The sequence below is a fragment of the Kitasatospora sp. NPDC127116 genome, from assembly GCF_042677365.1.
GTDB lineage: Bacteria > Actinomycetota > Actinomycetes > Streptomycetales > Streptomycetaceae > Kitasatospora > Kitasatospora lactacystinica.
On the sequence record NZ_JBHXTL010000040.1, the window covers coordinates 1 to 56633 of the forward strand.

51 protein-coding genes (1 of these 51 running past the window's edge) are annotated in these 56633 nt (G+C 72.4%); 26 read left to right on the forward strand and 25 right to left on the reverse strand.

The window, feature by feature from the left end; translation table 11 throughout:
• Window positions 1-66 precede the first annotated feature (66 nt).
• Together ACFVHV_RS17970 and ACFVHV_RS17975 are read right to left on the reverse strand one after the other, a co-directional pair.
• Window positions 67-2280, reverse strand: coding sequence for a glycoside hydrolase domain-containing protein (locus ACFVHV_RS17970; RefSeq protein ID WP_380351991.1), 2214 nt, complete (start codon window positions 2278-2280; stop codon window positions 67-69).
• Window positions 2281-2594: 314 nt separating this feature from the next.
• Complete coding sequence (locus ACFVHV_RS17975; protein ID WP_359904726.1) at window positions 2595-3302, reverse strand: TetR/AcrR family transcriptional regulator C-terminal domain-containing protein; 708 nt, start codon at window positions 3300-3302, stop codon at window positions 2595-2597.
• Window positions 3303-3409: 107 nt separating this feature from the next.
• Between ACFVHV_RS17975 and ACFVHV_RS17980 the strand changes: the two genes are divergently transcribed.
• Window positions 3410-4108, forward strand: a complete 699-nt coding sequence (locus ACFVHV_RS17980) for a DUF4386 domain-containing protein (RefSeq protein WP_380351993.1) — start codon at window positions 3410-3412, stop codon at window positions 4106-4108.
• A gap of 103 nt (window positions 4109-4211) precedes the next feature.
• The gene (locus tag ACFVHV_RS17985; protein ID WP_380351994.1) at window positions 4212-4430 is read left to right on the forward strand and encodes a hypothetical protein; all 219 of its coding nucleotides are present in this window, start codon (window positions 4212-4214) and stop codon (window positions 4428-4430) included.
• 37 nt (window positions 4431-4467) lie between these two features.
• On the opposite strand, the gene ACFVHV_RS17990 is transcribed toward ACFVHV_RS17985, so the two are convergent.
• A complete protein-coding gene (locus ACFVHV_RS17990) occupies window positions 4468-5433 on the reverse strand; it encodes an NAD(P)-dependent alcohol dehydrogenase (protein WP_380351996.1) in 966 nt (321 codons plus the stop codon).
• Window positions 5434-5533: 100 nt separating this feature from the next.
• On the opposite strand from ACFVHV_RS17990, the gene ACFVHV_RS17995 reads away from it, so the two are divergent.
• Together ACFVHV_RS17995 and ACFVHV_RS18000 are read left to right on the forward strand one after the other, a co-directional pair.
• On the forward strand, window positions 5534-6214 hold the full coding sequence (locus ACFVHV_RS17995) for a TetR/AcrR family transcriptional regulator (protein ID WP_380351997.1): 681 nt from the start codon (window positions 5534-5536) through the stop codon (window positions 6212-6214).
• 145 nt (window positions 6215-6359) lie between these two features.
• Window positions 6360-6836, forward strand: coding sequence for a hypothetical protein (locus ACFVHV_RS18000; RefSeq protein WP_380351999.1), 477 nt, complete (start codon window positions 6360-6362; stop codon window positions 6834-6836).
• Between the two features lie 209 nt (window positions 6837-7045).
• Here the strand turns inward: ACFVHV_RS18000 and ACFVHV_RS18005 are convergent, their stop codons facing one another.
• From ACFVHV_RS18005 to ACFVHV_RS18030, 6 genes are all read right to left on the reverse strand, one after another.
• Window positions 7046-7888, reverse strand: coding sequence for a hypothetical protein (locus ACFVHV_RS18005; RefSeq protein ID WP_380352001.1), 843 nt, complete (start codon window positions 7886-7888; stop codon window positions 7046-7048).
• A 118-nt stretch (window positions 7889-8006) separates the two neighbouring features.
• Window positions 8007-8909: a S41 family peptidase gene (locus ACFVHV_RS18010; RefSeq protein WP_380352003.1), complete on the reverse strand. Its 903-nt coding sequence runs from the start codon at window positions 8907-8909 to the stop codon at window positions 8007-8009.
• Window positions 8910-9177: 268 nt separating this feature from the next.
• Window positions 9178-9675: a phosphoribosyltransferase gene (locus ACFVHV_RS18015; protein WP_359904705.1), complete on the reverse strand. Its 498-nt coding sequence runs from the start codon at window positions 9673-9675 to the stop codon at window positions 9178-9180.
• A 150-nt stretch (window positions 9676-9825) separates the two neighbouring features.
• Window positions 9826-12282 carry an FtsX-like permease family protein gene (locus ACFVHV_RS18020; protein WP_380352005.1) on the reverse strand — a complete coding sequence of 819 codons (2457 nt, stop codon included), beginning with the start codon at window positions 12280-12282 and terminating at the stop codon, window positions 9826-9828.
• Window positions 12276-13007: an ABC transporter ATP-binding protein gene (locus ACFVHV_RS18025; RefSeq protein ID WP_380352066.1), complete on the reverse strand. Its 732-nt coding sequence runs from the start codon at window positions 13005-13007 to the stop codon at window positions 12276-12278. The genes ACFVHV_RS18020 and ACFVHV_RS18025 overlap by 7 nt, the downstream gene beginning before the upstream one ends.
• A 452-nt stretch (window positions 13008-13459) precedes the next feature.
• Window positions 13460-14392, reverse strand: coding sequence for a LysR substrate-binding domain-containing protein (locus ACFVHV_RS18030; RefSeq protein WP_359904702.1), 933 nt, complete (start codon window positions 14390-14392; stop codon window positions 13460-13462).
• Between the two features lie 98 nt (window positions 14393-14490).
• Between ACFVHV_RS18030 and ACFVHV_RS18035 the strand changes: the two genes are divergently transcribed.
• The 3 genes from ACFVHV_RS18035 (at window position 14491) to ACFVHV_RS18045 (ending at window position 16138) form a co-directional block, all read left to right on the forward strand.
• Window positions 14491-14982 (forward strand): GNAT family N-acetyltransferase, encoded by a 492-nt coding sequence (locus ACFVHV_RS18035; RefSeq protein ID WP_380352007.1) that lies wholly within the window; start codon window positions 14491-14493, stop codon window positions 14980-14982.
• Window positions 14983-15026: 44 nt separating this feature from the next.
• Entirely contained in the window at window positions 15027-15203 is a 177-nt protein-coding gene (locus ACFVHV_RS18040; RefSeq protein ID WP_380352009.1) for a hypothetical protein, read from the forward strand.
• Window positions 15204-15613: 410 nt separating this feature from the next.
• Window positions 15614-16138, forward strand: coding sequence for a hypothetical protein (locus tag ACFVHV_RS18045; RefSeq protein ID WP_380352011.1), 525 nt, complete (start codon window positions 15614-15616; stop codon window positions 16136-16138).
• A gap of 475 nt (window positions 16139-16613) precedes the next feature.
• On the opposite strand, the gene ACFVHV_RS18050 is transcribed toward ACFVHV_RS18045, so the two are convergent.
• From ACFVHV_RS18050 to ACFVHV_RS18075, 6 genes are all read right to left on the reverse strand, one after another.
• Complete coding sequence (locus ACFVHV_RS18050) at window positions 16614-17060, reverse strand: spore-associated protein A (protein ID WP_380352013.1); 447 nt, start codon at window positions 17058-17060, stop codon at window positions 16614-16616.
• Between the two features lie 676 nt (window positions 17061-17736).
• Window positions 17737-18318, reverse strand: a complete 582-nt coding sequence (locus ACFVHV_RS18055; protein ID WP_380352014.1) for an NUDIX domain-containing protein — start codon at window positions 18316-18318, stop codon at window positions 17737-17739.
• A gap of 101 nt (window positions 18319-18419) precedes the next feature.
• Window positions 18420-20438 carry an ATP-binding cassette domain-containing protein gene (locus ACFVHV_RS18060; RefSeq protein WP_380352016.1) on the reverse strand — a complete coding sequence of 673 codons (2019 nt, stop codon included), beginning with the start codon at window positions 20436-20438 and terminating at the stop codon, window positions 18420-18422.
• Window positions 20439-20586: 148 nt separating this feature from the next.
• Window positions 20587-20799, reverse strand: coding sequence for a hypothetical protein (locus tag ACFVHV_RS18065; RefSeq protein ID WP_380352018.1), 213 nt, complete (start codon window positions 20797-20799; stop codon window positions 20587-20589).
• Between the two features lie 422 nt (window positions 20800-21221).
• A complete protein-coding gene (locus tag ACFVHV_RS18070) occupies window positions 21222-21890 on the reverse strand; it encodes a response regulator (protein ID WP_380352068.1) in 669 nt (222 codons plus the stop codon).
• A gap of 33 nt (window positions 21891-21923) precedes the next feature.
• Window positions 21924-22934 (reverse strand): sensor histidine kinase, encoded by a 1011-nt coding sequence (locus ACFVHV_RS18075; protein WP_359904694.1) that lies wholly within the window; start codon window positions 22932-22934, stop codon window positions 21924-21926.
• A 321-nt stretch (window positions 22935-23255) separates the two neighbouring features.
• Here ACFVHV_RS18075 and ACFVHV_RS18080 point away from each other — a divergent pair, with 321 nt between their 5' ends.
• The 8 genes from ACFVHV_RS18080 (at window position 23256) to ACFVHV_RS18115 (ending at window position 34188) form a co-directional block, all read left to right on the forward strand.
• On the forward strand, window positions 23256-23981 hold the full coding sequence (locus ACFVHV_RS18080; RefSeq protein WP_359904691.1) for an ABC transporter ATP-binding protein: 726 nt from the start codon (window positions 23256-23258) through the stop codon (window positions 23979-23981).
• The gene (locus ACFVHV_RS18085; RefSeq protein ID WP_359904688.1) at window positions 23978-25318 is read left to right on the forward strand and encodes an ABC transporter permease; all 1341 of its coding nucleotides are present in this window, start codon (window positions 23978-23980) and stop codon (window positions 25316-25318) included. The genes ACFVHV_RS18080 and ACFVHV_RS18085 overlap by 4 nt, the downstream gene beginning before the upstream one ends.
• Window positions 25319-25370: 52 nt before the next feature.
• Window positions 25371-26138: a DUF4097 family beta strand repeat-containing protein gene (locus ACFVHV_RS18090; RefSeq protein ID WP_380352020.1), complete on the forward strand. Its 768-nt coding sequence runs from the start codon at window positions 25371-25373 to the stop codon at window positions 26136-26138.
• 220 nt (window positions 26139-26358) lie between these two features.
• A complete protein-coding gene (gene dacB, locus ACFVHV_RS18095; protein WP_380352022.1) occupies window positions 26359-27849 on the forward strand; it encodes a D-alanyl-D-alanine carboxypeptidase/D-alanyl-D-alanine-endopeptidase in 1491 nt (496 codons plus the stop codon).
• 338 nt (window positions 27850-28187) lie between these two features.
• Entirely contained in the window at window positions 28188-29171 is a 984-nt protein-coding gene (locus ACFVHV_RS18100) for an ABC transporter permease (protein WP_380352024.1), read from the forward strand.
• Window positions 29172-29364: 193 nt separating this feature from the next.
• The gene (locus tag ACFVHV_RS18105) at window positions 29365-30225 is read left to right on the forward strand and encodes an ABC transporter permease (protein ID WP_380352069.1); all 861 of its coding nucleotides are present in this window, start codon (window positions 29365-29367) and stop codon (window positions 30223-30225) included.
• A complete protein-coding gene (locus tag ACFVHV_RS18110) occupies window positions 30222-32408 on the forward strand; it encodes a dipeptide ABC transporter ATP-binding protein (protein WP_380352026.1) in 2187 nt (728 codons plus the stop codon). The genes ACFVHV_RS18105 and ACFVHV_RS18110 overlap by 4 nt, the downstream gene beginning before the upstream one ends.
• Before the next feature lie 82 nt (window positions 32409-32490).
• Window positions 32491-34188: an ABC transporter family substrate-binding protein gene (locus tag ACFVHV_RS18115; protein WP_380352027.1), complete on the forward strand. Its 1698-nt coding sequence runs from the start codon at window positions 32491-32493 to the stop codon at window positions 34186-34188.
• Between the two features lie 17 nt (window positions 34189-34205).
• Here the strand turns inward: ACFVHV_RS18115 and ACFVHV_RS18120 are convergent, their stop codons facing one another.
• Complete coding sequence (locus ACFVHV_RS18120) at window positions 34206-35330, reverse strand: hypothetical protein (RefSeq protein ID WP_380352029.1); 1125 nt, start codon at window positions 35328-35330, stop codon at window positions 34206-34208.
• Window positions 35331-35586: 256 nt separating this feature from the next.
• Between ACFVHV_RS18120 and ACFVHV_RS18125 the strand changes: the two genes are divergently transcribed.
• From ACFVHV_RS18125 to ACFVHV_RS18140, 4 genes are all read left to right on the forward strand, one after another.
• Entirely contained in the window at window positions 35587-36363 is a 777-nt protein-coding gene (locus ACFVHV_RS18125) for a hypothetical protein (RefSeq protein WP_380352031.1), read from the forward strand.
• Window positions 36364-36873: a hypothetical protein gene (locus ACFVHV_RS18130; RefSeq protein ID WP_380352033.1), complete on the forward strand. Its 510-nt coding sequence runs from the start codon at window positions 36364-36366 to the stop codon at window positions 36871-36873.
• A 449-nt stretch (window positions 36874-37322) separates the two neighbouring features.
• Window positions 37323-37571, forward strand: a complete 249-nt coding sequence (locus tag ACFVHV_RS18135) for a hypothetical protein (protein ID WP_359904664.1) — start codon at window positions 37323-37325, stop codon at window positions 37569-37571.
• Window positions 37572-37723: 152 nt separating this feature from the next.
• Window positions 37724-38830 carry a hypothetical protein gene (locus ACFVHV_RS18140; RefSeq protein ID WP_359904662.1) on the forward strand — a complete coding sequence of 369 codons (1107 nt, stop codon included), beginning with the start codon at window positions 37724-37726 and terminating at the stop codon, window positions 38828-38830.
• Here ACFVHV_RS18140 and ACFVHV_RS18145 read toward each other — a convergent pair.
• On the reverse strand, window positions 38820-39605 hold the full coding sequence (locus ACFVHV_RS18145) for an N-acetyltransferase (protein WP_359904659.1): 786 nt from the start codon (window positions 39603-39605) through the stop codon (window positions 38820-38822). The genes ACFVHV_RS18140 and ACFVHV_RS18145 overlap by 11 nt on opposite strands.
• Before the next feature lie 43 nt (window positions 39606-39648).
• Window positions 39649-40494, reverse strand: coding sequence for a class I SAM-dependent methyltransferase (locus tag ACFVHV_RS18150; protein WP_380352035.1), 846 nt, complete (start codon window positions 40492-40494; stop codon window positions 39649-39651).
• Between the two features lie 241 nt (window positions 40495-40735).
• Between ACFVHV_RS18150 and ACFVHV_RS18155 the strand changes: the two genes are divergently transcribed.
• The gene (locus ACFVHV_RS18155) at window positions 40736-42199 is read left to right on the forward strand and encodes a N,N-dimethylformamidase beta subunit family domain-containing protein (protein ID WP_380352037.1); all 1464 of its coding nucleotides are present in this window, start codon (window positions 40736-40738) and stop codon (window positions 42197-42199) included.
• On the opposite strand, the gene ACFVHV_RS18160 is transcribed toward ACFVHV_RS18155, so the two are convergent.
• Both ACFVHV_RS18160 and ACFVHV_RS18165 read right to left on the reverse strand, forming a co-directional pair.
• The gene (locus ACFVHV_RS18160; RefSeq protein WP_359904650.1) at window positions 42150-42908 is read right to left on the reverse strand and encodes an HAD family hydrolase; all 759 of its coding nucleotides are present in this window, start codon (window positions 42906-42908) and stop codon (window positions 42150-42152) included. The two genes, ACFVHV_RS18155 and ACFVHV_RS18160, sit on opposite strands and share 50 nt — an antisense overlap.
• 10 nt (window positions 42909-42918) lie before the next feature.
• Window positions 42919-44094: a serine/threonine protein kinase gene (locus ACFVHV_RS18165; RefSeq protein WP_359904648.1), complete on the reverse strand. Its 1176-nt coding sequence runs from the start codon at window positions 44092-44094 to the stop codon at window positions 42919-42921.
• Window positions 44095-44316: 222 nt separating this feature from the next.
• Between ACFVHV_RS18165 and ACFVHV_RS18170 the strand changes: the two genes are divergently transcribed.
• The 4 genes from ACFVHV_RS18170 to ACFVHV_RS18185 all read left to right on the forward strand — a co-directional run bounded on the left by ACFVHV_RS18170 (window position 44317) and on the right by ACFVHV_RS18185 (window position 48461).
• The gene (locus tag ACFVHV_RS18170) at window positions 44317-45579 is read left to right on the forward strand and encodes an extracellular solute-binding protein (RefSeq protein WP_380352039.1); all 1263 of its coding nucleotides are present in this window, start codon (window positions 44317-44319) and stop codon (window positions 45577-45579) included.
• Window positions 45569-46480 carry a sugar ABC transporter permease gene (locus ACFVHV_RS18175; RefSeq protein WP_359904643.1) on the forward strand — a complete coding sequence of 304 codons (912 nt, stop codon included), beginning with the start codon at window positions 45569-45571 and terminating at the stop codon, window positions 46478-46480. Before ACFVHV_RS18170 ends, ACFVHV_RS18175 begins: the two co-directional genes overlap by 11 nt.
• Entirely contained in the window at window positions 46477-47301 is an 825-nt protein-coding gene (locus tag ACFVHV_RS18180; RefSeq protein ID WP_380352041.1) for a carbohydrate ABC transporter permease, read from the forward strand. Before ACFVHV_RS18175 ends, ACFVHV_RS18180 begins: the two co-directional genes overlap by 4 nt.
• Window positions 47302-47363: 62 nt before the next feature.
• Window positions 47364-48461 (forward strand): radical SAM protein, encoded by a 1098-nt coding sequence (locus tag ACFVHV_RS18185; protein WP_380352043.1) that lies wholly within the window; start codon window positions 47364-47366, stop codon window positions 48459-48461.
• 15 nt (window positions 48462-48476) lie between these two features.
• Here the strand turns inward: ACFVHV_RS18185 and ACFVHV_RS18190 are convergent, their stop codons facing one another.
• The 3 genes from ACFVHV_RS18190 to ACFVHV_RS18200 are packed head-to-tail and all read right to left on the reverse strand — an operon-like array spanning window position 48477 to window position 51132.
• Entirely contained in the window at window positions 48477-49499 is a 1023-nt protein-coding gene (locus ACFVHV_RS18190) for a galactokinase (protein WP_380352045.1), read from the reverse strand.
• Window positions 49496-49990 (reverse strand): NUDIX domain-containing protein, encoded by a 495-nt coding sequence (locus ACFVHV_RS18195; protein ID WP_359904633.1) that lies wholly within the window; start codon window positions 49988-49990, stop codon window positions 49496-49498. Before ACFVHV_RS18195 ends, ACFVHV_RS18190 begins: the two co-directional genes overlap by 4 nt.
• A 59-nt stretch (window positions 49991-50049) precedes the next feature.
• Window positions 50050-51132, reverse strand: coding sequence for an NAD-dependent epimerase/dehydratase family protein (locus tag ACFVHV_RS18200; RefSeq protein WP_359904631.1), 1083 nt, complete (start codon window positions 51130-51132; stop codon window positions 50050-50052).
• Window positions 51133-51377: 245 nt separating this feature from the next.
• On the opposite strand from ACFVHV_RS18200, the gene ACFVHV_RS18205 reads away from it, so the two are divergent.
• Window positions 51378-53057: a hypothetical protein gene (locus ACFVHV_RS18205; protein WP_380352047.1), complete on the forward strand. Its 1680-nt coding sequence runs from the start codon at window positions 51378-51380 to the stop codon at window positions 53055-53057.
• Window positions 53058-53096: 39 nt separating this feature from the next.
• Here ACFVHV_RS18205 and ACFVHV_RS18210 read toward each other — a convergent pair whose 3' ends face one another.
• Both ACFVHV_RS18210 and ACFVHV_RS18215 read right to left on the reverse strand, forming a co-directional pair.
• Window positions 53097-55130, reverse strand: a complete 2034-nt coding sequence (locus tag ACFVHV_RS18210; protein WP_380352049.1) for a sensor histidine kinase — start codon at window positions 55128-55130, stop codon at window positions 53097-53099.
• A complete protein-coding gene (locus ACFVHV_RS18215; protein WP_359904622.1) occupies window positions 55120-55863 on the reverse strand; it encodes a response regulator transcription factor in 744 nt (247 codons plus the stop codon). The genes ACFVHV_RS18210 and ACFVHV_RS18215 overlap by 11 nt, the downstream gene beginning before the upstream one ends.
• 162 nt (window positions 55864-56025) lie before the next feature.
• Here ACFVHV_RS18215 and ACFVHV_RS18220 point away from each other — a divergent pair, with 162 nt between their 5' ends.
• A protein-coding gene (locus ACFVHV_RS18220) for a M28 family peptidase (RefSeq protein ID WP_380352051.1) crosses the window boundary here: on the forward strand, window positions 56026-56633 show its 5' portion. 343 nt of this gene lie beyond the right edge of the window; the window shows 608 of its 951 coding nt (coding positions 1-608); the start codon lies at window positions 56026-56028; its stop codon lies off the right edge, out of view.

Sequence of the window (56633 nt, forward strand, 5' to 3'; positions counted from 1 at the left end):
GTATAAGAGACAGGACGTACCGGGGGCGGGGGCGCCGGGGTGGTGCGGTGGTGGGATGTTCCCGGGTCAGCTCCGGGTGGCCACCAGCTGGCTGGAGCCGTCCGACAGGCCCGCGATGGCGGCGCGCTGGGCCGGGAAGGTGCTCGCGCCGTACGCGCCCTGGACCGCGGCGAAGCCGGACCAGGCGCCGCTGGTGAAGCGGGTCTCGTGGTAGAGGTTGCCGTCGTTGCCGATCACCGCCACCTGGGACGAACCGTCCGGCAGACCGGCGATGCCGACCGCCCGCGCGGCCATGGTGGGCGTGCCGCTGCCGGGAAGCGCGGCGAAGCCGGACCAGTTGCCGTCGGCGAAGCGGGCCTCGTGGTAGATGTTCACGTCGCCGCCGATCACCAGGACCTGCGAGGAGCCGTCCGACAGCCCCGTGATGGCCACCCGCGAGGCCGCCATCCGCGAGCTGTTCACACCCGGGAGCGGGGCGAAGCCGCTCCAACTGCCGTTGGAGAAGCGGGTCTCGTGGTAGACGTTCCCGTCGTTGCCGATCGCCAGGACCTGGGCGGACCCGTCGGGCAGGCCGGCGATGGCGATGTCCGCGGCCCCCATGGTCGGGGTGCCGACCCCGGGGAGCGCCCCGTAGCCGGACCAGTTGCCGTCGGCCGAGCGGATCCGGTGGTAGACGTTGCCGTCGCTGCCGACGGTCACCACCTGCGAGGAGCCGTCCGGCATGCCCGCGATGCCGGTCCGGCGGGCCTGGGTGGCCGGCGTGCCGTCGTCGGGCACCCCGGCGAAGCCGCTCCAACTGCCGTTCGAGGCGCGGACCCCGTGGTAGAGCCGGCCGTCCAGGCCGATGCCCAGCTCCTGCGAGGAGCCGCCCGGCAGCCCGGTGATCGCGGCCTCCGAGCCGCGGAACACGCCCGCGCCGCCCGTCAGCGGGCTGAAGCCGGGCCAGGCGCCCGAGCTCTGGCGCACGCCGAGGAAGAACGCGGAGGACTGGGACGGCGGGGCGGCGGTGAGCTGGATGTCCAGGTAGTCCTGGTCGATCGCGATCGCGTAGCCGCCCCAGGTCTCCGGGTTCTGCGGCGAGGCGTACTGGTGGGCGCGCTGGTGGTTGTTCCAGTAGCCGGCCGGTATCGACGGGTCGGCGGTGTCCTCCTTGCCGTTCCAGTTGGCGCTGAAGACGGCGTCGGGCATGGCGTAGGCGCTGTTGCCGGCGTTCGCGGCCAGGTCCTTCATGCCGGACGAGGAGCTGCTGTAGACGCCGGAGTTGTAGCCCCAGGCGTGCAGTTCGTTGGTCCAGGCGGTGAGGAAGGCGAGCACCGCGGCCGAGTACTGCGGGGTGGTGTACGCCTCCATGTCGTAGTAGAGGATCGTGCCGGGGCCGAAGCCGAGGGCCTGGGCCTGGCTCACCGCGTCGTCGGCGGCGTTGGCGCCCTCGGTGGCGGGGTAGCTGATCTTCGGGGCCTGCACGCCGACGTACATCGGCATGAAGGCCCAGCCCGCGGCCTGCTGCTGCTGGACCCAGGAGGCCGTCAGGTTCGGCTGGGCGCAGGCCCGCCTGACACCGCCGATGTAGACGCCGACCGCCCGGTACGGGGAGGAGGCCATCCACGCGTTCATCGCGGCGCCGGAGGGCGCCGTACAGGCGTCGAAGCCCTTGCCGGTGTAGTTCGTCGCCGACGCGGGAACCGACGCCGCCGCGGCCGAAGCAGCCGGTGCGGCGGCTGCGGCCATGGCCTGGCCGGACGGCGCGGCAGCGGTGGACTTCGGGGCGGCGGTGCCGGCGGACTTCGGGGCGGCGGTCGTCCCGGGCCCGGCGGGCGCCGGCTGCGGTCGGTGCGTCGGCGCGGGGGTGAGCCCGGCGCCGGTGATGATCCGCCGCACCAGCGGCTGGTCCGTGTCGTACGTCCCGGTCACCGCGACGACGCCGTCGGTCGCCCGGACCGTCTGCGCGACCGGGTTGGAGCCCTCCCGGTCCGGCGCCGCGCCCTCGGCGGGCTCGACCAGCAGGGCCTCCGTGCGGCCGGTCAACCGCGGCGGGCAGGCCTGCTGCTCGCCCGGGTGACCGAGGTACACCGCGTGCTGGTCGAAGCGGACGCAGGCCTGCGGGTCCGCGGCCAGGTCCACCACCGGCCAGGCCGAAGGCACCTGGAAGACGCGGCCCTGGTACGTCACCGCCTTGGTGTCCGGGCTTGCGGCGGGAGCTGCGGCGGCGGAGCCTGCGGCGGCGGGCGCCGCCATCAGCACGGCCGCCACGACGGCCGCGGCGCTCCGGAGCGCTGTCATTGGGGACTTCACCCAGTTCTCTCCTGACGTGACGAAAGACCGCACGCCGAGGAGTCGGCCGCGCGGCGTCGGCCACGATATCCACGCCTTCGACGGGTGCCGCCACAGGCCCCTCCCGTCAGCCGACTGTCCGTCAGTCCGGCCGGCCGTCAGCCGCTGCTCCCGGCGCGGTCCGACCGGCTCCGGGCCACGGTCCGGACGAGGGCGTCGTCGTCCGGTCCGGAACCGACGACGGGCGGTGAGCGGCCGCCCGGGGGGCGCGCCCGCTCCAGGCGATCGGGCGCGCGGGAGTCGCCCGGTTTCCCCCGGCCCGCTCAGGCCTGCCCGGAGCTCCATCCGCGCTCGTGGAGCCGCGCGAAGCCGTCGAGGAGGAGGTCGAGGGCGAACTCGAACTCGAACTGGTCGTCGCAGCCGCTGCCGACGACCGACGCGCCGTCGTGGGCCCGGGCCATGGCGATCTCGGCGATGTGCGGGTACCTGGCCGCCATCGCCTGGAGCGCGGCGGCCTGCTCCCCGGGCTCGTCTCCCGGAGAAGCCGGGAACAGCTCCTGGGTGAAGCCCCAGACGCGACTGCCCAGCGCGTGCATCGCGTGGTGGGTCAGGTCGACGGAGAGGCCGCCCCCGCGGAACGTGCCGATCACGGAGTCCAGGTAGTCCAGCACGGCGGGGGTGGGGGTGCCGCGGGACTCGATGACGCGCAGGGCCCACGGGTGGCGCAGCAGCGCCCGCCGGGCCGACAGGACGCGCTCGCGGATCGCGCTCCTCCAGTCGGGGCCGTCGGCCGGGGGGTCGATCTCCCCGACGACGAGTTCGACCATGCCGTCGAGGAGCTGCTCCTTGTTGGCCACGTGCTTGTAGAGGGCCATCGGCACGACGCCCAGTTCCTGGGCGAGGCTGCGCATGCTCAGCGCCTCGATCCCGGACTGGTCGGCGCGGGCGACGGCGGCGCGCAGCACGCGGTCCCGGTTGAGCGGCTTCCTCCGCTCGGTGGCCGCCTGTTGGGCGTCTGCCTGCTTGGCCATGGTCCTCACCGATCCCCCTTGACAGGTGTACGGGGTACACCATACCGTCCCGCCGTGAGGTGTACGGCGTACACCTATTCCCGCCTCCACGGCCGAAGGAGCCCCAAGTGGCCTCACCGAGAACCCTCGCGACAGCGACGGGCACGTGCTTCCTCGTCACCCACGTCACCTCGATCGGCGGGCTCGTCCTGTACGGCCCGATCCTGAAGACCGCCGACTACGTGCTCGGCGCCGGCCCGGACACCCGAGTGCTCCTGGGCGCCCTGTTCGAGGTGCTCCTCACCATCGGCATCGTCGGCACCGCATTCGCGATGTACCCCGTCGCCCGCCGGCACGGCGAAGGCCTCGCCGTCGGGTACCTCGGCCTGCGCACCCTGGAAGCCGCCGTCATCGCTGTCGGCATCGTCAGCCTGCTGGCCGTGGTGACCCTCCGCCAACACCCGCCGCAGGGAGCGGACAGCGCCGCGCTCCTCACCGCGGGGAAAGCCCTGGTCGCCGTCCACGACTGGACGTTCCTGCTCGGCCCCAACTTCATCTGCGGGGCCAACACCGCGGTGCTCGCCTGCCTGCTGTACCGCTCCCGGCTGATACCGCGCTTCATCGCCGTACTGGGGCTCGTCGGCGGCGCACTGATCTTCACCTCCGCGATCGCCGTCCTGTTCGGCCTCTACCCGCAGGTCTCCGGGCCGGGGATGCTCGCCGCCGTTCCGGTCTTCGCCTGGGAGCTGTGCCTGGCCTTCCGGCTGATCACCAAGGGATTCAACCCGACGACCGCCGCCGACACGGGTGACGGCGATGCGCCGTAGTCGCGCAGCCGGATCGGGGTGGTGCGGGTGCACTGGCTGCGCGGTCGACCTCGCGGCGGAGCAGGCGGCGGGTCAGGCCAGCGGTGTCACCGGCGATCAGTGGATGCAGGTCCAGGAGGGCCGGATGGCCGCGCTGCTGTCGGACGGCACCTTCCCGGCGTTCACCGCCGCCCGCGCCGACCCCGGCCTGGGCCTGTCCGCCGAATCCCTGTTCACCTTCGGCCTCGACCGCCACCTCGACGGCTTGGCGGCCCTCATCGCCGCCGCTGGCGACCGGTCGAACCTCGGCGGGACGAGCGGCGCGGTCGGCAATCTCCGGTGAGGCCGGTGAAACTTCGCCGAGACGGGACAGCAGGGTCCTACGCGACCCTGACCACGTACTTGCCCCGGACGCCGCCCGCCTCCAGCGCCCGGTGCGCCGCCGCTGTCTCCTCCAGGGGGAAGACCGTGTCCACCGCGGGACTCAGCTTGCCCTCGACCACATGGCGGGCGAGGTCGTCGAAGTCCGCCCGCTTGGGATCGCCGCTGAAGTAGCGCACCCGGCCGGGTCCGTGGACCGTACTGGCCGCGAGGTAGCCGAACGTCGCAGCGGGCCGTTTCGGGTCGAAGGCGATGGTGACCATGCGCCCGCCGGAATCCAGTAGGCGCCGGAAGGCCCGCAGGTCGGTCCCCGCGGTGTCCAGGACCACGTCGAAGCGGCCCAGTTCCGCCGGCCGCACGGTCCGGTGGTCGACGGCCTCGTGCGCGCCGAGCCCGCGGACGAAGTCCAGGCCGGCCGCCCGGGCGAGGGCCGTGACCTCGGCGCCGTACGCCCGTCCGAGCTGGACGGCGGCGTTGCCGACACCGCCCGCCGCGCCCCGGACGAGGAGCCGTTCGCCGGGGCGCAGCCAGGCTTTGTCCCGCAGCGCGGTGATGGCCGTGGTGGCCACCGGCAGCGCGGCGGCCTCCACCGGGTCAAGGCCGTCGGGGAGCCGGCCGACCCGCTCGGCGGGCACGGCCACGTACTCGGCGGCGCTGCCGAACCCGGAGGTGCGGCCCAGGACCCCCCATACGCGCTCGCCGGCCGCGAACCCTGTGACTCCGGCCCCCAGTTCGGCGACCTCGCCGGTGAAGTCCAAGCCGACCCGCTTGGGGAATGTCCGGCCGCTCAGGAGGCGGAGACGGCCGGCACGGACGGCCAGTTCGCCGCCGTTGACGCTGAACGCGCGCACCTTCACGAGGACCTCGCCGCGGGCCGGCTCGGGGCGAGGCACACGGCCCGTGTAGAGCACATCGGGGCCGCCGTAGCGGTCGTAGAGCACTGCCTTCATCATGCGGTCGTTCATCGTTCCGCCTTTGCCGCCGGGAGCCGTACGGGATCTGGCACCGACCGTAAGCTCTCAAGTGGACGCAATCGTCCGCTTGGACCGGAAGCGAGAGACAGTGATGGCGGAATCCTCTCGGATCACAGCCCGGGACGGGGTGCGGGCGGACGCCCGGCGCAACCGGGAGCGCGTCCTCGTCGCCGCCCGCGCGGTCTTCGCGGAGCACGGGATCGACGCCCCGATGGCGACCGTGGCCCGTCGGGCCGGGGTCGGCGTGGCGACGCTGTACCGGCATTTCCCGACCCGGGACGCTCTGGTCCGGGGCGCGTTCGCGCAGCAGATGGAGACCTGCGCGCGGGCTCTCACCGAGGCACTGGCCGCCCCCGACCCGTGGCAGGGCTTCCAGCGGCTGATCGAGACGGTCTGCGCTCTGCAACGGGAGGAACGCGGGTTCCCGGCCGCGTTCGTCACGGCGTTCCCGGAAAGCACGTCGGAACACGCGCAGTCCCGGCACCAGGCCGAGCGGGACTTCACGACCCTGGTACGCAGAGCACAGGCGTCGGGCGCGCTGCGGGCCGACTTCCACCCTTCCGACCTCGTCGTGGTCCTGTTGGCACACGGCGGCCTGGTGACCGCCCTGCCGGATGACGGTGCGGCCTCCCGGCGCCTGGTGGCCTATCTGCTCCAGTCGTTCCGCACCGGCACGGCCGACGAACCACTGCCTCCACCGGCCGCGCTGACACTGCGCAGCCTCCCGATCGCAACGGACAGTTCCCAGGGGCAGCGGCCCACCAGAGCCTGACCCGAGACGGAACCTGCCGCAGGGCACGACCGTCGGCCGTACTGCACGGTGCCGTGCGTGGTGCCGTGCACGCCGCCGTGCTCGTGCCCGGAGGTTCTTCCGAACCCGACATCCGGAAAGCGGCCGTCGTGCAAGGATCGTCGACATGCGGAGCATTCGGACCGAGTCCACCGGCCTTGTCTCAGTCGAACGTTCGCAGTTCGGGCTGTGGGAGGAGGACGAGTTCGCCGAGGACGGCAGCTGGCTGGAACTGCCACTGGCTGACAGGACTCCTGGAGTCACACTGACCGACGGGGCGGTCAAGGTCCGCAGTTCGATTCGGGAGCACTATGCGGAGGTGACCCTTGAGTTGACCGACCGTCCCGTGCGTCCGGAGGGGTTCAGCCTCCTTGCCAGGGTTCCGTACAGGTCGCGGACGGGCCGCATCGACGTGTGGACCCTCTTCTCGGGTCCTGCCGATGTGGCGCTGGAGTTCGAACTCGAAGGAAAGCCAATCGATTTCACACTCAGCGTGTTCTGGGCACGTGCAGACGATTCGGACGATCGGATGAGCGCGGACCTGCCCCGCGGGGTGGAAAGGTTCCGCTTCGCGTTCGCGCCGGTGGTGGCAGCGGCGGAATGAACGGCAAGGAAGACGTACGGCGTCACCGGATGTCGGCTGGTCGGCCACCGGTCGCCGCCGGTGTGGTCGGCCTGCGGCGTGCCCAAGGTCATGTCGCACATCACATCGAGATTCTCAAGATTTTTTGCCGGTGCGGCCCCGCTCGGGCCTGTAGGTAGAAGACCTTGATGTTGTTCCTGTCGCGTCGGTGATCATGCGCGCTTCCCGCCTCAGTGGCCCCTGACGAGGAGCTTGGCTCTGGTCTGGGGCCACGTGGTGTGCACGTAGTGGTCCTCGGCGGCGCGCCAACGCCCGATCCACTCCTCGGGGTTCTCGCCGCGTGCTCGCACCCGCTGCAGGCAGACACCTCGCGGGGTGTCGACGTAGGCGGTGAAGTGGTAGTAGTGGGCCAGCTCCGGGCGGGCGGAGTAGACCCCTTCGACGATCACCACGGTTCCGGAAGCGATCTCGCGCCAGGCCCCGAGCTGTCCGGTGGTCCAGTCGTAGACCTGATAGCGGGCGGCCCGGTCGTCCCGCAGCGGGATCAGGACCTGGTCCCGGAGGCGTTCCCAGTCGAAGTAGCGGTGGTAGCCCTGTTCCGCGTCGAGCAGCTCCCGCTCGCGGTCGGGCATCGGACGGTAGAAGTCGTCGACGTGGACGATGACGGCGCCGTCGAGGTGTCCGGCCACCGCGGCAGCCAACGTCGTCTTGCCGGATCCTCCCGTGCCGTCGATGGCGACGATCCTGGTGGCCCCTTGGGTCCGGGACAGCTGCAGGAGGCCGTCGGCAACGTCCTTCGCTCGCTCCGCCACGTCCACGAGTTGCTGACGCGTCCGCAGCTCGGTGGTCCGCGCGGCGCTCGACAGCACAATCTCCTGTGCTTCCCCGAGGCCGACTCCCAGCAGTTCCCGGGTGACGGCGATCGAGTCCATGACCCCGGCCCCGAGGTCCCGCAGCAGCCGCTGGACATGTTCCATGCCCTCGTCCTGGTCCAGCAACGGCCCGCATCGCTCGACCAGGTGGGCCAGTCGTGCGGCACGCTCTGGAGAAACGCCCTGGATGTTTTCGAGCATGAGAACTCCTCGTGGGTGGCGTGCGGGGCGGGGACAAGCTACTTCCTGCGCACCTCGGGCGACCACTTCTTTGCCGGCCGCCTCCGCCGACTGCCCGCTCCCCCGCGGGGTGGTCGTTCTAGGTGCGACGGCAGGACTCCTGGCGCCCGAGCCAGCCGGTCGCGGCGGTGAGTGACGGATCCCCCTCCTTGCGGGTGTCCACGGCCTCGTCCGGCTCGATCGGCCCCGCGTGGATCCGGCCCGTGCGATCCGCCTCGGCGGCGCCCGTGAGCAGGACGACCGCGCCGTCCGACAACCGGTGCGCGGCGTTGCCGGTGGGCACCCCGTAGGTGCGCGCGCCGAAACTGCGGGTGTCCGGGCGGCCGATGAACGCGATGGCGACGGCCTCGCCCGCGCTGCCCGTGCCCGGGCCGGTGAGGACGGCGACGGGCAAGCCCTGCCCCGGGTCACCGCCGGCCCCGGAGGGCTCCGCCTGTGGAGTCCCGTCCAGGAACGGCACGCCCCCGCGCACCGACCAGACGCTGCGGGTGCCGTCCGCCGTGACGAAGGCCCCCACCGGACCGTCCCCGAGCAGCGGAGCCGCCACCGCCAGCGGCGCCCACATCCCGCCGCCGCTCTCCCGGCGCAGGTCCACCACCCAGCCGCAGGCGGTCGCCCCGGCGACGGCGGCGCGGCCGCGGGCGACGTACTCGGCGTAGGTGCGCTCCGAACCGTTCACCGCCGGAAGGGTCAACCTGGCCATGCCGCCGGGAAGTTGTTCGACCGTCGGGGCGTCGACCGTCGCGGGGTCGGCATCCACGGCCGCTGCCTCACCGGGCGGGTAGAACCTGCTGTGGCCGTCCCCGAGAGCCGCGACCGCGCCGCCGACCGCACCGTGGGTGTCGGCCGTCGTCCGCGCCCCGGCCGCCCGCGCGAACGCCTCGTCCCGCAGTTTCGGCCAGTCCACCGTCGCGGTGTTCAACGACTCCCGCTGCAACAGGTCCAGCGCCTCCGACAGGTAGCCGTGCGCCTGCGCCGACATGCCTCCGGATCCCCCGGAACCCCCGGGATCCCCCGAACCTCCTGAAGCGCACCCCGCGGCCAGCGCCAAGGCGCCCGCCGCCACCCCGGCGATCCGCACCGCCCTCATGCGCGCCCCTCTCCCGGTTCGTACAGCCCCCATTCCTACCCCATGAACCGGGAAGCGGCGACGGCCGGGAGCCCTGCCCCCGACCGCCGCCGCCCTGGATCCGCTGTTGCTCCCGCCCGATCCCCGGCGGCGTCCCGACCTGCGGGCGTACCGCCTTCGATCAGGCGTCGAGCACCTGGCCGTCGCGCCTGACGACCGGTCCTTCCGTCGACCACGGGAACTCGATCCAGTCGTCGGTCCGCTTCCACACGTACTCGCACTTCACCAGGGAGTGCGACTTCTCGTAGATGACGGCGGACCGGACCTCGGCGACATGGTCGAGGCAGAAGTCGTGCACGAGGCGCAGTGTCTTGCCGGTGTCGGCGACATCGTCGGTGATCAGGACCTTCTTGTCGGTGAAGTCGATCGCGGCGGGAACGGGCGCCAACATGACGGGCATCTCCAGAGTGGTGCCCACGCCCGTGTAGAACTCGACGTTCACCAGGTGGATGTTCTTGCAGTCCAGCGCGTACGCCAGACCGCCCGCTACGAACACCCCGCCGCGGGCGATGCTCAGGACGAGGTCGGGTTCGTATCCGTCGTCGGCGATCGTCTGCGCGAGTTCGCGCACCGCCTGTCCGAAGGTCTGGTAATCCAAGGTCTCGCGCACATCAGTCACGGCGACCAGTGTCCTCGGCCCTCGGCCGGGCGGCGAGTACCGGCACGCTCAGGAGCGGAAGTGTGGTGTTTCACACCTCGGTCGCACACTCCGGGGCGGGGCCGGGGCGGAGGGCCGTACCTACTCCCGGATGCCCCACTCCGGGATCCCCTACTCCCGGATGCCTGCGGCCTCGATCGCCCGGAAACGGGTCGCCCGCGAGGCCGCTCCCCACGCGGTGATCACGGTGACGAGGGCGCAGAGCGCGACGGTCCCCAGGACCTGCGTCCACGGGATCACCGTCGGCGCCGAGGTGACGAGTTCGCTCAGCGAAGCGTGCTGGGTCACCGCGGCGAGCCCGGTCGCCGCGGCCGCGAGCAGCGTGCCGACGACCACCGCCACGGCCGACTCGGCCACGGCCACCTTCGCGATCTGGCCGCGCACCGCGCCGGCCAGCCCGAGCAGGGCGAACTCCCGCCGCCGCCCGGCCATCGCCATGATCAGGGTGTTGGCGACGGCGATCAGCGCGTAGGCCAGCGCGATCCCCAGGATGACCACCGCGGCGTTGTCCGTCTGCTCGGCGGCGCGTGCGCGCTGGGCCTCCAGGTAGGCGTCATGGGTCATGACGTGCGCGCCGGAGCCGGCCAGCGCCTGGTTCATCGCCGCCGTCTGCTGTTCGTCGAGCGGCCGGCCCGGGCCCGTCCGGGAGTCGAGGTAGACCCGGTTCGGCGTCACCGCGCCGGTCAGCGACGCGGACAGGTAGGTGTCGTCGCCGTTCAGGCCGCGTGCGACGACCGCCGCGACGACGGTCGGCACCCGAGCGCCGGTCGGCAGCAGCGTGACCACCTGGTCCCCCACCGACAGACCGTCGGATCGGGCCGCGTGCTCGTCGATGACCAGGAAGTTCTCGGGCAGCGAGGCGAGGGAGCCGGAGAGCACGGGCGGCGTGACGGTCGTGCCCAGCGCGGACGCGGGCACGGCGTTCGTGCTCAGCGAGTCGATCTGGTCGCCCTTCGCGGTGCCGATCCGGATGTTCATCGAGGTGACCGGGGTGACCCGGACCCCGGGCACGGCCGCCAGCTTCTCCAGCGTCCGCGCGTCGATCCCCGTGCCGCCGGGCACCACCACGCCGGCCGCGTGGATCTCCCGCTGCTGGCGGGCGAGCACCACCGCGTCACCGGACTTCTGCACCGTCAGCAGGGTGGCGACCAGTCCGACGGCCACCACGATCGGCGCCACCGTGGCGGCCGTACGCCGCCGGGAGGTGAGGATGTTCTCGCGCACCAGCAGCGGGCCGGCCTTGGCCGAGCCGCGCAGCGGGCCGATCAGCGCCCGGGTGACCGGCCGCAGCAGGATCGGCGCCAGCAGGGTGACCGCCCCCACGTACAGGACCGGAACGGCCTCGTACTTGCGGGCGCTGGCCGCCAGGTACGGCTCGGTCCGGGCGATGACGATCCCGGAGGCGACCGCGCCGATCAGCATCCCGATCCCGAGCAGCCAGCGGATCGGCGTCATCCCGCGGCGCTCCACCGCGCTCTCGCGCAGCACCTCGATCGGCCGGATCAGCGAGACCCGGACCAGGGTGGCGGCCGAGCCGGCCAGCGCCGCGGCCACGCCGATGACGAAGGAGACCAGCAGCGGCAGGGGGTTGAAGGGGATGGTGAACCAGGACGGGGCCACGTTGTGGTCGAGCATCCAGGAGCGCAGCGGCACGGTGCACAGCGGGGCGAGGACACAGCCGACGACCGCCGCCGCCAGGCCGATCAGCAGCGCCTCGCCGAGCACCATGCGCCGCACCTGCCGGGGCGCGGCGCCCACCAGCCGCATCAGCGCCAGTTCACGGCGGCGCTGCTCGGCGGCGAAGGCGAAGGTCGCGATGACGACGAACACCGCGACGAACACCGCCAGTCCGGTCGTACTGCCCGCCATCGCCTGGGCGTTGGCCAGCGCCTGGGCGCCGCCGGTGGAGTCGGCGTCGAGCCGGGTCAGGTCGTCACCACCGAGGACCACGGCCCGGCCGCCCACGAGGGCGGACAGCTGCTGCGTGTTCTGGTCGGTGACCAGGGCGTTGACCCCGGGCGAGAGGCGCTGGGCCTCGGCATCGCCGAAGAAGACGGCGCTCTCGAACCAGAGCGCGTCGGTGACCCCCACCACCTGGTAGCGGCCGGCGTTGTCGGAGGTGGCGGCCTCGGCCTGGCGCCCGATCAGCGACTGGTCTCCGCCGCCGACGACGATCTCGTCCGGGGCCTGCGGCGCGCGCCCGGCCACCAGGCGGTAGCCCGCGAAGGCGGCCGATGACCAGGGGTGGCCGGTCGTCCCCCCGGAGCCGGGGTTCAGCCGTACCGGGAAGCTGCGGTCGGGTGTGGCCTCGCCCGAGGCGGTCACCGTCGTCACGACCTCGGCCGGCAGCACCGCCGGGGCCTTCATCGCGCGCCCCTCGAAGCCCTGCGGCGCGACCACGACCCGGGCTTCCTTGAACCGCTGCGGCCCCGGGTGCGGCGTGCCGAAGGTGGCCGCCAGGGTCAGCGTCATCATGCCGATCATCGTCGTGCCGAGCGCGAGGGCGAGGAAGGCGCCCACGAAGCCCATCAAGCGGTGACGCAGGGTGGCGATGGCGAGCTTCAGCACGGGTTCGCCCCGCTCCCGCCGGGCTCCAACGCCGCCATCCGCAGCGCCACGGTCTCGGCCGTCGGCTCGAACAGCTCGCCGGTCACCCTGCCATCGGCGAGGAAGACCACCCGCTGCGCGTACGAGGCCGCCACCGGGTCGTGCGTGACCATGATCACCGTCTGCCCGTGCTCCTCGCCGACGCCGCGCAGCAGCGCCAGGACCTCCCGCGCGGTACGCGAGTCCAGCGCGCCGGTCGGCTCGTCCGCGAAGATCACCTCGGGCCTGGTCACCAGCGCACGCGCGATGGCGACCCGCTGCTGCTGCCCGCCCGACAGCTCGGCGGGCCGGTGCCCACCGCGCTCGGCCAGGCCGACCTCGGAAAGCCCCCGGTCGATCGCCACCGGGTCGATCGGGCGCCCGGCCAACCGCAGCGGCAACTCGATGTTCTGACGGGCAGTCAGTGCGGGGACCAGGTTGAAGGACTGGAAGATGAAGCCCATGTGCTCACGGCGCAGCTCGGTCAGGGCGCGCTCGGAGAGCTCGTGCAACGGCGCGCCGTCGAGCAGGACCTGGCCCGCGTCGACCCGGTCGAGGCCCGCCGCGCACTGCAGCAGCGTCGACTTGCCCGAACCCGAAGGGCCCATGATGGCGGTGAAGGTGCCCGCCTCGAAGCCGACGTCCACCCCGTCGAGCGCCCGCACCCGGTTGTCGCCGCGGCCGTACGTCTTGTGTACGGCGGTCAGGCGGACGGTGTCGCCCGCCCGCCCCGCGCCGACGGAGGCCGGGCTCGAAGCCCGTACCGGTAGAGCCTTGTTCCGGAACACTCGCTCGCCTTTTCCATCGGGGCATCGGTCGGGGCATCGGTCACCCGCCGCACCGACGCTAGGGTCTGTCTTCAAACCCCCGTCGTTCGCCCGGAGGGCGGGCGGGGCGGCGTTGGGGTGCGTGCATCGCAAGGCGGAGGAGGGAGCCACTGCGGTGGGGGCACCTCCCGGCCGCCAGGCTGGGGGCCATTGGCGACCGACGACAACGCGGCGAGGTGGGTGCCCCAACGCCGCCCCGCCGGCGGGGGTTCGACGACAGACCCTAGGGCCGTTCGCGGTGTCCACACCTCCGGACTGCCCCTGATCTCGCCCCTGAGGAACCCCCGAGGAACCCCTGACCCGGGCAGACGGCGGCCGCACGGCCTGACCGCTCAACGGGCCGACGCGGCACCGTCGTTCGACCGTTCGCCCCGGCCCGCCACCACGGATTCGGACACCGCGGTGAAGGCACGCACGAGGGGACGGTCGTCTCCCCGGCGGGTGGCCAGGAGGACCCGGCTCACGGCGGGCGGCCCGTCGAGTTCGAGGCGCCGTGCGCCCGCGGGGAGCAGCGTGGTGGCGCTGTGGGGGGCGATGGTGACGCCGAGGCCGGCGGCGACGAGCATGATGATGGTGTGCCAGTTGGAGCACTCCTGGGCGACCCGGACGTCGTTGCCGGTGTCCCGGATGGGCTGGGTGTTCACGTCGAAGGCGTGGGCTCCCGCCGAGCGCGGGAAGAGGATCAGGGGGTCGGCGGCCAGCGCCGCCGCTTTCACCCGGCCGTTCCCGGCGGCGGGGTGGTCGGTGGGGACGACCGCGACGAGGCGTTCCGTCGTCAGGAGGGCGAGGTCGATGTCGTCGCGTTCCTCGGCGTCCCGGACGATCCCGATGTCGGCGGTGCCGCGTTCCAGGGCCGTCAGGACGTCGACGGTGAAGCCGTCGTGCAGCCTGACCCGGACGTCCGGACGGCGGTGGGAGAAGGCGCGGAGGCGTTCGCTGACGATCGCGGTGGCGGAGGTGATGAAGGCGATGTCCAGGCGGCCGGTCTCGCCGCGGCCGACGCGGCCGGCCTCGTCGAGGTCGGCGGCCAGCCGGCCCAGGAGGTCCCCGGCCCGCGGCCGGAACGTCGCTCCCGCGTCCGTGAGGCGGACGCTCCGGGAGGTCCGCCGGAACAGTTCGACGCCCACGATCTTCTCCAGCTGTCTGATCTGCTGGGACAGGGCCGGCTGGGCGATGTGCAGCCGCTGGGCGGCGCGGCCGAAGTGCAGTTCCTCGGCCAGCGCCAGGAAGTACCGCAGATGGCGGAGTTCGATTCGCTGATCCATATCTCCAGCCTATGGATGGCGGCCGATGTGTGTATTGGACACCTCGGTGGGCGGAGCCGGAGGCTGACATGGTGTCGTTCAGGGAAGGGAACCGCCTCATGCCGTACGCCTCCGCCCCGACCGTGGTCTCCTCGATCGCGTCGCCGAGCGACGCCGACGCGTTCCGCGCGCTGAACGAGGAATGGATCTCGCGGCTGTTCACCCTGGAGGAGGAGGACCGGGCCGTACTCGGGGATCCGTTCGGCCGCATCGTGGACCCGGGCGGCGACGTGCTCCTGGCCCGCGAGCCGGGCAGCGGCACCGTGCTGGGGTGCGTGGCGCTGCTGGCCTACCCGGACGCCGTGTTCGAGCTGGCGAAGATGGCCGTGACCCCCGCCGCGCGGGGACACGGCATCGGCCGCCGGCTCGTGGCCGCGGCGGTCGACCGGGCCCGGGCGCTCGGCGGGGCCCGGCTGTTCCTCGGCACCAACAGCACACTGGCCGCCGCCGTCCACCTCTACGAGGACGCCGGATTCGTCAGGATCACCCGCGACCGCCTCCCGGTGGCCGATTACTACGCCCGCGCCGACATCCTCATGGAACTGGCCTGAGGCACCGACGGTGCGGGCGGAGAACGCGAACGGAGGAGGTCGGCATGGACGGTGGTCACCACGGCGGTGACGGCAACGACTCGTGGCTCAGCAGTGTCGTCGGCGGCGGAGACGGGCCCTTCGGCGGCGGCGGCAACAGCGGCGGGCCATTGGGGACCCTTCTCGTGATCCTCCTGGTCTTCGGCGTGCCGATCCTGGTGGTGCTCCTGCTGGCCGACTGACGGGCGGCGGCCGGGCAGCAGGGCGGCCGGGACACCTGCCCCGGCCGCAGGGCTGATGCGTTCTCAGGAGATGGGACGTGACGGTTCGCCGGCTTCAGGGTGAGGTGTCCGAGCAAAAACAAACAACGCGACGCCAGATGATCAAGGTTGCTGAGACCGAAGACCGACCTGGAGTCGCGTCCGCGTGCCATCCTCAGGTTCGGGCGCAGGTCTGTGTGGTTCAAGCGCGACGGGTCGGCGGCCCTCGTACCGCTCTGTTCCCCGAGGGCCGAACGCCGACGGCCCGCCCACTCGGCAGCCCCCGGTCGCCCCTGCGCCACCCGCACGAAGGCTTCGCCGGCGGGCAGCGCCGGACCCGACCGCGCGATATCCGCCGACCGGCCGTCGGAGGGCCGTGGCATCATGCCGCCATGACGACGAGCGAAGCCCCCGCAACGGCGGCCGAGGCGGTGCGGGAACTTCGGGAGGTCGCCCACGGATGGGTCGACGGCCGACGCGCTGACCCGGATCTTCTGATCCGGGCCGCGCTCCGCGTCCTGGTCGCCGGCGTGGACACCCCGTCGCTGGTCCTCCTCGCCGCGCTCTTTCGCGGTGAGGAGGACCAGGCCTCGGAGCTGTTCGGCCAGGTGATGGACGAGCTCGGCTTCGGCTTCCACCCGCCCGAGGAGTACTGGGAGGGCCGGCTGGCGCTCGCCCGCTGGTGGGCCGCCGAGATCGTCGGCGGGTGGCTCGACCCCGTCGAGGGCGCCGCACTCATCGTCGAGGATGTGGCCGAAGCCTATGGGAAGTGCGAGGAGTTGGCACCCGTGGTCGATGCGATGGTGGCGCTCATGGACCCCGCCGGCGCCGCATACCCGGACGACGTTCCCGCACATCTGACCCGGGCCGCCCACGAACTCCTGGCCCGCATCCCACCCCCGTCCACCCCTCTCTGACGGCATGAGAGCGCCGTGTCCGTCGGAGGTCGGCGTTCGCCCAGGCGTTCGATGCACACGGTTCGGGGGACCGTTGCACGCCCCAGTGGAAACGAACGACGCGGCGCCGGATGATCAAGGGCGCCGGGACCGAAGACCGACCTGAAGTCGCGTCCGCGTGCCGTCCTCCCTGATCACCGTCCTTGCGCGCCACTGCGAGAATGCCACCGCCCTCCGCCCGCCCGCGGAACCAAGGCCGGGCCGGCCGCCCCGGCCGAGGCGCTTGCCGCTGTCCCCGATGGATCCGGTCGAAGATCCCGCCCCCGTCCTGGTCGCTCCGGCCGTCGGCGGCAGGACCGTGCGCGGCTCCCGCACCGACGGTGCAGCCGTCCACCTGCTTGCCGCTGCCCGCCACGACAGCCGGAGCGCGCCCGGCCGCTGCCGCCCGCCGTCCTGGTCGTCGCACCGGGACGGCGGGCGGCTTCGCGAATGGGGGTCACGCCCCGCAGTTGGTGTGCCGCCGGAGTACTTCCAGGTCGTTGAACACGCCGCCCCAGGTGACACACGCGCCCTTCGCGTATATGTAGACGGGGCCGGCGTACTTCGTGTAGTTCCCGGAGTCGGTGACCCGGGAACCGGGGGTGTCGTCACGTTCTATGTACACCGTGATGGACCGCGTCGTGGTCTGGTTGTCCTTTATCCCGACGACGCAATTCTTGCCGGTGGCGGCCGAGTAGGTCAGGTAGACCGTCACCTCCTCGGTCGGCGACTGGATGCCGAACCAGCTCTTGACGTTGTACCCGCTCCCACATGCGCCGTTGTAGGCGGCGGTGGCGGCGCTGGCAGTGCCGGGGATCGCCACGACGCTGGCCGCGGAGATCGCCAGCAGGCCGGCGGCCGTGGCCATCCGGCGCCCCGGTCGGGTGATTCGGATTGATCGCATCCTTTTGATGTTCATTTCCCCCTCTTTTCCGGCTTCTTACGGTGAGGCTAGCGCGGCACGCCAGGCTCCAGAAGAGGAACATTCGGCCACGTTCGACCGTGACCATGAAATCGATACCGGGAAACGGAGGATCGGAATTCAGTTCGTCACATCTCGCCCGGCCGATGGCACCGCCGACGGCCGGGGCCGGCCCTGCGGTGCGCGGGGTCCGGGGCGCGGAGTGCGGTGCGGGCGCGGATCTCCTGGTGCTGGTGGTGCTCACGCCTTCCGGGCCTTCCCCGACTTGCGCGGTTTGCCTCACCTGCCGTACGGCCGGTTCCGGCTCCGTGCCGGCATCGTCGCGTCGAACCCGGCCTTGCTGGTCGCTGTTCGCGGTTCGGATACGAGCGTGGTCGCGGCCGATCGCCACGGGACGGCCGAGGCCCGGCAGCACCCAGGCCGCGAGGCCGCCAGCTTCCCGTAGAGCACCCGACAGGTCCTGGATCTGCGGGATCACACCGCGCGCGCGTACGGCCCGTCGAGGAACGGCACCATGTCGATCACCACCAGGGCGGTGCGGGCCGGGTCGAGCCGGGTACAGGCGTGACGGCGACCGCGGCGTTCCTCCTGGCGGGTGTGCTCGCGCTGCGGGATCGACAGGTGTGCAGCAGGGCGGGGGCTTCGACCGGAGGGGCGCTCAGAGGTGTCCCTCGGGGTGGATGGTGTTGGCGGCCATCAGGACCGACACGGCGGCGCCGGAGAGCAGGAGCCGGCCGTCCATCGCGGCGGCCACCGCTTCGTCCAGCGGCCACCACTCCACGGTCATGCCCGTCTCGGTGCCGGTCAGCTCCTGTTCGCCGATCGTCAGGTTCCGGGCGATGAACATGTGGAGGCGTGCGGTGCTCTTGGTCATCAGAGCGATCTCGCCGAGCCTGTTCCAGGTGGCGGCCGTGATGCCGGCCTCCTCCTTGAGCTCGCGCCGTGCGCCGCCCAGCGGGTCCTCGCCCGCATCGAGGCGGCCGCCCGGCGGGGTGAGGACCTCGCCGTGGACGTAGCTGCGGTAGCGGACCATGGCGATCCGGCCCTGGTCGTCCAGGGCGATCGTCAGGGCGCCGTCGACGCGGGCCTGGTGGAACTCGAAGGCCCCTTCGGTCCCGTCGGGCTGGGTCACCGTGTCGCGGTGGATCAGGTACGAACCGGTGTCCAGCAGGGTGGCACGGCCGTGGTGCTGCCACGGCTCGGGCACGGCCGGCTGGCGGGTGACGGTGGGAAGGTTCACGGGCGGACTCCTTCTGTCTTGGCGGTGGTGAGCAGCGGGAGGTCACGGTGGGGATGAGTGATCGGGCCGGCCAGCGTCGGCCGGTCAGCAGGGTCGGGCGGTCAGGCCCGGTCGGCGGTGCGGGGGTTGCGCTGTCCGGGCAGCGAGGTGGTGCCGTACTGGTGGGCCTGGAGCAGGTAGGCGGTGCGGTAGCTGCCGCGCCCGGGCCGGTCCGGGTCCGGCTCGTTGCCCATGAGCTGGTCGTGGGTGCCCTGTTCGACGAGCTCGCCGCCATCGAGGACGTAGATCAGGTCGGCGGCGGCACTGGCGGCCAGGCGGTGGGTGATCAGAACCACCGTCATGCCCTGGGCGGCCAGTGAGCGGATGCGGTCGAATGCGGCGATCTCGGCGGCCGGGTCGAGCGCGGAGGTCGGCTCGTCGGCGATCACCAGGTGCGGCGGCCTCGCGCCGGGGCCGGCAGTGGAGAACCGGAAGGCCGCTCGGGCGGTCCCGATCCCCTGCCACTGCCCGCCCGACAGCTGCACGCCTCCGATGAAGCCCTTGGCCGCCATGGTGTCCCAGCCGTTCGGCTGCTCGCTCAGCAAGGTGTCGAGCCCGGCGAAGTCGGCCGCGTCCCGGAGAGCCTGGCCGTCCTCCGCGTGTTCGGGGCGTCCGGCCGTGGTGTTGGCCCGGATCGTGAAGGGCCAGCGGACGAAGTCCTGGGCGAACAGGACGCAGGAGGAGAACAGCTGACGGCGGTCGGCGGTCCGGGTGTCCACGTCGTCCCACAGGATCCGGCCCTCGTCGGGTTGATAGAGGCCGACCAGGAGCTTGGCCAGCGTGCTCTTCCCCGCACCGTTGACACCCACCAGGGCCACGACCTTGCCCCGGGGGATGACCAGGGACACGCTGCTCAAGGACGGTGCGGTACGGCCGGGATAGGTGAACGTCACCTTCTCCAGGCGGATCTCGTCGGGCCGCTGCGGCAGGTCCGCACCCCCGGTGGGGATGGCCCGCTCGGCGGCGGCCGTACCGAGCCGCTCAAGATCCCGTACATACAGCGACTCCTCGAACATACGGTTCACACCGGTCAGCAGGGTCCCGACGGTGGCTGCGCCGCTGCGGATGCCGACGATGACGGTGACCGCGCCGGCCATCGGCAGCCGCTGGGAAAGCACGAGCCAGCCCAGCAGCGCGAACGTGAGCAGCGAGGCGGCGCCGGACGCCGCAGCGGTACCGGCCGAGGTGGCGGCCGCGGCCCCGGCCAGGCGCCGGCGTTCCCCCTCGGAGGTGCGCGCCATCTCCTCGTAGCACTCCAGCAGCCACCGGCCCACCCCGTGGACCCGCAACTCGGCCGCGTTCTGAGGCGCGGTGACCTGCTGGCAGATCAGGTTGGAGGCGCGGGCGTGCTGGATCCAGGCCATCACGGAGGCGTGCCTGCGCCGGGCGGTGCGTACCGCACCCCAGGCCCGGGGCGCGGCGATCAGCACCAGCATCGGCAGCAGCATCACGTTCAGGGACAGGATCACCCCGGCGGTCGCCGTCATGGTCAGCACGGCGCCCAGCACGGATACGGCCTCGCTGATCAGGCGCCGCACGGAGTCCGCTCCGAACCGCGCGCTCTCCAGGGTCCGCGCGAACTCCGCGTCCTCCAGGGCGGCGAGCTCGACCGAGTCGGCGTGCCGCAGCAGTGTCAGGGTGGTGATCCGCTCGACCTGGGGCTCCAGGACCGCCGCCGACCACGTGGAGGCCGACGACAGCCAGCTCGCCGCGCCGGTCGCCGCCCCCGCGACCAGCAGCGGAACCAGCGCGCGGTGCAGACTCTGCACGGCGCTGCCGCCGACCAGCAGTTGGGCCAGCACCCGGTTGGTCGCCACCAGCGCGACCGCGGCGAAGACGGCACGGCCGACCTCGGCGCACACCACGCCGACCAGGGGCCGCCGGTCGGCCCGCCAGGCCAGGCGCCAGGCAAGGACCAGCATGGCCGGGATCTGTCGGGCGACGCGGCGCAGCGTGGCATCGGCGGTGGCGCTCTCGTGCCGGGTGAACCCGAAGTCGTAGCCGAACCTGGCCCCGAAGAGGCGGAGTTCGCCGGGCGAGGGCCGGACGTCGGGACGGGGCGTTCGGCGTGGCCATTTCACGGGGCGGCTCCAGTCTCGTCGAGGGCACAGGCAGGGTGGCGGGCGGACACTGGCGTGGGCGGCGGCCGGGCGCACTGGCCTCCTGCGGCCGGGGCGAACCGGCGCCGTGCGGCGATCGCGAAAGGCTCACGGGTCGGCGGGGTCACGTTCACAGCGGCAGCACCCAGTGCAGGCTCGGGCCGCCGACGACGCGCTGCTCCTGGTCGGTCAGCTCCAGCCGGTAGGTGCCCGGTCCTCCGGCAGCGGCCCAGCGCTCGTGGACGTCCTCGGCGAGCTGCCACAGGGCGCGCGGGCCCCACTCGGTGACGGTGGCGCCGTCCGGGGCGATGCACCAGGTCCAGACGATTCGTTCGGGGTTCAACCTCCGCTCTTTCAGGAGAAGTTGGGAACTCACTGGGCCACCCTAGTGTCGGAGGAAAGCCGTCCGGGCCGGCTTGGCAGGGATTCCTCCGCATGGGGGACGAGGCGGCGCGTCGGCTGGCGCACGGTGGGTGCTGCGAGGAGCAGCCCGACGCGTCCGCCCGCTGGGAGGAAGCCGAGCGGCGAACCTCCCATGGGATGTGGGCGGGCAGGTGCCGGGCCGAGTTGTGCGGCGAGGACCGGGCCATCGTCCGGGCATGCCGAAGCGCGGCGGTCCCACGTCCTGCTCGGCCTCGGGGGCGTGGACACCGCCGGGGATCACCGGACGGTGGGGCGCGGCCCGTGGCCGAAGGCACGTTGCTCCTCCCCGCAGAGCGTCACCGGGCGGGGAGCCGTTCCGCTGTCCTGGTCCTGGCGGCACGGCTAGTTGTATTCGAACCAGGTCAGGATGGCCTTCACCCGGCGGTTGTCCTCGCCGGAGGGCATGCCGAGTTTCAGGAAGACGTTCCCCACGTGTTTGGCCACGGCGGCGCCCGAGAGGAACAGCTCTGTCGCGATCTCCGCGTTGGAGCGGCCTTCGGCCATGAGAGCGAGCACCTCCTGTTCGCGGGCCGTGAGCCGGGCGAGCGGGCCCCGCGGCGGGTCGGCGCGGGTGACGTGGCGGACCACCTCGGGGTCGATCACCACTCCGCCGCCGGAGACCGTCTCGACGGCCCGCAGGAAGTCCGCCACTCTGCCCACCTTCTCCTTGAGCAGGTAGCCGACGGCCCCGTCGGCGCCCGGGCCGTTCAGGAGTTCGCGCACGTACGGGCCCGTGACGTAGGCGGAGAGGACCAGTACCGGCAGGTCCCGGTGCCGCGACCGAATGTCGATCGCGGCCCGGAGTCCGTCGTCGGTGTTCCCGGGCGGCATGCGGACATCCGTGATCACCAGGTCGGGGGCGGCTCCGGCGGCGGTGAGGTCGTCGACAGCGGCGACCAGTTCGTCGGCGTCCTCGCATTCACGGATCACGTCGTGGGCACTGGAAACCAGGATCTCCCGGATTCCGGCGCGTATCAGCAGACTGTCGTCCGCCAGGATGATTCTCACAATCTATTTCCCATCGCTTTTCCCTGTCGAGTTCCGTCACCACGGGGGTTGGGCCGGGGCGGATGCCACGACCTCCGTTCCGCCGCCCGGCGGGCTGATGATTTCGAGGTTCCCACCGACGCTTCGCATCCGCTCACGCAGCCCGGAGAGCCCGGATCCGGTGCTGATCCGCGCGCCGCCGGCGCCGTCGTCGCCCACCCGGACGCGGACGCCGCTCTCGGTGCACCGCATCTCGATCCGGGCGCTCCCGACGCCCGCGTGCTTGGCGATGTTCGTCAGGGCCTCGGAGACCGTGAAGTACACGGCCGTGGCGATCGGTGAGGAGAGCCAGGCGTCCGTACCGGTGCTGGTCAGTTCGACCTGCAACGGTGATCTGGCCACCAGTTCGCGGACGGCGGCGACGAGACCGAGATCGCTCAGTTCGCTGGGGTGGATGTCGCGCACCGTCTCCCTCAGCCGTTCGAGCGCGCGCTCCGCCTGGGCCTGGGCCTGGCGGGCCAGCTGGACGATCCGTTCCTGGTCGGTGGCCGTCGCTGCGGCTTCCAGGATTCCCAGGCGCATGACGAGGGCGACGAGTTCCTGCTGGGCGCCGTCGTGCAGGTCACGCTCGATGCGCCGGCGCTCGTTCTCGAAGGCCGCCGTCAGCGAGGCCCGGCTGGCGCGGAGTTCCTCCAGTTTCGCGAGCAGGTCGGGGTTCCGGCTCCCCGAGAAGGCCCGCAGGAGCAGGTCGCGGAGCAGGGAGATGCCGGCCAGCGCGCCCACGGTGACCGCACCGAGGGCGATTCCCGCGGGCACCGCCACGAGGGTTTCCCACAGGGCGGCCGGGGTGAACGGGCCGACTTTCGCGGCAATGCCGAAACCCCAGAAGACGGGGGAGAAAACCAGCGCCAGAGCGCCGACGAATCCGAAGAAGCCCACCAACAGCGAGAGCGCGGACAGGAGCGCGGCGGTGACGAACACGGGCAGGTCGGTCTTCCACACCGACCGTGCCCGCAGCCGACCGGCCACCCACTGCGGCCAGCTGCGGTCGACGGGTCGCAGCGGCATCGTCCGGACTCCGCACCACTGCGCCCTGGAGCGGTCCAGTTCGGCCACCACCGGAACCGAGACCGGCGCAGCGAGAACGGAAATCAGGAGAATCGGAAAGGCGGCCGCTGCGACGAATTCGGTCAGCAGTCTCCGGGCAACACGAATCTGCGCCATGATCAACATTTTCGCACAGTTCGGATGGGTCGGACGGTAGATCCAAGTCTACCTCCAATAGCAGTGCGGGCACCCGTGCACTCCACTGCCCGGCCTTGCTTTCCTTGGTTCATGCCATTCTCCACTACCGCTCCCGTGCCGTGCATTCGTTTGCGCGGCCTTCGGATGGAATTCCCCGTTCCCGGCCGCCGGGGCGATACGACGCGCGTCCTGCACGACATCGACCTGGAGATTCCCGAAGGCCGGCTGACCGCCGTCGTCGGCCCCTCCGGTTCGGGCAAGTCGACGCTCCTGCTCTGCACGGCCGGGCTGGAGCGGGCGACCGCGGGGTCCGTCGAGATCCTCGGGACGGACGTCCGCTCGCTCAGCCCCCGCAAGCAGGCCGCGTTCCGCAGCGAGAACATCGGCTTCGTCTTCCAGGAGTACAACCTCGTCAGCTCGCTGACGGTCGAGGACAACATCGCCCTGCCGGCGCGGCTCGCCGGCCGCCGGGTGCCCAGGGCGCGGGTCGAGGACGCCATGGCGCGGCTCGGCATCGCCAAGCACGCGCGGCGACGCCCCGACCGCCTCTCCGGTGGCGAGCGCCAGCGCGTCGCGGTGGCCCGGGTGGTGGCGAACCAGCCGCGGATCGTCTTCGCCGACGAGCCGACGGGTGCGCTCGACATCAAGTCGGGTCATGTGGTGCTCGACTGGCTGCAGGCGCTTCCCGCGCAGGGGAGCACGGTGCTCATGGTCACCCACGACCCTCATGCGGCCGCGCGGGCCGATCAGGTCGTGGTGATGGGGTCCGGGCGGGTACACGCCGTCATCCCCGGTGGCGACTCCCGCGCGGTGGGCGACGCCGTCCTCGCGGCGCAGTCGGCGGACGAGGCGGGCGGGGAGGAGTCGTGATCCGGCTCGTGCTGTCGGACATCCGCCTGCAGGCGTCGATGTGGTGGTGGACGCTCCTGTGCGCCACGGTCGGCGCGGCGTGCTCGGCGGGCTCGGCCATCGCGATGTTCACCGCCGTCTCGGCGGCGCGGGCGGCGGGTGACGCGCGGATGGTCTCCGCGTCGATCGCCCTCGGCGGCAACATCGTCTTCTTCACCGTGCTCGCCGCCGTGGGCATCGTCGCCTCCGCGGTCGGTCTGACGCTGACGACCCAGCGGCGCGAGCACGCCCTGTGGGTGATCCTCGGGATTCCGCGCCACCGGGTCAGGATCATCCTGCGGACGGAGCTGGTGGTGCTGGGCGCGGTGGCCGGCGCGCTGGCCGCACCGCTCGCCCTGCTGGTCGCGGGTGTCACCCTCGCGCAGTGGAAGGGGACGGGTCTCGAACTGCACGGGGCCTCGGTCGGGTTCCGGTTCTGGTACGTCGGCGTGAGCGTGCTGTTCGGACTGGTTCCGTGCCTGCTCGGCGGCTGGGGCGTCACCCGGCGGGCCGCCAGGACGCCGGAGATGCGCGCCTTCCGGGACTTCTCCGATCCCCCGGCGCGGCCGGGCGTGGCCCGCGGTGGCCTCGCCCTGTGCCTGCTCGCCGGTGTGGTCGGGATGTGGGTCCCCGGCCTGGGCCTCGAACTCAAGGGCGGGCTCGCCCAGCGGACGGCCTTCGCGTTCGCCGGGAACCTCTTCCTCGTCTGCCTGCTGCTGCTGATGGGGCCGTGGGTGCTCACCCCGCTGATGAAGCTCTGGACGGCACTGGTGCCCTCGCGCGGCGTCGCCTGGCACCTTGCCGTGCAGTCGTGCCGGGCCCGCGCGACGAGGAGCGTCACCACGGTGCTGCCCTTCGCGCTCTCCCTGTCGTTCGTCGGCCTCTTCATGGTGATGGGGAAGGTCATGCCCGGAGGCAGCGCCGGGCTGGACAACATCCTGGTCGTGCTGGGCTGGGTCTTCGTCGTGTCCTGGGTCGGGGGCCTCGCCGTGATCGCCCTCGTCGGACGGGAGCGCACCCGTGACTCCGCCGTCGTGACGGTGGCCGGTGCGCGGCCGGGCGTGGTCACCCGGTCGATGGTCTACGAGGGGGCGATCTACGCGGGGACGGCGATCGTCTTCGGCGCGCTGTTCGTCGCCGTGTCGAGTCTCACCATCGCCCTGGGGGCCCGGATCGACGTCGTCCGGGTCCTGGCGGGCCTCCCCTGGGCCACGCTCGGGGCGCTCGCCGCCGGGACGCTGGTCACCACCTGCCTCGCGCTGGTCCTGCAGGCGGCCCGGGTGTCGCGCACGGTCGCGGTCCGGGCGCTGCGCTCGTGAACCGGGGTGCGGGAATCCACACCACCATGTTCGTTGACGAAGGAAGAATTCGATGGAACTGACCACGCGCACGCTCCTCGCCTTCGGCGGAGCCGCGCTCCTCGGCCTCGCCGCCACGGCCTGCACCACGGACGGCCCATCGGCCGACTCGACCGTGGAATCGAAGTCCTTCGACTTCGCCGGTGGCAGCCTGACCGTCAAGTCCGGTGCCGCCGACCTCGCGCTGGTGGCCGCCGACGTCGAGGGCGTTCAGGTGGAACGACGGGTCAGCGGCAGGAAGGTCGGCGGGGAGGTGGGGTCCGGCTGGCAGCTCGAAGGGGGCACGCTCACGCTCTCGCTGGACTGCACGGGGATCTCGGTGGACTGCGGCGCGAAGTACACCGTGAAGGTGCCGCGCGCCGTCGCAGTCACCGCCGAGAGCGGCAAGGGGCGCATCGAGGCCACCGGCTTCACCGCGGACTTCTCGGCCAGGACCGCCGGCGGCGACGTCCGGTTGTCGGATCTCCACGGAGCCGAGCTGGCCCTGGAAGGCGGCGACGGAAGCATCGAGGGCGACGGGATCTCCGCCCGGTCCGTCAGCGTCACGTCGCGGAACGGCCACGTCGCCCTGGGCCTGGCCGCCGTGCCCGACCTGGTCGACGTGCAGAGCAGGGACGGCGACGTCGTGCTGGGCCTGCCGGAATCGAAGTACGCGGTCCGCACGGCCGCGAAGAAGGGCGACGTCACCGTGAACGTCACGAAGGACGACGCGAGCGGCCATTCCGTGGCCGTCCGGACCCGCAACGGCAGCATCGCCATCGGCACGGGCCGGAAGTCCTAGCCGCCGCGCAGCAGCCGGGCCGGAAGCGTTCGATCGAGCGCGAAAGTCGAACAGGAAAGAACGAATGTCAAGCAACTCCCTCTCCGGAATCAGGGCACCTCGGGTACGACGGCGTGCAGCCCTGGCGCTCGCCGCTTCGATGACGGCTGCCGTGGCGATGACGGCGTGCTCCCACAACTCCGCGGACAACTCGGCCTCTCCGGCACCGGGTGCCGCACGGGTGAGCGCCGACCTGCAGAAGCTCATGAGTGCCGCGCCGTGGTCGTCGGGCCAGTGGGGCCTGCAGGTCGCCGATCTGCAGACGGGGAAGGTCGTCCAGTCCAAGGGCGCCGATTCCCGGTTCATGACCGGTTCGACGGCCAAGACCTTCGCGGTCAGTGCTGCGCTCGACGTCCTGGGCGACGACCATCGCTTCCGTACGCCCGTGGTGCATTCGGGTACGGTCTCCGCGGACGGGCGGCTCTCCGGCGATCTCATCCTGGTCGGGAGCGGCGATCTGGCACTCGGTGGGCGGACCACCGCGTCGGGCGGACTGGACGTCCCCGACTTCGACCACTACGACGCCAACGCCGTACCCGGCATGGCGACCATCACCGGAGAGGATCCGCTGGCGGGTGTCGACGAGCTGGCTCGACAGGTCGCGGCCAGTGGAGTCCGCCATGTCGACGGCGACGTGGTGATCGACAACCGACTCTGGGATCCGGTGTCGATCGGCGGGGTGCCGGTCACTCCGACCATCGTCAACGACAACCTGATCGACGTGCTCATCACGCCGGGCGCACCCGGCGAGCCGGCCAAGGTCGACTGGCGCCCGAAGACGGCCGCCTTCGGCGTCGACGCGCAGGTGACGACCACGCCCGCCGGAAGCAAGCCGGCGGTGACGACCGAAAGCGTGAGTCCTGGTCACATTCGGGTGCGAGGCTCCGTGCCCGCGGACGCGAAGGCTCCCTTCGTGACGACCTACCAGGTTCCCGACCCGGCGGCGTTCGCCCGCACCGTCCTCATCGAGGCACTCGCCAGAAACGGCGTCAGCGTATCCGCCCCCTCGCTGGGAGCGAACCCCGACAGCAAGCTTCCTCCGTCGGCGGAAGTGAGCTCGCTGCCGGTATCGGCGACCTACACGTCTCCGCCCTTCAAGGAGTACGCAAAGCTGATCAACAAGGTCAGCCACAACCTCGGGGCGAACCTTCTGCCGCCGCTGATGGCAGCACACGAGGGGCAACGAACCTATGCGGACGGCATGAAGATCGAGAAGGAGTTCCTCGCTCGCGCAGGCGTGGATCCGAATTCGGTGAGCCTCGTCGACGCCCAGGGCCTCCCCGGCGACAAGGCGACGCCGACCGCCCAGGTGGCGCTGCTGCGGCACCTGGCACGACAGGACGACTTCGACGTCTTCTACGACTCCATGCCGAGCATGGGCGTCGACGGCTCGCTTGCCGACGTCATCGAGCACACCGATCCCGCCGCAGGACACATCCGTGCGAAGACCGGCACCCTGGTCAGTTCCTACCAGGGCAAGCTGGCTCTCGGCACGAAGGCACTCGCAGGCTATGTCGATGCGAAGGACGGCCACCGCTACGCCTTCGCGATCTACGTGAACAACATTCCGGTGCCCAGTGACTCCGTGAGCGATGCCATCGACCTCGCGCTCAAGGCCAACAAGCAACTGGGAGCGATGGCCGCCACCATCTACAAGTCGCCCAAGGCGTGACGGGCAGCCCGGTAGCCAGGCGCTCGGCTGGGGTCTCCCAGCCCCGCTGCCGGGCCCCGGGGCCGCGCACGCCTCCGGGACCCGGCAGCCACTGTGGCCTCTCCCACCTGCGAATTCAACGAATTGTGACGCGAACACCTCCGCGTGCTGCGGGGGCGTTTCGTCTTCGTGTCCACATGCCCTGATCCCTGGCGCCACCTGTCGCTCGCACACAGACTGGCTTCTGCACGGTCGTGCAAGCACCCCTTGGATCGAGGAAGTTCCATCCGCATGCCCAGTTCCCCCAGACCCGGCGCTCCCCAGCCGCACCCGCCGCATCCGGTGGGGAGGTGCCGTCCGTGCTCCGGTACGTGACACGCAGGGCGGCGGGCTGGTTCCTGGTGATCGCCGTGGCCACCAACGCCACGTATTTCCTGGCCAGTTGGTTCCTCGACCCGCGTTCGAACTTCAAGGAGCTGCGCCCGGTCCGCACCGAGGAGCAGATCTCCCGGGCCCTGGCCCCCTACAACCTCGACCCGCACGAGCCGCTGCTCCACCGCTGGTGGGACTGGCTGACCGGGGTGGTCCTGCGCTTCGACTGGGGCCGCTCCCCCGTCGGGATCCGGGTGAACGGGGAGATCGGCTACCGCTCCCTGGTCAGCGCCGAACTGGTGATCGGCGCGACGGTCCTGTCCGTCGTCGTCGGCGTCGCGCTCGCGGTCCACACCGCCTCGCGCCAGTACGGCTGGCGGGACCGGGCCGCCCAGGCCCTGTCCATGGCGCTCTTCAACGTCCCGGTGTCCATCGCCGCCCTCGCCCTGGTGCTGCTGGCCATCCGGCTGAACGAACAGGCGGGTTGGCACTTCCTGTACGTCGCGGGGGAGAACTCGCCCGACGTGGAAGGGTTCTGGGCGACGATCGGCGACCGGCTGCTGCACCTGATCCTGCCGACGCTGACGCTCACCCTGACGGGGTACGTGGGCTACCACCTCACCCAGCGCTCCCTGCTGCTGGACGTCATCGGCTCCGACTTCGTGCGCACCGCCCGGGCCACCGGGCTCACCCGCGCCCGGGCGATCCGCCGGCACGCCCTGCGCACCGCTCTGATCCCCACCGCCCAGTCCGTGGCCTTCAGCATCCCGGCCGTCTTCACCGGCGCGGTCCTCACGGAGACGATCTTCGGCTGGAACGGCATGGGCCAGTACTTCATCCAGACCATCAGCAAGAACGACGTGCACGGCACCGTGGCGACCGCCGCTTTCGCCGCCGCCCTGACCGCGGTCGGCGCGATCCTCGCGGACATCGCCACCGTTCTTCTCGACCCGAGAGTGCGGGTGAGCTGAGATGAGTACCCCCGTGACCCCTGTGACCCCTGTGAGTCCCGACGCGACCGCCGAAGGCGTCCCGGCCACCGCACCCGGGCCGGCCGCCGGTCCGCTGCTCACCGAGCAGGACGGGCACGACGGGCGGGACGGGCGGGACGGGCGAGGCGTGCGCGACGGACATGACCGGCACGACCTGCACGACGGTCGCTACCTGGGACGGCGCCGCCTCTACCTGCGGCGCTTCCTGCGAAACCGGACCGCGGTCGCCGGCGTGGTGATCTTCCTGCTGCTCGTGCTGTTCAGTGCGCTCGGCGACCTGTTCACCCCGTACGGCTACGCGGACACCGACTTCTCGGCCCTGACCCAGTCCCCCGGCGCCGAGCACTGGTTCGGCACCAACCAGGGCGGCAACGACGTCTACGCCGCCGCGGTGCACGGCCTCCAGCGCTCGCTGGTGATCGCCGTGACCGTCTCCGTCCTGACCGTCGCCATCTCCGCGGTCGTCGGCGCGGGCGCCGCCTACTTCGGGGGCCGGGTGGAGAAGGCCACCCTCGCCCTCATCCACTTCCTGCTGATCGTGCCCTCCTTCCTGATCCTCGCCCTGGTCTCGCACCGGCTGGCGGGCGACTGGCGGGTCCTCGTCCTCGTCCTGACGGTGTTCGGCTGGATGTCCACCGCCCGCGTGGTCTGGTCGGTGTCGACGTCCCTGCGCGAACGCGACTACGTGCGCGCCGCGGAGTTCATGGGCGTGCGCCCCCTGCGCATCGTGGTGCGCCACATCATCCCCAACCTGGGCTCCCTGCTCATCGTCAACCTCACCCTGGGCGTGGTCTCCACCGTGCTCAGCGAGACCGCGCTGTCCTTCCTCGGCTTCGGCGTCCAGACCCCCGACGTGTCGCTGGGCACGATGCTCGCCGACGGCGCGGGCACCATCACCAGCGCCCCCTGGCTCTTCGCCTTCCCCGCCGGGCTGACCGTACTGCTCACCGTCTCGATGACCTTCGTCGGCGACGGCCTGCGCGACGCCCTCGACCCCACGTCCACCACCGGCGCGGCCGGAGGCCGACGATGACCCTCGCACCCGCCCACCGCACCGGGCCCACGCCCGGGCCCACCGGCCTCACCGAACCCAGTGGCCTCACCGGCCCCGCCGGGCCCGCACCCGTCCTGTCCGTACGCGACCTGCGCGTCTCCTTCCCCTCCGAGGCCGGACCGGTGGAGGCCGTGCGCGGCGTCGACTTCGACCTCCTGCCCGGGCGCACCCTGGGCATCGTCGGCGAGTCCGGCTCCGGCAAGTCCGCCACCGCCCTCGCCGTCATGGGCCTGCTGCCGCCCACCGCGCGGCTCGGCGGCCGGATCCTGCTGGGCGGCCGCGACCTGGCCGCCATGGGCGACAAGGAGCTCTCCCGGGTGCGCGGCAAGGACATCGGCATGGTCTTCCAGGACCCGATGTCCGCGCTCACGCCCATCTTCAGCGTCGGCCGGCTGCTCTCCGAGGCCCTGCGCGTGCACCGGGAGCTGTCCAGGAAGGACGCCTGGGAGCAGGCGGTGGAACTGCTCGACCTGGTCGGCATCCCCGACCCGCGCGAACGCGCCAAGGCGTTCCCGCACGAGTTCTCCGGCGGCATGCGCCAACGCGTCGTCATCGCGCTGGCCATCGCCAACAAGCCCTCGGTGCTCGTCGCCGACGAGCCCACCACGGCGCTCGACGTCACCGTCCAGGCGCAGATCCTCGACGTGCTGCGCCTGGCCCAGCGCGAGACCGGCGCCGGTCTCGTCCTGATCACCCACGACCTGGGCGTGGTGGCCGGCCACGCCGACGACGTCGCCGTCATGTACGCCGGACGGATCGTCGAGCACGCGAGCGTCGACGAGCTCTTCCGCCGTCCGACGATGCCCTACACCGCCCGCCTGCTGGCCAGCATCCCGACCGTGGACGGCGGCGTCCAACGGCCCCTGGTCCCGGTCGGCGGAGAGCCGCCGTCCCTGGTCGGCCTGCCCGGCGGCTGCCCCTTCGCGCCCCGCTGCACGGTGGCCCGGGACGTGTGCCGGACCACCGAACCGGACCTGACCGCGCCGGACCTGACCACGCCGGACTCGACCGCAGCGGACTCGACCGCGCCGGACCTGACCGCGCCGGCCGGGCAGCCCGGGCGCGCCGCCTGCCACCGCGCGCAGGAGATCGCCGACGGAAGCCTCGACCCCGTCGGGGCGGCCGCCCCCGTGCCACCGGCCGCGTCCGGGGAGCGGACCGCCGGCGACGTGGTCCTGCGCGTCGAGGACCTGGTCAAGACCTTCCCCGTCACCAAGGGGGCCCTGCTCAAGCGCCGGGTGGGGACCCTGCACGCGGTCAACCACGTCAGCTTCGAACTGCGCGCGGGCGAGACCCTGGGCCTGGTCGGGGAGTCCGGCAGCGGCAAGACCACCACGCTGCGCGAGGTGCTGCGACTGCGCGCCCCCGAGGGCGGGCGCGTCGAAGTGGCCGGCACCGACGTCGCCACGCTGCGGTCGGCCGCCCAGGTGCGCGAACTGCGGCGCGAGGTCCAGATCGTCCTCCAGGATCCGACGGACGCCCTGGACCCCCGGCTGACCGTCTTCGACCTGCTGGCCGAACCGCTCCAGGCCGCCGGCGCCGACCGGACGGCCATCCGCTCCCGGGTCACCCGGCTCCTCGACCTGGTGGGCCTGGACCGCGCCATGGGCGACCGCTTCCCCGCCGCCCTGTCCGGCGGCCAGCGCCAGCGCGTCGGCATCGCCCGCGCCCTGGCCCGCGAGCCGAGGCTGCTGGTCCTGGACGAGCCGCTGTCCGCCCTGGACGTCTCCGTGCAGGCCGAGATCATCAACCTGCTCGCCCGGCTGAAGCGCGAACTGGGCCTGGCCTACCTGGTGGTGGCGCACGACCTGGCCGTGGTGCGCTACTTCTCCGACCGCATCGCGGTGATGTACCTCGGACACGTCGTCGAATCCGGCGCCACCGAGGAGATCTTCGCCCGGCCCCGGCACCCGTACACGAAGGCCCTGCTGTCGGCGATCCCGGTCCCCGACCCGGAACGCGAGCGCCACCGCGAGCGCATCGTCCTCGCGGGCGAGCAGCCCAGCGCCGCCCGGCTGCCGCAGGGCTGCGTGTTCGTCGACCGCTGCCCGCTCCACCGGGAGGCCGACGAGAGCGTACGGACGCGCTGCCGCACCGAACGGCCGGCGACCGTCGGCACCCCGGGCGGCGCCGACCACCAGTACGCCTGCCACGCGGTCTGACACCCGCCACCCCGCACCGCCTCATCCCGCCCCGTTCCGCCCCACCCTTCCCCTTCTCACCGATTACCACCAAGGACATCCCATGCGTCGCAAGCTCGCCCTGCCCCTCGCGCTCGCCGCGGCCGTCTCGGTCGCCGCCACCGCGTGCTCCTCCTCGTCCTCCTCCGGCGGCTCCCCCAGCGGCTCCCCCGGGCAGGACGCCAAGAACACCGCCCAGGTCGCGTCCTCGGTCACCGACTACAACCCCCAGCCGTACGAGAACATCAAGGACGGCGGCACCTACACCTCCGCGGGGACCTTCGACGAACAGGGCAACCCCTTCAACGTCAACGGCACCCTGAACGCGCTGCGGATCTGGTCCTGGTACAACGCCGACGCCATCACCTACTCGCCCACCGGCGAGGTCCAGTACAACCCGGACTACTACAGCGACGTGAAGGTCACCGTCGAGGGCGGCGACCAGAAGGTCGTCATCACCCTCAACCCCAAGGCCGTGTTCAACGACGGCACCCCGATCGACTGGCGGGCCATCGAGGCCACCTGGAAGGCCAACAACGGCTCGGACAAGGACTACGCGGCCTCCTCCACCGACGGCTACGACCGCATCACCTCCGTCACCCGGGGCACGGACGACAAGCAGGCGGTCATCGCCTTCAAGGGCGTCAACGCCTCCTGGTCCGCGCTGTTCACCACCTTCCTGCACCCCCAGGCCGCCACCGTCGACAACTTCAACAAGGCGTACGTCAAGACGGCCCACCCCGAATGGGGCACCGGACCGTACACCGTGGGCACCTGGGACGAGCACTCCGGCAACATCACCTTCGTGCGCAACCCCACCTGGTGGGGCCGGACGGGCAAGCTCGACAAGCGCGTCTACGTCAACCTGGAGAGCGCCGCCTCGATCAACGCCTTCAAGAACGGCGAAATCGACTACGCCCCCGTCGGAACCGCCGAGAACCTCAAGCAGGTGAAGACGGTCAAGGACGCCGGGATCCGCAGCGGCGGCAGTCCCTTCGAGTACGCGCTGTACCTCAACACCAAGTCCCCGCTCCTCGGCGACGTCCAGGTCCGCAAGGCGGTGCAGGAGAGCATCGACCGCACGCAGATAGCGAAGATCCGCTTCCAGGGCCTCGACTACACCGAGCCGCTGCCCGGCTCGGCAGTGCTCTACAGCTTCCAGCAGGGCTACCAGGACAACGTCGCCACCGTGCTGAAGTACGACCCGGAGGAGGCCCGGAAGACCCTGGACGCGGCCGGCTGGCAGCCCGGGGCCGACGGCATCCGCGCCAAGGACGGCAAGCAGCTCGAACTCGGCTACACCCTGCTCGGCGACGGCCCCATCGAGAAGGCCACCGCCGGAGCGTTCACCGCGATGCTCAAGGCCGTCGGCGTGAAGGTGGACGTCAACAAGGTCTCCGAGAACGACTTCTCCAAGGTGCTCAGCGACCGCCGCTTCGACCTGTTCATCTCCGGCAACCGCTCGACGGACCCCTTCGGCGCCCGGTACCTGTGCGACTTCTACTGCTCGGACCGTGACTCCAACATCACCGGCTCCGGCACCCCCGAGCTGGACAAGGAGATCCGCGCCACCGGAGAGATCGCCGACCTCGGCCAGCAGATCGCCGCCGTCAACGAGGTCGAGCGGAAGGCCCTCCAGCAGTACGCCTTCCTGCCGCTCTACAGCGGCCCCTCCACCTACGGCATCCGCAAGGGCCTCGCCAACGTCGGTGCCACCATCTTCTACAGCCCGCTGCCCGAGACCATCGGCTGGCAGAAGTAGCGCCGGCGGAACAGGCGTCAGAGGGCTGGTGGCCAGGGGCCGGCGAGCAGTCGTGCGGCCTCGGCGACGATCCTCGCGGCGATGGCCTCCTTCGACTCGGCGACGGCGGGGCTCCAATCCTCGTACTGGATGCCCTCGCTGACGATCGGCTGCAGCGCGTCGGGGTGGCCGAGCGGTGACCACACCTCGTGGCCCAGGAGGTCGGCGCCGATGGCCGGGTGCATGCCGCCCTTCACGATCAGGGTGAGCCACCAGCGGGCGAGCTCCCAGCGGATCTCGCGTTCCTCCGTGGGGGCGTCCGCCAGCAGATCGAGCTCGTCCATCACCTGGTCGAAGAGCTGGGCCGCCTCCGGCTCCTCGGAACGCCCGAGCCCGGCGAGCAACCGCAGCGAGGGCGTGTCGACATCCAGAACGAGCGCCACCAGGCCGGCCCGGATCAGCTGATCCGCGCTGACGCGGCGTCCCAGGACACGTTCGAGAGCCAGCATCCGCAGGTCGGTGAGCGCCTCCCGCGAGGTGCGGGCGCAGGGGTCGTACGGCGTCGTGCAGAGGGCCGGACGCGGGGTGCCGTTGTTCTCCGCGAGGACGTGGGACCAGAAAGGGACAGTGGCACGGGCGGAGTCCAACTGCCCGGGCAGGCCGGCGAACTCGTGGCGGAGGTAGTCGGTGAGGTCGGCCCCGTAGAAGATGATGTCGGTCTGGTGGACCGACAGGACCGGGTGTCCGACCTGTCCGGGAATCCCCGGCAGGTAGCGGTGGCCGAAGACCGGGACGAGCTGGGGGACATCGGCCAGGAAGGACCGCGCGACCCTCACCGCGGCCTCGGCCTCCTGCGGCCGCTCGCCCCACGCCGGATGCCAGAAGCCGTTGTGACGGACGTCGAAGAGCGTGCCCTCGACCGGCCGGTCGAGGCGCTCCCGCAGCACGGCCGGATCGCCGTCGCGCCAGTCGGGCCAGCCCTCCCCCAGCGGAAGCCCCGCCCCCAGGAAGACCCGGTGGTCGGCAGCGAACCGGAAGCCGAACCGCGCCTCCACGGCGTCCAGCTCCCGCTCGCCCATGCCGGCGGAGATGTCGGCACCGTGCAGGCGGTGGAGGGCCCGCGCGGCTGCGGCCGTGAGAGGACGAGGCGGCTGAAGAGTCACCTACTCAGCCTAATCGGCCCGCGCCCTGGCCCCCGCCGCAGCGCAACGTCCGGGGCCCGCACGTTCGAGTCGCGAGGGGCGGCCGGCCGGGCCCGCACCCAGGAAGCCTGCCATCAGGACCTCTCGCCGCCGGCGGCACCGAGCAGGCAACGCTTCGCACCGCAGTGTCACAATTCGGTGACTGGGTGTCATAGACGTGTTCTAGAGTTCCTGACGAAGAGCCGCAGACGGTGGTGTGGTGCAGAAGGGTGGCCGTGTGGAATCGAGGGGCCTGTCCGTCGCGGACTGCGGACGTCTACCGACCGGTGTCGTCGCCGAGGCCGCAGAGTCGGACTTCGAAGTGCTCGTGCGGACGGCGATCGCCGACGCCACGCGCCCTCCCGTCCGGCGCAGCACCAGAGCGTGGCTGCGGTCGCTGGAGATGCACCTGGACTGGGTGGACGCGCTGTTGTTCGCCGAGGGTGAGCTCCAGGTCGCCGTGGAGCGGCTCTCGTACCAGCGGGACCCTCGGGTCGAGGCGAACGAGAACCGGCTGCGGTGGGTCCGCCGGGCCCTGGCCGAAGCACGCGCTCTGGCCAACGACTACAGGCTGGAGGTTCACCGCTCCCGCGAGGATGTCCGTGACCACCTCGACGCCGTCCACGTCGCCCAGCGGTGGCTGCGCCGGCACTTCACCGAGGAAGGCGACCTGATCAGGGAGGCCCTCTGCGGAAAGGCCGGAATCGCCGCGCACGTTCCCAAACCGCCGGACGCCAGGGACGGCCTGCACGCAATCGAGATGGCCGCCGCGAGTGGAGCGATCGACGCCCCGCTCACCACCGCGGTCTCCATGCTGATCAAGGCGCCGTGGGAGCCCTTCCGCAGCGCGGTGGCCCGTGACATCAACCAGCAGGATGCCCGCAACACCCTGCTGCGGCACCCCCTTCTGCTGCGCCGCTGGCACCAGGCCCTGCTGGAACTGCTGGAGGAGTGCACGCCCCGGGCCCACGCCGTCTCCGCACGCGCGTTGGGCGACCTCGAGATCGATCTGTAAGTGCTGGGGCACGCCGAGGCCATGCGGACCCTGAACAACCGACGGTTCTTCGTCGCCGTGCTCCAGCGCCTGGCCGAGTACGAGCGCACCGTCCGGAGGCTGTCCAAGGAAGTGGCCCGGTGGGACCTCAAGCGCAAGGAACCGTGGGCCGGCATCGAGCCCGAGGTCCAGGCCGAACTCGCCCGCCGGCACCCGGGCGAGTACGCCTTCGTCCGCCGTTCCCTCGACCCGTACGGTGAGGAGTTCGGTAGCCGCACCCTCGATCCGACCTGGCGGAACAACCATCAGCGCTGGTCCGAGCTTCGACGCCAGGTGATGGCCGCGCTCGCGGACGGAACGTGGCAGACCGCAGTCCTGCCGAAACAACGCGCGGACTCCGACGTCAAGGACGACGTCGACCGCGCGACTCGCAACGCCGAGCTCAGGCGGAAGGTCCGGGCCGGCCTGCTGACCCCCAAACAAGCCAAACGCAAGCGCGAGCAGGACAACCGGCGACGCCGCGCCCTTTGAACCCCGGACGCCCCTTCCCGGAAACGGGCAGCGATCACCGGGGCCCCGGGGCGTCCCCGTTCCCGCGGCCCCGGCCGGCCGTCACGGCCTGGCACTGCGCACCGGCCCGGCGGCCACGGCCACCAGTAGCGAGAAGTGGACCGGGGAGCGAACCCACCGCGAGTGACGCCGCCGACGGGCCCCCGGGCCGTCGGCGGCGCACCGTTGGCCCCCGGACTCCGGAAACGTCGCCCCCGCCGGGTTCACCGGTCTCGTGCGTGATGCGCCCGACATGGTTCGTGTGATCACTATTGGTCTACTCCAATCTGTCCTGAATACGTCGTCACAGCAGGCCCCGGACTGCCGTTCACTGTTCCTCCCGAGCAGCCGGGTTCGCTGCCGCAGGACCGGTCGACATGGGAGGCGGGATGCGAAGGGCCGTACGCTGTCTGGCCGTTGGGGTTGCCGCCGTGCTCGGAGCCGGTGCGGTGGTGGCCGTGCACGTCGACGGGCGGACGCCGCTCGTGCCCGCCCTGTACCTGGACGGGCTCCTCGCGGTCGGCTGGCTGTCGCTCCTCGCCCTGGCCGTACCGCGGCGACGGTCCGCGGGCCCGTCGGTGGACGACGGCGGCGGGCCGCCGCAGCAGGCCGACCTGCCCCACCGGACGGACGCCGAGCCTCGCGCGACCTCGCACTGGAGGGGTCGCCACGGGCCCTGACCCCGGCCCCGGCCCGACCCCGGCCCCGCTCCCGGCCCCGACCCTGTGGAATCCGGCCGAGGTCGCGTCGCGGTCTTTCCGCCGTGGACGGCTCCTGCCACCATGACGCGAGGACCCCGGAGCGAGGGAGAGCTGTGGTACCGACGGTGCGCGTGAGTTCGGCGGTCATGACCCACCCGGTACGCCTGGTTCAGGCCCGCGAGCTGGCCGAGCGGCTCGGGCTGGACGGCCTGGCGCTCGATCCGGAGCCGGACGGCCCGCCGTCGGCGCTCCGGACGGCCCTGGTCGCCTGGGCGGCGGCGGACTCCGGGGGGAGCCATCACCTCGTCGTCCAGGACGACGTCTCCGCCCCGGAGGACATGGTGGCGCTCGTCGGCCGCGCGGCCACCCGGTTCCCCGACGAGGCCCTGGTGTTCTACACCAACTGGCACGCGCGCAACGGCGGTGCCGCCCGGCTCGCCGCGCTCGCCGGAGCCTCCTGGGTGCGGGCAGTGCCGGACGAGTTCACGCCGTCCCTCGCCGTCTGTCTGCCGCTCGACACGGTGGAGGACTTCCGCCGGTTCGCCACCGGCAGCGCCGAGCGCCACGACGACGAGCTCTTCTCGGTCTTCTTCCGCGAGCGCGGCCGGATGAGTCTGATCGCCGTGCCCAACGTGGTGGAGCACATCGGCACCAGCAGCATCAACGGCCATGCCACCCAGGGGATCCGGCTCGCCGTCTGCCCCGTGGACGCCGCCGACGCCGCACCGCTGCTGGAGCGGGGCCGCGTCCTGGAGGAGCCGGGGTGGATCCCGTACATGCGGTACGGCGAGGGCTACGTCCGGCTGGTCGGCCAGGAGCACGGCCCGGACGGCGGACGGGGTCACCACCGCTGGCTCGACGCCCTGCCGGCGACCGGCATCCCGGAGCGGGCCGTGCGTGACGCGGTGGCGGCGGACATGCCGGAGGACCTGGCGTCGGAGGTGGCGCGGCGGTTCGGCCGGAGCTTCGCCGAGGAGCTGTGGATCCACTGCCTCCTGCTCGGCCGGCAGGCGGCCGAGGCCGCCCGCCGGCTGTCCGGCGACCCCGGCGACCCCGGCCACGCCGGCGACGTCCCGCCGGCCGCCCTCGCCCGGCTGCGGGAGGCGGCGGTGGCCACCGCCGGCCCCGCCGGTCTGCCGCCCGAGCGCCGCCCCGAGGCCGGTCCGGACGAGGTGCGGCTCATGTCCGCCTTCGCGTGGACCGCCGTCAGGGCCGGGGAGCGGCTGCCTACGGCGTGACCACCGGCGTGACGCCCGACAGGTCCTCCGCCGCGGCCGGGTGGGTGATCCACACCCCGGGCTCCCAGTACGAGCCGAGGTCCCGTGCACGCTCGATCCGCAGCGTGGAGAGGCCTCCCGGGAAGACGTAGTCGCCGTCCTCCGGGAAGGCGAGGCCGGTCCAGCGCTCCCATTCGGCCACCGTCCCGGTGATCCGCGACGACTGTTCCGAGGCTCCGGCGATCGTGCCGCCGGCGCCCACCTGGGTGCGGATCCACGGGTCGAGCGGGGCCCCGTCCGCGCGCCGCCAGCCCGCGTACCGTTCGATCGGCACCAGCGGGTACCGGTCCTTCCAGGTGGGCCGCACCGGTACCAGCACCGTCTCCAGGGCGGCCCGCCGCGCGACTTGGCGCATCGCGTCGAGGAGCACGGTGGAGAACCCCTTGCGCTGGTAGTCCTCCGCGACCTCGATGCCCAGCGCGCACAGGGCGCCGGCGGTCCGGCCCGCCGCGCGGTCCGCGAACGCCCGGGCGATGGAGTCGTCCAGGCCGGGGCCGAGGTCGGCGGCCGTGCCGTCCCAGGTGCGCGGCAGCGAGCGTCCGGCGCCCGCCACCACCTCGCGCACGTCGTCGTACAGGACGAACTGGTAGTCGGGGAACTCCTCGAACAGCCGGTTCCAGTAGGCGTCGTTGACGTCTCCGTGCAGGTTGTACTCGGGCACGATGCCGGCGAACCGTTCCGGCATGCGGTCCCACAGTTCGGGGCGCTCCGCGTGGGTCACCACGACCAGGGCCATCGGACCGTTCTCCTCTCCTCGTGAACCTACGGACCCGCCGGACCTACGCGGGGACTTCGACGTCCCAGACGATGACGATCGGCAGCCCGTCCCAGGCCGCCCGTGCCGCGTCCGCGATGAACTCCTCGTAACCGCCGGGCGCGAGGCGCCCGTTGAAGAGCGGTTCGTGGCAGGCCCGCACCCGCAGCCCCGCTCCGGTGAACGCCTCCAGGTACCGCCCGGGGAGGTGGACGTGGTTGCGGATGAAGGCGAGCCGGTCGGAGCCGTGCACGAAGAGGCACTGTCCCTGCAGGGCGATGACGAAGGGGTGCATGTCCGAGACGAGGATCCGCCCGCCCGGCCGGACCACCCGGGCCAGCTCGGACACTCCCGCCGCGAGGTCCGGCAGGTGGGTCATGGCCAGCGAGCAGACCGCGAGATCGACCAAGTCGTCGCCGAGCGGCAGCTTCTCCAGGTGCCCGAGCCGGTAGTCGGCCTCGGGGGCGCGCTCGCGGGCTCTGGCCAGCATCTCGGGCGACTGGTCCACGCCGATGGTGCGGTGCCCGCGGGAGACGAGGGCGCCGGTCTGGCGACCGGTGCCGCAGGCGGCGTCGAGGGCGGTGCCCGTGGGGAGGGTGTCGAGGAGCCCGTGCAGCACGGGCTCCTCGACCTCGATGTACGAGCTGGGCAGCGAGTCGTACACCGCCGACCAGGAGGCGTAGCCCTCGGCGGCGTCGAGTTCGCTGACGTCGGCGCCGCCGTCCGGCAGCCGCCCGTCACCCGACGCGAAGCGCCGGATGTCCTCGACGCGTTCCCGCAGGAACGTCTCGTCCCCGTCCACGGCGTGGCGCAGGAGCGCCAGCCCCTCGATTCCCAGGACGAGTTCCCGTACCCGGAATTCACTGCTCATGAGAGCCCCTTGTCGATGACCGGAGGTGACGGATTTCGCGGTAGCCGGTCGGGTGCGGCTGGATTTCGCCCTACCCCGTTCGGCCGGAAGAACGCGGCCGGCCCGGCCCGCTGTCCGAAAGGCGGCTCCGAATTGACCGGTTCACGGACCCGTTGCCCGGAATTCCTGCACCCCCTACGATGGCTTGCCGAATCGGCCGGAATACCCATTCGAGGGCCGGTCGTTCTGCTGGGGAGGCGGAATGATAGAGGGATATGTCGGGCGGGAAAGCGTCACCTCGGGGGGAGACTCGGGGGGAGGGCTGACGGTTCACGTCTCCACCGACGCCGCCCGGTTCCGGCTGAGGTTCTACCGGCTGGGCGCGGACCTGGACCTGGTGGCGGAGACCGGCTGGTACCCCGGTTCGCTCCACCTGCCGCCCCCGCACCCCGACGGCGTGCCCGGCCGGGCCTCGCCCGCCCACGGCTGGGGCTGGCCGCCGCTCGACCTGCCGGTGCCCACGCACTGGACTCCGGGGATGTACCTGGTCGAGTTCGTCGAGGAGGGCGGCGAGGGCCTGCCGCCGCTGGACGCGGGCAGCATCGAGGGCCCCGCCCGCGAGTTCTTCGTGGTGCGGCCCCAGCGGGCCGGCAGCCGGTCCCGCATCCTCTACAAGAAGTCGACCTTCACCCGGCACGCCTACAACCGCTCCGACCGGCCGGGCGAGGAACGCGCCGTCAGCCTCTACGACCACCCCGTGTACCTGGCGGACGCCGCTCCCCGCGGGCACAAGGTGAGCCTGCACCGGCCCGGCGGAGTCATCGACCTCGCCTACTGGGACGCCCCGTTCATCGGCTGGCTGGAGCGCAACGACTACCCGGTCGAATTCTGCACGGATCTCGACCTCCACGAGGACCCGGAACTTCTCTCCTCGTACGATCTGCTGCTGAGCGTCGGCCATGACGAATACTGGAGCGAGGCGATGCGCGCCCACGCCGAGCGATTCGTCCACGACGGCGGGAACATCGCCTTCCTCAGCGCCAACACGTGCTGGTGGCGCATTCATCCGACCGACGGGAACACCGCCTTCGTCTCCGACACCGATCACCACGTGGGGGACGAGTATCCGCACCTGCCGGCGACCGACCAGTGGTGGCCGGCGCCGCCCCACGGCGCGGGCCGCCCCGAGAACTCCCTCACCGGGGTGAGTTTCCGCAACGGCGGCATGTGGCCGAGCACCGAATGGCCCGGGGACCGTCCGCGCGAGGGGTACACCGTCCAGCACGCCGACCACTGGCTGTTCGCCGGCACCGGGCTGCGCGACGGGTCCGACGGCGGCGAGCCCGACCGGCTCGGCGCGGGCACCGCGCTGATCGGGTACGAGTGCGACGGCGCCGCCTACGCCTGGGACGCCCGGGGTGTGGCCCGGGCGACCGGCGAGGACGGCACTCCCGCCTCCTTCCTCATCCTCGGGATCCACGTCCTCGATCCGGTCCACGAGGACTTCCACCACTTCAAGTGGGGCCACTGGAACGGCCCGGTCCGGGAGCCGGGCCTCTCCGGCCCCCGGGCCGCGACCATGGGCGTGCACACCGCCGGCGGCACCGTGTTCACCGCGGGCACCACCGACTGGCCGGTGGTCTGCGGGAGGGAGCAGGACGCCGGCGTCGTGCGGGTCACCCGCAACCTCCTGGACCGGCTGCGGCACCGCGCGGCGCGCCCCTGAGCAGGTCCCGCAGTCCGCGGATCCGGGCCGCCCCGGCCGGCAGGGGCGGTTCGGCTCCGCGCACCGCCGGGTCCGGCCGGCACAGGTGGACGGGCCGCATCCCGGCGGCGAGCGGTCCGAGGACGTCGGGCGCCCACATGTCCCCGACGAACAGCACCTCCCCGGCCCGCAGCCCGCACCGCTCCAGCAGCGCCCGGTAGATCAGCGGGTGCGGCTTGCGCGCCCCCGCCCGGGCGGAGCCGACGACCACGTCGACCACCGCGCCGAGGCCGACCTCCTCGACGCAGTCCTCCAGGTTCCAGAACCAGTTGGAGCAGATGCCCACCAGCAGGCCCCGGTCGCGGAGCTCCCCGAGGACGGGGCGGGCGTCCTCGAAGAGCTCCAGCGTGACGGCCTTCATGGCCCGGTCGATCTCCTCGACCAGGTCGTCGAGTTCGCGCTCCGGCACCCCGCAGGCCCGGGCCCTGCGCAGCAGCCGGTCCAACTCCCAGCGGTGGTAGGCGGTTTCACCGACCGAGTGGGCCACGTGCTGCTCGCCCTCGCCGGGGCCCACCGCCCACTGGTCGCCCCAGCGGGCGCCCTGGGCGGCGAGGCCCCGGCGTTCGAAGATCCCGCGGTGGTCGGGCGGCAGCGGCTCGACCATCCGCACCAGCGTCCCGTAGAAGTCGAAGACGACGGCACGGACCTGCGGCGGCAGCACGTTCGGCACCCGCCCTGCCTCAGTACCGGCCGTACCGGCGCGGGAAGTAGTCCTGGAGTTCGCCGTCCCGCTCGATGTCGACGGTCGCGCAGTGCAGCCCGCCGCCGAACGGCCCGACCGCCCGGAACGGCACCGGGACGATCTCGAAGCCGTACGAGGAGAGTTGCTCCGCCAGCCGGACCTCGTTCTCCTCGATGCACAGGGTGTTCTCGTCGAGGTTCAGCATGTTCCCGGCGAGCCACGGGCTGCAGAACGACAGCTTCGGCGGGTGGTCCCAGCTCGCGGGCTGCACCGCCTCGACGATCTCCCAGTCGTTGAGCCGGAAGAACTCCATCAACTCGGCGTCCGCGAGCCGCTCGCCGCAGTGCAGCACCAGGCCGGGGCGCAGCGGCACCCAGGTGGCGTCGATGTGCAGCGGGTGGGTGTTGGTGGAGGTCACGGCGTGCACCCGGTGGTCGGGGAAGTGGCGCTTGAGCCACTGGTAGCCGCTGCGGTTGGTGACGAAGGACAGCTGGACGAACAGGTCCTTGCCGAACCGGGCGACGTCGGCGGCGTCGAACAGCGGCTCGGCCTCGGTCAGCACCAGGTCGTAGTCGCGGACCCGGGCCAGCTGTTCCTCGGTGGACAGGTCGTTGTAGGTGTCCCAGAACCCGGTGTGGTACGAGGCGTCGGTGAGCCGCGGCTTCGGGGCGGCCTCCCAGCGCATGCGCTCGTCGGCCTCGAACAGGCCCTGCAGCACGGGCCGGTAGCACAGGTACTCGTGCCAGCGGCTGCGGTAGGACATGGTCGCTTCCAGGACCTCGTTGCCGACGGTCAGCAGCAGGTCCCGGGGCGGCATGCAGCCGAACATGGAGTCCTGGGTCCAGTCGGGGGTGCCGACCTGCTGGGTGAAGTCGACGGGGGTGGGGCGGTCGACGCGGATGCCGCGGCGGCGCAGCAGTGCGGCGAAGTCGTCGAGCTGCTGCTCGGCCTCGGCGACCATGTCGGCGGGCATCGGGCCGTGGGTTCCCAGGGGGAAGCCGTCGTCGGGGTAGTCCCGGCGGACCGCGTGCTCGGGGGCCTGGACCACGGTGCCCTCGGCGCGCCCGACGATCACATGACGCAGGGGGTCCCAGCCGTTCCAGGCGTTGACCCGCACCGGCCGTTCGGTGGTGTCGGGGGTCGCATCGGGCGCGGTCGTCGTCTGCTCGGTCACGTACAAGCCCTTCGATGGGGGTCGCGTGGGTGACGCAGAGGCCCAACCTGCGGGGACCACCCGGGAGGAGTCAAGGCGCTGCGCCCTCTGTGGGACACCGAACGTCATCTTCCGGCCGAATGTCCGCGCCTCCGCGCCGCGGGGTGATCGGACGGGTAGTCAGAAGACCACCCCCATAGCGAACTTGGAGACCCCATGGCCATTCGCGTGCCCTCTCGCCCCTTGGTTCTCACATTGCTCCTGGCCCTGGCCGTGGCCGGGTGCGGTTCCGGATCGGGCGGCGGCTCCGGAGCCGGCGGCAAGCTGACGGTCTGGCTGGCCGTGGACGCCCAGGAGAGTTGGCCACAATTGGTCCAGTCCACCAACGACCGTTTCGCCAAGGACCACCCCGGGATCCAGGTCGACGTCCAGTACCAGCAGTGGACGACGAAGAACCAGAAACTGGACGCCGTCCTCGCCGGGAAGAACGTGCCCGACGTGGTGGAGATGGGCAACAGCGAGACCACCAACTACATCGTCAACGGTGCCTTCGCCCCCCTCGAACCGGCCCGCTTCGACCAGTCGGACGCCTGGCTGCCGGCGCTCGCCGACGCCTGCCGCAACAACGGGAAGACGTACTGCGTGCCCTACTACGTCGGGGCCCGGGTCGGTGTCTACCGCACCGACTACTTCGCCCGGGCGGGTGTGCCGGGCGCCCCGGGGACGTACCCCGAACTCCTGTCCGCGTTCGACAAGTTGAAGAGCACCGTCGGCGCCCAGGACCCGAACTTCTCCGCCTTCTACATGCCCGGCCGCTACTGGTACGCGGCGATGGCCTTCGTGAAGGACGCGGGCGGCGAGATCGCGGTGAAGGACGGCGACCGCTGGAAGGCCTCGCTGTCCTCGCCGAAGTCCGTCGCCGGGCTCACCGAGTGGAAGCGGCTGATCGACGCCTACTACGTGGGCGACCGTGCCAAGGACAACGGCGACCAGCCGGCCGTCGTCGGCCAGGGCCACGTGGGCGTCTTCTACGGCAACACCTGGGAGGCCGACGCCGCCGCCGACGAACGCTCCGGCGGGGATCCGAAGCTGAAGGACAAGTTCGCCACCTTCCCCTTCCCCGGCCCGTCCGGGAAGCTCCTGCCGCCGTTCCTCGGCGGCTCCACCCTGGCCGTGCCGGCCAAGTCGACGCGCAAGGACCTGGCCGCCGACTGGATCAAGCTGTTCACCGACCGGGAGTCGCAGAAGACGCTGATCGCCGCGAACACCCTGCCCAACAACACCGTCCAGCTGGCCGAGGTCGCCGGCGGCGGCATCAACGGCCCGGCCGCCCAGGCCGCGGCCACCGGGGGCTGGATGACCCCGTTCGCGCCGGGCTGGACGTCGGTGGAGAAGTCCAACGTCCTGCCCGAGATGCTCGAACGGATCGCCAACGGCAAGGCGTCGGTGCAGGACGCCGCGCGGGAGGCGGACCAGCGGATCGACGAAGTGGTCAATGAGCGCTGACCGGGGCCGGCGGCGGCGTCCGCTGCTGCCGTACCTCCTGATCGGCCCGACCGTCCTCGCGCTCGTCCTGGTGCTCGGCTACCCGCTCGTGGACATGGTCGTCCTCTCCTTCCAGGACATGACCCGCGAGCAGCTGTTCAGCGGCACGTCGCCGCCGTGGGCCGGGCTGGACCAGTTCCGCCGGATCCTCGGTGACGGGTTCTTCTGGACGGTGGTGGCCCGTACGGTGCTCTTCACCGCGGTGTGCGTCGTCCTCACCGTGCTCTGCGGGCTGTTCACGGCCCAGCTGATGCACCGGGTCTCCCCGTGGGTGCGCGCCGTCATCGCCGGGGTGCTGGTGACCGTGTGGGCGATGCCCGTCATGGTCGCCGCGTCGATCTTCCGCTGGCTCTTCGACGCCGACTACGGCGTGGTGAACTGGCTGCTCTCGAACCTGCCCGGGGTCGACCTGGCCCGCCACAACTGGTTCACCGACCCCTGGCAGGGGTTCTCCGTCATCGTCGCCGTCGTGGTGTGGGGCTCGCTGCCGTTCGCCGCGATCACCCTGCGGGCCGCGCTGGCCCAGGTCCCGCCCGAGTTGGAGGAGTCCGCGGTGCTCGACGGGGCCCGGCCGTTCCAGGTCTTCCGGCACGTGACCCTGCCGGTGATCAGACCGGTCCTCGTCATGGTCACCACGCTGTCGGCCATCTGGGACTTCGGCGTCTTCAACCAGATCTGGCTGATGCGCGGCGGCCAGCCCGAACGGGAGTACTACCTGTTGGGCGTCTACTCCTTCATCGAGTCCTTCGCCGTCAACCGGTACAGCACCGGGGCCGCGATCGCGCTGGTGACCGTCGTGCTGCTGCTCGCCGGTTCGGTCGTGTACCTGCGTCAGATGTTCCGGACGGGAGAGGTCGAATGAGGCGGCGGCGGTCCCTGGGCCGCGACCTCCTCGGGCTGCTCGTCGCCGCGGTGATCGGCTTCCCCGTCTACTGGATGGTGCTCACGGCGTTCCGGCCGGCCACCGAGATCCTGCGCCTGCCGCCGGAGTTCTGGCCGGGCCGGTTCACGCTCGACAACTTCGCCCGGGCGCTGGGCACCGAGACCTTCTGGGCCAACGTCCGCTCCAGCGTGGTCATCGGCCTCGGCACCGTCCTGGTGTCGCTGGTCGTCGGCGCCCTCGCCGCCTTCGCCCTCGCCCGGTTCCGCTTCGTCGGCCGCAGGGCCTTCGTCGTGGTGATCCTGATCGTCCAGATGGTCCCGCTGACGGCCCTGATCATCCCGGTGTACCTGCTGCTGAACGACGTCGGGATGACCGACAGCCTCGCCGGCGTGATCCTCACCTACCTGGTGTTCACGCTGCCCTTCACGGTGTGGATGCTGCGCGGCTTCATCGCCGGCGTCCCGGTGGAACTGGAGGAGGCGGCCATGGTCGACGGCTGCGGCCGCCTCGGCGCCTTCCGCCGGGTGGTGCTGCCACTACTCGCCCCCGGCATCGTCGCCACCTCCGTCTTCGCCCTCGTCCAGGCGTGGAACGAGTACGTCCTCGTCTACGTCCTGCTGTCGAGTCCGAAGAAGCAGACCGTCAGCATCTGGCTGGTCTCCTTCCAGACCAGCTTCGGGACCGACTACGGCGGTCTCATGGCGGGCGCCACGCTCACCGCCCTGCCCGTCGTGGTCTTCTTCCTCGTCGTCCAGCGCAGGATCGCCTCCGGCCTCGCGGCCGGCGCGGTCAAGGGCTGACCACGAGCGCAGCAGGCCCCGCTCTCCCGGCGGCACCCCGTTCACGTCCACAGGAGGATTCCGTGACGCACGACCGCCTCGATCTCGTGTCCAAGCTGTACCAGCCGTCCGGCTGGCCCCGTGTCCTGGAGGCCGCCTCGGGAGCCGCCTCCGGCGCGCCACTCGTCGTGGACCTCGATCCGACGACCTTCTGCGACCTGGCCTGCCCCGAGTGCATCAGCGGAAAGCTCCTCAACCAGGGCCGCTTCACCCCCGAACGGCTGGCGGCGCTCGCCGAGGAGCTGGTCGCCCTGTCCGTCCGGGGCGTGGTGCTGATCGGGGGCGGCGAGCCGCTCGCCCACCGGGGCACCCGCAAGGTCCTGCGCATCCTCGGTGAGGCGGGCCTGGCCGTCGGGGTCGTCACCAACGGCACCATGATCGACAAGAACCTCACCGAACTCGCCCGCTACGCCACCTGGGTCCGCGTCTCCATGGACGCCGGCACCGCCGGGACGTACGGCCTCTTCCGCCCCGACCGCAAGGGCCGCAGCGTCTTCGACAAGGTCGTCGCGAACATGCGGCTGCTCGCCGAGGCGAAGAACGGCGCCCTCGGCTACTCCTTCCTCGTCATGACCCGCCGGGAGCCGGACGGCCGGACCGTCAGCAACCACACCGAGGTGCTGCGCGCCGCCGAACTCGCCCACGACATCGGCTGCGACTACTTCGAGACCAAGGCGATGTTCGACGAGGAGCACCACGTCATCCAGGTGTCCCAGGACATCCTCGACGCGGTCGACCGCCAGCTCGCCGAGGCGGCCCGGCTGGAGAGCGACACCTTCCAGCTCGTCAACTCCTCCACGCTCACCTCCCTGCGCCGCCACACCGGCCCCGTCCAGCCCAAGGAGTACCACCGCTGCCGGGTCGCCGAACTGCGCACCCTGATCACCCCGTCCGGCGTGTACGTCTGCGCCTACCACCGCGGCAACCCGATGGCCAGGATCGGCGACGCCGTCACCGACAGCCTGGCCGACATCTGGCAGGGCTCCGACCGCGGCATCATCGACCCGAGCCGGGACTGCCGCTTCCACTGCGCGCGGCACCGCTCCAACCTGGAACTGGAGCAGATCGCGGAGGGAACGGGCGCAGTCCCCCTCCAGGAGGACTACGACCCGTTCCTGTGACCGTCGCCGTGACCGTCACACCGCGCTGACGCCGACCCGATCCCCCGCCCGGGCACCGCGGCTCCCCGCCGCCGCCCGGGCGGGGATCACCCGCGCCCCGGGGTACCGGCCGCGCAGCGCGCCGGCCAGGCCCGCCACCACCGCGGGCGCGTCGCCCGCGCGGCACACCCCGACCAGCGAGCCGCCGCCGCCGGCCCCGCTGAGCTTCAGCGGCAGGCCGACGGCGCGCAGCGCCACCGTGCGCAGTTCCTCCAGGAGCGGGGTCGACATGCCCTGGAAGTCGCGCATCGCCGCGTGCGCCCGGGCCATCGCCTCCCCCAGCGCCTCGTGGTCGCGCCCGCGCAGCGCCGCCCACGCGGCGGCCGAGGCCCGGTCGGCCTCGGACCGGTACGCCGCGAGCGCGGGATCGCCGGCCGCGAGCTGCGCCCGCACCGTACGGATGTGGTCGCCGGTGTTCTTCCGGGTGCCCGAATCCACCACGACCACCCGCCAGTCGTCCGGGAACTCCAGCCGCTCCCTGACGACCGGCAGCCCGCGCTCCCGGCCGTCGATCAGCAGCGCGCCGCCCTCGGCCACGGCGAGGTGGTCCATGCCGCCGCCGTTGAACCGGGCGAACTCGAACTCGTACGCCCACTGGACGATCGAGCGCTCCGGCACCCGCTCGCCGGCCGGCGCCCCGGCCTCGGCGAAGGCCCGGAACAGCGCCACGATCAGCGCGGTGGACGAGGACAGCCCGCTCGCGGGGGGCGCCTCGCTGCGGACGCGCACCGGCGGCGGGGCGGGGGCCAGCCCGGGGAGCCGGGCGCGCAGGAAGGTCCACACCTCGGCCGGCCAGTCTCCGGCGGTCTCCGCGCCGGCCGTCGCCCCCGGCAGCACCTCGACCGTGGTCGGCAGGTCGAGGGCGAGGCTGACCGATCGGCCCGCCCCCAGCCAGTCCAGGTCCTCCCCCGACAGGCACGCCCGGCACGGCACCGCGGCGCGGATCGGATGCTCTTCGCTCGTCCGGCGCTCTTCGCTGATCCGGTGCTCCTCGCTCATCCGGCCTGGAACCTCCCCTCGGCGACGAACGCCCGGTACATCGACAGCACCACCGCCGTGGGCGGGTGCAGCGGCCCCGGCGGATCGTCGAGGCGCCGGAACTCCGCCCGGCGCACCTCGTCCGCCCCCGGGGCGAGCTCCCCCGACCAGCGCCGGGCCACGAAGCACAGCGCGAAGCAGTGGGTGACGTCCCCGTTCGGATAGGTCAGGGTGTGCACGGCCGGATCGGACAGCGACCCGAACGCGACCAGGTCCTCCTTCTCCACCCGCAGCCCGGTCTCCTCCGCCACCTCCCGGACGGCCGCGTCGGCGAAGCCCCCGTCCTCCTCGCAGGCGCCCGCCGGCAGCTCCCACACGCCGTTGTCGACCCGCTGCTGGAACAGCCCCCGGCCGGCCGCGTCGAGCAGCAGGACCTGGGCCCCCGGCATCAACAGCTTTCTGCCGCCCACCTTCTGACGCAGTGACCAGGTGTACGACCCGACGTAACCCATGCCCGCACCGCCTCCTTCGCGGCCCGCCCCACGGCGGACGTCCACGGGGCCACAGACTGTCACGCGTTCTCCTCCACCAGCCAGCGCGGCACCGCCTCGGGTGTCGACTCCAGCCACCGCACGTACCGGTCCACGCCCTGCGCCACGTCGATCCGGGCCCGCCAGCGCAGCAGCTCCCGGCACCGCTCCGTGGAGGCGTAGCCCCCGAGCGGATCGCCCTCGGGACGCGGGGTGACGATCCGGCGCGCCCCCGGGAAGTAGGGGGTGAGCAGGTCCGCGACCTCCCGGACGGACGTCGGGCGGCCCGTCCCCACGTTCACCGTCCGGCCCGCCATCCCCTCCTCCACGAGCGCCAGCGCCGTCGCCTCGGCCACGTCCTCGACGTGGACCAGGTCGCGCACCTGGACGCCGCCCCCGTTCAGGCGCATGGGACGGCCGAGCCGGGCCTGCAGGGACAGCCACGGGACCATCCAGGAGTGGCTGCCCGGCTTGGGGATCTGCGGCTCCCCGTACACCGAGAAGTACCGGACGATCGCGTGCTCGCACCCCGACGACGCCCCGAGCAGCAGCCGGGTCTGGTGCTCCGCCCACAGCTTGCCGTTCGCGTACACCGACAGCGGGAACAGCGGCTGGTCCTCGTGGAACACGTGCGGGCCGGGCGAGTCGGCGGGGCCGTCGCCGTACACGGACGCGGACGAGACCAGCACCAGGCGGCGGACCCGTGCCCGGGCCGCCTCCTCCAGGACGACCTGGGTGCCCTGCACATTGGCCCGGAAGGCGATGCCGGGATTCCGGGTGCAGGCGGCCACGTCCGCGTAGGCGGCGGCGTGGACCACGAAGTCGGCCTCCCGGACCAGCCCGGCGACCGTGTCGCGGTCGCACACGTCGCCGACGACCAGCCGGGCCCCGCTCCCCTCCACCCCGAAGACCGCGTGCCCGGACTCGGGGTAGGCGTCCATCCGGTCCAGGACGGCCACCTCGGCACCGGCCCGGCACAGCAGGGCGCTGAGCCGGCTGCCCACCAGGCCCCCACCCCCCGTCACGACGACGCGGGCGTCGCGCAGTTTCTCCAGCCGGGCCTCGACGCTCTCGCCCCCGTCGGCTCCGGCTTCGTTCGATGGCGCGTGCGATCCAGCGGACATGTGTGTCCCTTTCCGTGGAGACGGCGAACTCGATGCGCACTCACACACAGCCACAGGCTTCACACGGAAGGTGGCGTGCCAGCCCAGCATCCGTGGATCTCCAACCGCTCCGCCAGTGCGAATTCGGCACTCTTGCCAGCCCTCGGCGCGATCCGTACTGTCCGGAACCGGTGGCACCCGCAGTATCCGATCGCTCCAGTGGATCCACCAAGTCCCTTACGCCCCAACAGAGACAGGGAAATGAGATGACGCTCCATCAGCTCAGCGGGGTGGTCATGACCCACCCGAAGCGCCGGCGGGCCGCCGAGCGGATGGCCCTGGCGGCGCCCCCGGGCGCGCTGCGCGTCGTCATGGACCCGGACCCCACCGGCACCCCCTCGGTGCTGCGCACGGCACTCGCCGCCTGGGAGGCCGTCGAGGACGGCGCAACCCACCAACTGGTCGTCCAGGACGACATGCTGTTGTCCGAAACGTTCTTCGAACGGGTCCGCCTCGCCGTCGACGCGATGCCGGACGCGGCACTGGCCCTGTTCGCCCTGTGGGACTCCCGCAACGGGGCCGCGGCCCGCTTCGGCGCCATGGCCGGCGCCCGCTGGATCGGCGCGGTCAACGAGTACTTCCCGTGCGTCGCGATCGTGCTCCCCCGGGCCGTCGCCGAGGGCTTCGTCCGCTACGGCCGCGAGCGCCTCGGCGGCTGGCCCGACGACATCCTGATGCACCGCTACCTCCGGGACGCCGGCGTCCCCCGCTACGTCTCCGTCCCCAACCTCGCCGAGCACCAGGACCGCGGCTCGATCTCGGGCAACGCCTTCCGGGGGCCGCGCCGTTCGGTCTGCTTCCTGCCCGGCGACCGGCCCGGCGACGAGGGGAACCGGCTGACCGGCCTGACGGTCCTGCCGTTCCTCAAGTACGGCGTCGCCCGCTGCGCGGTGCGGGTCACCGGGCCGGGCCCCGAACGCTGGCTGCACCTGGACTGCGAGCAGTACCTGCACGGCCTCGGCCTGCCCCGCACGATGTTCGCGCCGCCCGGGCCGGAGCCGGACGCGCCGGACGTCCGCGGGACCTGGCTCACGGCCCTCGCCATGGGCCACGAGGCCGCCCGCCTCGGCCTGGACGTCGACGGCTCCGCGCCCGCGGTACGGGCCGAGGTGTACGCCGAGGCGATCGCGACGATCGGGCCCGGCGGCATCAGCAACACCAGCACCGAGGAACACCTCGCCGAACGCCGCGAGGCCCTGGCCGCCGTGGCACGACGCGCACTGGCCGCCGGACACGAGGCCGCCGACCGCCCGGCCCGCCGCCGGCCCCGGCAGCCCGCCGGCCTCACCCTGCGCGGCGGCGCCACACCGCTCGGCGAGCACCTCGCACGCAGACTGGCCGACCTCACCGGCGACGCGGCGCCCGACGCCGTCCTCGACCTGACCGGCCTGCGCGCGGGAGCCCCGGCCCGGGAACTGAGGATCCACCTGCCCGACGACCCCCGGCCGTACACCCTGGCCGTGGACGAGGTGTACGGCCCCGGCTGCTCCCGGGACACCCTCATCGGCCGCATGGTGTGGGACGCCCTGCGCAGCCGGCCGGTGGTCGTCCAGGAGGGCCCCGACACCGAGGTGCACCCCGTCTACACGGACGACCTGGCCGACGCCGTGCTGGCCGTACTGCGCACCCGGCCCACCGCCCGCGCCCTGACCGTCGCTGGCGAAAAGCCCGCCACGCTCGGCGAGTTGGCGCACGCCGTGCACAGCGCCGTCCGCCCGGTGCCGGTCCGGACCGACCCACCGGCGCCCGGAGCCCCCACCCCCCGGCCGGCGTTCCCGGACGGCCCCCGCCCACCCGGCTGGACACCGGCGACCGGACATGCCAAGGGACTGCACGCCTTCGCCCAGTGGCTCGCGTACGAGGGCACGCTGCTCACCGTCGTCTGACCCCGCGGGCGGCGGGCGGCGGCGGGGCAGCCGGGGCGGCTACGAGCGGCTCGACACCCCCGGGCGCGGCGAGGCCGTCACCCCCGGCTCCTTCCGGCCCCGGCCCGTCGGCCCCGACGCCGCTGTCGGGGCCAGCGGCAGGCGCACGGTGAACACCGAGCCCCTGCCGGGGGTACTGGCCACCCGGACGCTGCCGTCGTGGACCTCGGCGAGCTTGCGGACGATGGCGAGGCCGAGACCGCTGCCGCCGGTCCGACGGCTGCGGGACTTCTCCGCCCGCCAGAAGCGCTCGAACACCAGCGGCAGGTCCGCCTCGGCGATGCCGCTGCCGGTGTCGGCGACCTCGATGAGGACGGCGTCGGCGTCGGTGCGGGCCCGCAGGGTGACCGTGCCGCCCGCCGGGGTGTGCCGGACCGCGTTGGCGACCAGGTTGCCGAGGGCCTGGCGCAGGCGCACCGGGTCGGCGAACAGCTCGGCGCCGGCCGCCGAGCCGTCCGGCGCGGTCCCGGACGACATGTTCCGGGACGACGCGGTCCCGTCCGGCGCGCTCCCGGACGACGCGTCCCGGGAAGGCTCGACGGCCAGCGCCAGGGCCACTCCGGACGCCCGGGCCCGGGCTCCGTGCGCGGTGGCGACCTGCGCCAACAGGTCCTCGACGTCCACGGGTTCGCGGTACAGGGCCAGTTCGCCCGCGTCGGCGGCGGCCAGGTCCTTCAGGTCGTCGATGAGGTGCTGGAGCAGCAGGGCCTCTTCGAGCAGCGAGCCCGTCAGCGCCCGGTCCGCGGTGGCGACGCCGTCCTCGACGGCCTCCAGCCAGCCGCGGATGTTGCTCAGCGGGGTGCGCAGCTCGTGCGCGATGTCGCCCACCATCGCCTTGCGCAGGTCCTCCAGCTGCCCGCGCCGTTCCGCCATCGCGTTGAAGGCGGCGGCGAGTCCGGCGATCTCGTCGCGGCCGGTCACGTCGACCCGGGCCGAGAGGTCCCCGTCGGCCATCCGCCGGGCGGCGTGGGTGAGGGCGTGCAGCGGCCGGGAGAGCCGCAGGCCGACCGTCACCGTGACCGCCACGGTCACCGACAGCACCAGGGCCGCGACCTCGGCGACCCGTCCGGGGTGGGCGGGGATCGACGCGGAGACCGCCGTGGGGGCCTCGCCCCCGGCTCCGGCGCCGGTGCCCTTCGGGGCGGTCACCGGGGTGTCGACGAACAGCAGCACGGGCGGTGCCACGTACTGGACGAGCTGCTGCCGGCGGGCGTTGGTCAGGCAGGCGGACATCGCCCGGTCCTGCGGCGCCGGCCCTGCCGGGATCCCGTCCGGCCCCAGGGACAGGGTGACGGGACCGGCCTGCCGGCGGGCCAGGCAGGCGTTGACCAGCGCGGTGAGGTCGGTGAGGGCGGCGCGCTCGGTGTCGGTCGGGGCCGCCATCACCACGGGGGACGCGCAGCGCACACCGTCGGCGCGGTCGTCGGTGGTCCGCAGCCGCGGCCGCCCGGCGAGGTCGTCGGTGACGGTCGCCTCGATGCCGAGCGCCGACCGCAGGCAGTCCGCCTGCCGCAGCAGGGCGGCCCGCAGGGTCGCGTGCTCGGCGGCGGTCGGCCGGAACGGTCCCGCCGCGCGGGCGTCGATCCGGTCGCTCGGTGCGCCGGGCAGCATGGCGATGTCGACGGCGAGCGGGTCCACGGTGGCGGTGGGCGTACGGGGCAGGGCCGTCCGCTCACCGGCCGTCGACGCGGGACCGCTCTCGGGCGCAGGAGCCGCACCCGCCCCGGCCGCCGAGTCCACGACCGGTTCGAAGCGCGGCGTCGCCAGGACGATGCGGCGCCCGGTGGCGTCCGCGAGCCGCCGAACGGTCTCCTGCGCCCCGCTCCAGTCGGCGTGGGTCGCGGCGTAGCCGAGCAGTTCGTCGTAGATCCGGGTGTGGTCCACGAGGACCCGGGTCTGCTCCCGCTCGATCGCGCCGGTGGTCGTGCGGGCGGCCAGCCAGGCGGTCGCGGCGATGGAGCAGAGGGAGACCAGGGCGGAGAGCGCGAGCAGCCGGACCGTCAGGCTGCGGCGCAGCGGGGTGTCAGGACGCACCGGGCGGCTCCTCCGCGAGCTTGTAGCCGATGCCGTACACCGTCAGGAGGGCGACGGGGCGGCGCGCATCCGGTTCGATCTTGCGGCGCAGGTTCATCACGTGGGTGTCGACGGTGCGGGTGGTGATGTAGCGGTCGATGCCGTGCAGGTGTTCCAGCAGCTGGGCGCGGGTGAAGACCCGGCCCGGCTGGCCGGCCAGCACCTCCAGCAGCCGGAACTCGGCGGGTGTGCAGCCGATCCGACGGCCGTGGGCGGTGACCTCGTGGCGCAGCGGGTCGACGGTGAGCGGTCCGACCCGCAGGACGGCCTGCGGCCCGGAGGCGTCCTGGGCGTCCCGGCCGCCGTGGGTGTCCCGGGCCGGGGCCGGCCGGGAGCCGCGGCGCAGCAGGGCGCGGACCCGGGCGACCAGTTCCCGGGGGCTGTAGGGCTTGGTGAGGTAGTCGTCGGCGCCGAGGTCGAGTCCGAGCAGGAGGTCCTCCTCGGCGGTGCGGGCGGTCAGCATCAGCACCGGCAGGGGGGACTCGGCGCGCAGGGTTCGGCACACGTCCAGGCCGTCCAGGACCGGCATCATCACGTCGAGGACGAGGAGTTGCACCGATCCGAGGCGGGCCCGCTCCAGGGCGGCCCGGCCGTCGTGGACGACGTCGACGCGGTGGCCTTCGCGTTCCAGGTACAAGCGGATGAGGTCGGCCTGTTTGGGATCGTCCTCGGCAACCACCACATGTGCGCACATACGGATGATCGTAAAGCGCCGTCCGGTCACCGTTTCCCGACCGTGTCCGCCCATGTCACCACCGCTTTCCGACTGCTTCCTGACAACTTCCTGACACCGGGCGGAGAGTGTGGCGGGGTCCGCCGGGGCCGAGTGCCCCGGTCCCCTCCCGAGAGGCCCCTCGTGAAGCCGTCCCCGAAGCCGTCCTCCCGTCCGCTGTCCCTCGCCGCCGGCGTCCTCGGCGTGGCCCTGGTCCTGTCCGCGGTCCCCTCCGCCGCCACGGCGGCCACCGAGGTCCCCTCCGGTCCCGCCACCGCGCCCGCCACCGCGCCGACCGTCGCGGAGGAGGACGTGATGCCGCACCTGCGGGCCCTGCAGCAGATCGCCGATCGCAACGGCGGCAACCGCGCGCACGGCACCCGCGGGTACGCGGAGTCACTGGCGTACGTGCGCCACGCGCTGGACCGGGCCGGTTTCCGCACCGAAGTGCGCCGCTTCTCGCACGACGGCGCGACCGGCTACAACCTGATCGCCGACTGGCCCGGCGGCGACCCGAACCACGTGCTGCTCTCCGGCGCCCACCTGGACAGCGTCAAGCAGGGCCCGGGGATCAACGACAACGGGTCCGGGTCGGCCACGGTGCTGACCACCGCCCTCCAGGTGGCCAAGGCCCGGTTGAAGCCCGCCCGGCACCTGCGGTTCGCCTGGTGGGGGGCCGAGGAGGCCGGGCTGGTCGGTTCCGCCGACTACGTCCGTGGCCTGTCCGACGCCGACCGCAAGGCGGTCGACCT

What these genes read in the sequence shown, in the direction of transcription:
- ACFVHV_RS17970 (WP_380351991.1), bottom strand. Translation starts at nt 2,280, where the DNA reads ATGACAGCGCTCCGGAGCGCCGCGGCCGTCGTGGCGGCCGTGCTGATG.
- ACFVHV_RS17975 (WP_359904726.1), bottom strand. Translation starts at nt 3,302, where the DNA reads ATGGCCAAGCAGGCAGACGCCCAACAGGCGGCCACCGAGCGGAGGAAG.
- ACFVHV_RS17985 (WP_380351994.1), top strand. Translation starts at nt 4,212, where the DNA reads ATGCAGGTCCAGGAGGGCCGGATGGCCGCGCTGCTGTCGGACGGCACC.
- ACFVHV_RS17990 (WP_380351996.1), bottom strand. Translation starts at nt 5,433, where the DNA reads ATGAACGACCGCATGATGAAGGCAGTGCTCTACGACCGCTACGGCGGC.
- ACFVHV_RS17995 (WP_380351997.1), top strand. Translation starts at nt 5,534, where the DNA reads ATGGCGGAATCCTCTCGGATCACAGCCCGGGACGGGGTGCGGGCGGAC.
- ACFVHV_RS18000 (WP_380351999.1), top strand. Translation starts at nt 6,360, where the DNA reads ATGCGGAGCATTCGGACCGAGTCCACCGGCCTTGTCTCAGTCGAACGT.
- ACFVHV_RS18005 (WP_380352001.1), bottom strand. Translation starts at nt 7,888, where the DNA reads ATGCTCGAAAACATCCAGGGCGTTTCTCCAGAGCGTGCCGCACGACTG.
- ACFVHV_RS18010 (WP_380352003.1), bottom strand. Translation starts at nt 8,909, where the DNA reads ATGTCGGCGCAGGCGCACGGCTACCTGTCGGAGGCGCTGGACCTGTTG.
- ACFVHV_RS18030 (WP_359904702.1), bottom strand. Translation starts at nt 14,392, where the DNA reads ATGGATCAGCGAATCGAACTCCGCCATCTGCGGTACTTCCTGGCGCTG.
- ACFVHV_RS18035 (WP_380352007.1), top strand. Translation starts at nt 14,491, where the DNA reads ATGCCGTACGCCTCCGCCCCGACCGTGGTCTCCTCGATCGCGTCGCCG.
- ACFVHV_RS18040 (WP_380352009.1), top strand. Translation starts at nt 15,027, where the DNA reads ATGGACGGTGGTCACCACGGCGGTGACGGCAACGACTCGTGGCTCAGC.
- ACFVHV_RS18045 (WP_380352011.1), top strand. Translation starts at nt 15,614, where the DNA reads ATGACGACGAGCGAAGCCCCCGCAACGGCGGCCGAGGCGGTGCGGGAA.
- ACFVHV_RS18050 (WP_380352013.1), bottom strand. Translation starts at nt 17,060, where the DNA reads ATGCGATCAATCCGAATCACCCGACCGGGGCGCCGGATGGCCACGGCC.
- ACFVHV_RS18075 (WP_359904694.1), bottom strand. Translation starts at nt 22,934, where the DNA reads ATGCCGCTGCGACCCGTCGACCGCAGCTGGCCGCAGTGGGTGGCCGGT.
- ACFVHV_RS18080 (WP_359904691.1), top strand. Translation starts at nt 23,256, where the DNA reads ATGGAATTCCCCGTTCCCGGCCGCCGGGGCGATACGACGCGCGTCCTG.
- ACFVHV_RS18090 (WP_380352020.1), top strand. Translation starts at nt 25,371, where the DNA reads ATGGAACTGACCACGCGCACGCTCCTCGCCTTCGGCGGAGCCGCGCTC.
- ACFVHV_RS18110 (WP_380352026.1), top strand. Translation starts at nt 30,222, where the DNA reads ATGACCCTCGCACCCGCCCACCGCACCGGGCCCACGCCCGGGCCCACC.
- ACFVHV_RS18115 (WP_380352027.1), top strand. Translation starts at nt 32,491, where the DNA reads ATGCGTCGCAAGCTCGCCCTGCCCCTCGCGCTCGCCGCGGCCGTCTCG.
- ACFVHV_RS18145 (WP_359904659.1), bottom strand. Translation starts at nt 39,605, where the DNA reads ATGGCCCTGGTCGTGGTGACCCACGCGGAGCGCCCCGAACTGTGGGAC.
- ACFVHV_RS18150 (WP_380352035.1), bottom strand. Translation starts at nt 40,494, where the DNA reads ATGAGCAGTGAATTCCGGGTACGGGAACTCGTCCTGGGAATCGAGGGG.
- ACFVHV_RS18155 (WP_380352037.1), top strand. Translation starts at nt 40,736, where the DNA reads ATGATAGAGGGATATGTCGGGCGGGAAAGCGTCACCTCGGGGGGAGAC.
- ACFVHV_RS18175 (WP_359904643.1), top strand. Translation starts at nt 45,569, where the DNA reads ATGAGCGCTGACCGGGGCCGGCGGCGGCGTCCGCTGCTGCCGTACCTC.
- ACFVHV_RS18180 (WP_380352041.1), top strand. Translation starts at nt 46,477, where the DNA reads ATGAGGCGGCGGCGGTCCCTGGGCCGCGACCTCCTCGGGCTGCTCGTC.
- ACFVHV_RS18190 (WP_380352045.1), bottom strand. Translation starts at nt 49,499, where the DNA reads ATGAGCGAGGAGCACCGGATCAGCGAAGAGCGCCGGACGAGCGAAGAG.
- ACFVHV_RS18195 (WP_359904633.1), bottom strand. Translation starts at nt 49,990, where the DNA reads ATGGGTTACGTCGGGTCGTACACCTGGTCACTGCGTCAGAAGGTGGGC.
- ACFVHV_RS18200 (WP_359904631.1), bottom strand. Translation starts at nt 51,132, where the DNA reads ATGTCCGCTGGATCGCACGCGCCATCGAACGAAGCCGGAGCCGACGGG.
- ACFVHV_RS18205 (WP_380352047.1), top strand. Translation starts at nt 51,378, where the DNA reads ATGACGCTCCATCAGCTCAGCGGGGTGGTCATGACCCACCCGAAGCGC.
- ACFVHV_RS18215 (WP_359904622.1), bottom strand. Translation starts at nt 55,863, where the DNA reads ATGTGCGCACATGTGGTGGTTGCCGAGGACGATCCCAAACAGGCCGAC.